Consider the following 57,038-nt stretch of genomic DNA (forward strand, 5'->3'; position numbering starts at 1 on the left):
GCTATACCGTCGTCCCCCTCGCCCTCTACTGGAAACAGTGCTGGGTCAAGGTCGAGATCGGTCTGGTAAAAGGCAAGAAAGAGCACGATAAGCGCGAAGATACCAAGGCCCGCGAGTGGGATCGGGAAAAAGCCCGCATCATGAAGAACAAGTACCGCGGCTAACCCTCTGATGTCCGGACGATTCCCGTCCGGACACCTCACTTCCGGTTCCCCTCCCCCGGCCACTGCGCACAATAAATCGGCAAACAGACCACCAGCTGGCGGGAATAGCCATCAACGCCTTGCCATACCAGCATTTTTGCGTACAATCGCTCTTAACAACTTGGGGCTGATTCTGGATTCGACAAGATTCACGAAACCCAAGGTGCATGCCGAGGTGCGGTAGGCCTCGTTAATAAACCGCAAAAAAATAGTCGCAAACGACGAAAACTACGCACTCGCAGCTTAATAACCTGCGCTGAGCCCTTCTACCCTAGCTTGCCTGTGTCCTAGGGAATTGGAAGGTCATCCTTCACAGGATCGTGTGGAAGTCCTGCTCGGGGCGGAAGCATTAAAACCAATCGAGCTAGTCAATTCGTGGCGTGTCTCTCCGCAGCGGGTTGGCGAATGTAAAGAGTGACTAAGCATGTAGTGCCAAGGATGTAGTAATTTTGGACGGGGGTTCAAATCCCCCCAGCTCCACCAAACGTTTGGAAAGGGCCACCTCGCAAGAGGTGGTCCTTTTTGTTTGCCTATGTTGTTCACAAAGACCCAACCTGTTGGCTTTTCGAGATCGCTCTCACGGATTGATAGATCTGCTGTGGAGGCAAAACCAGTAATATAACGTACTGGTTCATAAGGATTCGTCATGCACTTAGAGGATGCCTGCAGCCAACATTTCACCTTCGAGATGCTGTTTCACTGTGGTGAAACCTGGCAACGCATCCAATGCCCAAACTTGCCTGAACAAACCGAGAGCTGGCTGGCCTACCGTGAACTGGCAACGCATATTCTCGACCCTCTGGTAGAAGAATTTGGTCACCCATTGCTGACCTATGGGTTTTGTGGGGTAACACTGCGCAAAGCTATTCTTTCCAACGCCTCCCCCGGTATAGCCCCCACACTGGATCAACATGCGGCCTGTGAACTCAATCAGCGAGGAAGAGTTGTCTGTCCTCGGCAAGGGGCCGCGGTTGATCTGATATACCCAGGGAAGAACAGCTATCAGGTAGCCCTTTGGTTGGCGCAGCACACCCCGTTTGATCGACTCTATCTCTATGGCCCAGACCGGCCACTGCATATCAGCTATGGGCCCGAACAAAACCGCGCCTTGGTCGAACTCACCACTCACCATGGAAGACGAATGCCCAAGCGGCTGACACTCAACCAACTCAAAGGAATGTGCTGATGCTGACCCCCGAGCGCTTCACGCAACTGGTCGCTACCCTGCCATACAAAAAAGTGCTGCCCGACGCGGTCTATCTGCACAAAGAAACCCTGGCCACGACTAGCCCACAGCTCTGCCGTTTTGTCTGTGCGGTGGCACAAGCGCTCAAACTGCCGGAGTGTGAATGGGATCTGGTCAAGTTGGCAAAGCAGGATTTTCGGCTCTCCCTGCTCAGCTACCCCACCTTCTTCGAAGAGGCCTACCCCAGTCTCAAGCAAAGCGTGACCGTTGACCTGGCCAAACTGAGCCATACCGTTACCTGCTACGACAGCCAAGACAATCCCCCCATTCTGCATCGCAAAGAGTGCATGCTAACCCCCGATCACCCACAGGCAGAGATCTGTCGCCAGATCACCGAAGAGGGGGAGTTGGCGGGAGTTTACGATCATCCCCGCATGATTGGCTTCAAAGCATCGTGGGAGCGGCTTATTGCAAGACATGGCTACCAACTGGTTGATGGGCGCCTGTTTCGCATCTCCGCCCTGCCGCCCGAAGAGGGTGGCCCACAAATTGATCGCCATAAAACCGCGTTGGTTCGCCATGAACTCTCGGCCCCCATGAAGATGCTGGCACGCCATGGTTATCTCAACGGCGACTATGCGCTGTTTGATTACGGTTGCGGCCGAGGGGATGACCTGCGGGAACTGGAAGCACACGGTATTGATGCGCTGGGCTGGGACCCGAACTTTCGTCCGGATGGGGAGAAGGTGGTCTCCCATCTGGTCAATCTCGGTTTTGTGATCAACGTGATTGAGGATCAAGATGAGCGAATGGAGGCACTGCTCGGCGCCTGGGAGCTAACCCAAACCCTGCTGGTCGTCTCGGCCATGCTGGCCAACGACAGCTTTATTGCCCAGTTCACCCCTTATAAAGATGGCGTTATCACCTCGCGCAACACCTTTCAGCGCTACTACAACCAAAGCGAGCTCAAGCACTACATAGACAGAACATTGGATGAAAATGCCATCGCCGTGGGGCCCGGCATCTTCTATATGTTCAAAGACAAGCTCGAAGAGCAGCGCTTTTTGGCACAACGTCAACGCCGAAACCACAGTTGGCAACAGCTGACCTCGCCCACACCCAACCATCAGGCTACTGCAGCACTACTGATCACTCGTCATCAACCGCTGTTTGAAGCCTTCTGGCAGCGAGCGCTGACCCTTGGCCGAATTCCGGCCAATGACGAATTTGAACAAAGCGACGAGCTAAGAGAGATCGCTGGCAGCCATCGCAAAGCCATGACCCTGCTTGGCCAGCATTTTGACCTTGCCCAGTTAAAGCAGGCCAAGCTGGAGCGGCAGCAAGATTTGCTGGTTTACCTGGCACTCAACCTGTTTGGCAAACGCCAAGCCTATACCCAGTACCCCAGCGAGCTGCAGCGGGATATCAAAGCCTTTTTCGGTGGCAACCCGCAGGCACAACAGGCAGCCAAAGCACTGCTCTACCAGATTGCGGATATCGCCCTCATCAACCAGGCCTGCGAGCTGGCCCATCAACAGCTCCCCAACAGCCTGCTCTATCCCAGCCATTCACTGCTGCTGCACAAATGCTTTGTTGCGCAATTACCGCCTCTGCTGCGTGTCTACCTCGGCGCGGCTTGCCAGCTCTACGGTGACTTGACCGATATCGACGTGATCAAGCTGCACATCCGCTCCGGCAAGGTGAGTCTGATGGGGTATGACGACTTCAGCAAACCCATCCCCCATCTGGTGGAGCGGGTCAAGATCAAGATGGCCGAGCAGGAGGTCGACTTCTTTGACTACATCAATGAGCAGACCCGGCCACCACTGCTCAACAAAAGCTATCTGATGGCATCGGATGATCCGAGCTTCAAGGCACAACGAGCGCTGGAGCAAAGATTGAGCAAACTGCTTAGGATGGACCTGAAAACGGAGCATCACTTGAGTCGCCAACAATATGAATCAGCTCTCAAAGAGCAAAAAAGGCAAATTTCAGGCTTTCGTATTTGTAGCGTAAAAGAGTAAAATTAGCGCCCCAAAATAACGTAAAAACCACTTATTCCTCGCTAAAACCTAATCAACAGTCTTATAACAACATACAATTACGTTAATTTTGACGTAAGGCACGACTTCAAGTAGGACTAGCCAGGAGCATCATCATGAACCACTTTGACGCTGACTACTGCTACTCATTCCCCGCAGTGCGTGGGATACAAGCCGGTCGCCCCTTCTATATCGCGACCTGCCCGATGCGCATCATCCCCAAAATCTTCAACTTCGATGAGAGCGAAGTCCCCCCTGAATTGCGGGCTCAACGCACATTGAACAAATCCCGGATCCCGGAAATGGTGCGATACCTCTTGGAGAATCCCAAGGATTACGTCTTCTCTGCCTTGACTGCGTCAATTGCTGTTGACGTCGAGTTTGCTGAACACCCCGGCTCCAACAACCTGGGCACTTTACGAGTGCCCATGGATGCACAGATCTTGATCAACGATGGTCAGCACCGCCGCAAAGCTATCGAAGAGGCGTTGGTAGAGCGCCCCGAACTGGGTCAGGACAACATCCCTGTCTTGTTCTTTGTCGACGAAGGGTTAACCCGAAGCCAGCAAATGTTTGCTGATCTCAACAAGTACGCGGTCAAACCCAGTCCGTCACTGTCTACGCTCTATGACCATAGAGATCAAGGCTCTGAGCTTGCTCGCCACCTGGCTACCAGCATGGAGCCCTTCGTCGGGCTTACTGAGATGGAAAAGTCGAGCATCTCCCAGCTCTCCAGCAAGCTCTTCACCTTAAGTAGCATCAAGCAGGCAACCCGAGCCCTACTGGGCAAGGGACCTAAAGAGGGCTGCACAGATGAAGAGGCCAGGCTGGCAGCTCTCTATTGGAAAGCGGTCTACGACCAGATGCCGGATTGGCAGATGGCCAGTCGCAAAGAAGTATCACCAGCCCAACTCCGGCAGGAGTATGTCCATGCTCACGGCGTCGGCCTGCAAGCTCTCGGTATGCTCGGCCGCTTTTTGATAAGCGAGCATCCTGATACCTGGCAAGCAGACCTTGGTAAGCTCAAGACCATTGATTGGCGCAAAACCAACCCGGAATGGATTCGCAGAACCATGTCGCATGGCAAGCTAAGCAAATCCACCACAGCGCTCCAGCTTACCTGTAACGCCCTTAAAACCTCACTAAACCTCTCCCTCACACCTGAGGAGAAGGTACTTGAAGCTCAGGTTGTCACTCAATGAACCCCTTGATTCAGGCCCATGATCTGGCCGATTACGAAGATTTCATCAATACCGAGCCCTTTGCCGGCCGCCCACTGGCCGAGTATGTAGCTGAAGTACAACGTATCTATTGCGCAGACAAGCGACCCTGGGTCATTGGTTATAGCGGAGGTAAAGACTCTTCTGCTGTGCTGACGCTGGTTTATCTGGCACTGCTGGGGTTACCGCCTGAACTGCGCCACAAAGATGTCTTTGTCGTTTCATCAGACACCCTGGTCGAGACCCCTGTTGTCGTCGATTTGATCATTCGGACCATGGATCAAATCGAAAAGGGCGCCAAACGCGATGCGTTACCCATTACCTCTCACCCTGTCGTACCCAAAACCCATGAGACGTTTTGGGTAAACCTGCTCGGCAAAGGCTACCCTGCCCCGACTCGCAGCTTCCGCTGGTGTACCGAGCGAATGAAGATCAACCCGGTCAGTGACTTTATCAAAGACAAGGTCAGCCAGTTTGAAGAGGTGATCGTTGTGCTTGGCTCTCGCAGCAGCGAGAGTGCTTCCCGTGCCCAGGTCATTGCCAAGCACAAGATTGATGGAACCCGTCTTGCCCGCCATACCACGCTGGCCAATGCCTTCATCTACACCCCTATCGACACCTGGGATGTTGAGGATGTCTGGAAACTGCTGCGCGGCGCCTTCAAATACGCGCCGGATGATGTGGAAGAGTGGGAAAATCCCTGGGGCGGCAATAACCGCCCGCTCTGGACTCTTTATATGGACTCCTCGGGTCAGGGTGAATGTCCATTGGTCATTGATGACAGCACCCCCTCTTGTGGTAATTCACGCTTTGGGTGTTGGACCTGTACCGTGGTCACCAAAGACCGAGCCATGGAGAGCCTGATCCAAAACGGCGAAGACTGGATGCTCCCCCTGCTCAAGTTTCGTAATCAGCTAGCTCTGACCACAGACCCTGCGCAAAAAGATACCTACCGAAACTACAAGCGCCGCACCGGCAAGGTGAGCTACCAATACGCCAAAGAGGGTGAAGAGCTTAGCGCAGAGCGCAAGCACGTCCCCGGCCCTTATTGGCTGAGATACCGCCAAGAGTGGCTTAAAGAGCTGCTCGAGATGGAGCGTGACCTCAACCTGCGTGGCCACACCATTACTCTGATCACCAAGCCGGAGCTGCATGCGATTCGCCAGGAGTGGTTAACTGACCCTAACGAGCCGGATTGGAATGACTCACTGCCAGCTATATATCGGGAAGTATATGGCGAAGACCTCGACTGGCTAATCGACGATCAGTCACGCTTCAATGCCAGCGATGCCGAGCTGCTGGCACAACTAAGCCAGGGCTATGATGTCGAGCCCGAGATGGTGATGAAGCTGATAGAGCTCGAAATATCTCTTGAAGGGCTGAGCCGCCGCCAAGGCGTTTTCGCCAAAATAGGAACCATCCTGAAACAGGATTGGGGCAGCCTCGAAGCCATTGAGCAGAAACAGGCACAATTACAAAAGCGCAATGAGCGCGATCTCTATCAAGAAGAAGTGGAACAAATTGAACAGTCGCTTGCTGGATTGCAAAAGCAATTGGCACAAGCCGACGATATGGCGGCACTGTTTAGTGAGGCAGTAAAAAATGATCATTAAGAAGTTGGTCTTGCATAACTTTCGTGTATTTCGTGGTCACCACGAAATAGAGCTGACCCCACAAAAACGCGAACATGAGCGACATGATAGACCTATCGTGTTGTTTGGTGGCCTCAACGGCTCTGGCAAAACGTCGATTTTGTCAGCCATCCGTTTAGCGCTGTATGGACGCCTGGCCTTTGATAACCTCATCCACAATCAGGACTATATTGACCAACTTACTGCACTTATCCATAACGGTGTCAGTGTCTCTCAACAACCTAAAGATGCCTCTATCGAGCTGGTTTTTACCTATAACCAGGGGGGCACTGAGTCTGAATTTACCGTTATTCGTAGCTGGAATCGCAATAAAAAAGATAGACTCAAACTGCTGCAAAACGGCGTCGAGCTGGACGAGCTTAACTATGAACAGTGCCAGGGTTTTCTCAATGAGTTAATCCCGCACGGTATTGCTGATCTCTTCTTTTTTGATGGCGAAAAGATCGCCTCATTGGCAGAGGATGAATCGGGCAAGATTCTGCAGACTGCGGTACGCCGCCTGCTCGGCCTTGACCTGATCGCCAAACTGCGCACCGACCTTGGCATCTATTTAAAGCAGCAAGGAGCCAAAGAGCTGGGCACCCAACAACAGCACAAATTGGCCGAGCTGGAGCAGAATAAAAAGCAGTTTGCCAAACAGGCCGAGCATTATCGATTTGAAGCTGACTTGGTGATGGCAAGGATTGGCCTGATTACCCAAGACATTCAGAAATATGAAGCCATGCTGGCAGCACAAGGTGGTGCATTTGCGCGGACAAAAAATCAGGAGCAGCAGAAAGTAGCTGAACTGGTAAAAGAAAAAGAACAGCTTGAAAAGAGTCTGCGCCATGAATGTGATGGCGCCCTCCCCTTTGCACTGGCCCCCAACACCATGGCCAAACTGCAGCAACAGCTGGCCAAAGAAATAGAGATAAAAAGGGCTCGCAGCTTTTCCCAAGAGCTCAATCTTTTTCTCGAACAGCTTAAAGCCAATATCGGCTTTAAAGGTAAAGAGACGCTGGCCATCACAACCCAGGCGATCGAAGAGCAGCTTGACAGCTTTATGGCCAACAAGCCGCAAGGTGAAGTTCTCTTTGATATCTCGGAGCGAGAGACTCACATCGTCATCGCGGCAATCAGTGAGGATTGCCAACGTGCTTGGAGAAAATTTGATGCACAGCGTCGTGAATTGGCCAAGGTTGAACATCAACTGGAGCAAGCCGCCAGCAATATTGAGCGAGCACCGGATGATGAGCAGCTGATGGATATCTTCCAAACCCTGCGAGAGATGGACAATCAACGGCAAGAAGAGCGCCACAAATACAAGGCACTCTTGGAGCGAGCCAAGCAAGCGGTAATGAGTCAACTGGACTGCGCCCGCCAGATCCAGAAATTGCACGATAAAGCCAGAGAGCAATATGGTGCCGTGAGTGCAGTGCAATATGCCAATGAAACCATCAGTTTGCTGGATGAATACAGCGATGTATTGACCCAGGCTCGGGTTAAAACGCTGGAGAAGAATTTTGAAGTGGCCTACCGAAAATTGGCCAGAAAAGAAGATCTTCAGATTAAGGCAAGGATCAATCCTCACACCTTTGATGTGGAGCTGGTAGACGAAGCGGGAATTGCTATCAATAGAAAGTCGCTCTCTGCCGGTGAGAAGCAAATTTATGCCATCGCGATCCTGGAAGCCTTGGCCAAAACGTCTGGTCGACAACTGCCGGTCATTATTGATACCCCGCTGGGACGCCTTGACTCACACCATAGAGATAAGCTGATTCATCACTACTTCCCCTATGCCAGTCATCAGGTGATATTACTGTCGACCGATACAGAAGTGGATGAACGCTATTTTGCCAGTGCTCTGGCTGATGATATCTCTCATGCCTACCAGATCCGATTTGATGCGCTGACCAAGTCATCAAAGCTGACCAAGGGCTACTTCTGGAAAGAGAGTCCTGCCCAAGTGCAAGCCAAGGAGGTTTATTAATGCTCCCGAATCGCATGCAGCTTAGCCGCCAAACGGAAGAGCAGCTTAAACGATTAAAAGCCAATACCGGGATCACTCCCAATGTGGCAGCACGTCTGGCTTTTTTTCGTTCAGTGGAAACTGATTTTCGCTACCATCCTGATCATAAAAAACTGGATGGCAGCCTGGTCCTCGACAAAATAACCTGGCTGGGAGAAACCCTAGTTGTGACCGAGCTCACCCTGCAGATGATTTATCCTGACTTGGATCATAAAGAGTGGATAAAAGCATGGGCAGCTCATGTGGAAGATGGAATAGCTTCACTACGTAATCATCGTAGTCTAAGCGATTTTACCCAAGCAATATGACTGAGAAAAAACGTAAAAATATTCCATGGACGGAAGATGAATAAAAATCAGCCGAATGTTTTATAAAAAATTAATTTTTACGGGATAAAATAAACATCCAGCTCCCTATAATCATTAGGACTGAATGACAATGCTAGCTGAAAAGCCAGCATTGTCATTAATTTAGCGTTGCAGTATGAGCTATTTCATTACTTTCAACTCAAATTTTTGAGCCACATAATCTTTAAATCTCGACAATCCCATTTTTCTAACTATAGATGTATTGTCGACTTCAAACTCGCTTATACATGCCTCTAGCCTATTAATCAAATCAATATAATTCATATTGACTTCGTTCTCGATAAGGTAAAGAATGTAAAAATATTTTATTTGACTACCTTGATATATGGAGCTCTTATATTCTCTTATTACGTCAAAATAGGTATTTACAAGCTTAGGGGCTTTTTCAATATTAAACCCTTTAATGAAAAGATCATTATAATCTTTATCAAAAATGTCTTTAATACTATTTGTAGATTTTTCTGGGTATCCATTGATAGCCTTCAAAATCTGACCAAATGTCTCCATCTTTATCATATGGGTATAATTTTTATTGTCATCCTTGCCCGTATCACCAGATTTTCTTATATATGCAATGCTATGTTCTTCAAGGTATTTTTCAATATCAATCTGCTCTGATGATAATGATTTTAGGTCTGACGGTTTGATAGAGTTTTGGCTATTTGTATATTCAGCAATTTTATGAATGTCATTTGAGCTTGAATCAGGCATAAATATACGTAGCAATACCTCCGCATTACAAAGATAATTAGATATATTATCTTTACTTTCCTTATTAAAATTATGAATGGAACGTAATGTTTGCCCGCCATTAACAATTTGAAAGCCGCAAATATCAAGCTTCATGTTTTTATTGCCTGGCAATGGTGACGCAGATATAGAACGAGCCACCATAGTTATTCCATTATTATACATAAAAAATTTAGTTGGATTGTTTTTAATCGTTGCACTTATATTTGGATTATATTTGGATTTTTTAACAAACCCTCTGACATTATCAAATAGAACACTATATTCTATACCTACATTAGATAATATAGAAAGATCCTCTAGGCCTTTATCTAATCTTAGTGATTTATCACTGCAGGTCATTCTTATTATTTCATCGCATCTAACTCTGACAATATACGACTTTGCTGAAGCTTTACTATCCTCACTGTAGCACATTAATGCATCTTTACTAACAATAATGCTAGCATCGATATCTTCTGGTCTAATCGACATGAATTGTGCAATAGTTGGAAGAGCCAAAGGCTCTATCGTGATTCTATAGATATTAGTTAAGTCATCTAATTGTGATGTTGTTTGTTTTACTTCTTTTGCCTCATTACTAACTTGATAAAGCCTAACATCCCATTCATCTTTAGGGTAAAAAAATATATCATGTAATTCTTTAACTTTACTCAATAGCTTATCATGAAGCTGATACTTTTTGGTGCTATCAAATGAAAGACATAAATTTAAAAACTTAGTCGAGACAAAGGTGTCATTCAAATCTTGAGTTTTGTCGACATTAAATCCATCTCTATACTTAAAGTTAAATAACTTTACTATTTTTTTCTCTTCATTTATGTAAACAACGTCCATCCCATGATCATCAATATACTCCTTAAACACAACCCTATTGAACTCAGTATCAATAATAGAGTTAATCAACTGATCATAGTCTATATCTTCATCTACACTACAAACATTCTCTAGGATATACAAATAAAAGCCAAAGCGTTTCCGGCACGCCTCGGTTAATTTCCCACCGTCACTAAAACCGGTATAATCACAGAGTAATTTAAAATACCTTTCTAATTTTTTATTTAAAATTTGAAAGTCTCTTATTGTTGCAGTCACAGCTTCACTCATAGTTGGATAACTCCCAAAATGCTCTGTCCCGCATCATAGATACCTTTTTATCTCCATCGATATAGAGACTAAAGTGCTTATCCAGTTTGCGGATGGTTTCCATTAATTGTTCTTGCTCTGCCTTATCATCTTTATTAAAGATGGCCTTGATATCGGCATTCTTGATTTCGGCGACGCGATGCACCACCCAGGTCAAGATATAAGAGCCGTAGTTGTTTTCCCCGGTTTTAAAGTGACTCAAGTCCTGGGTTGAGAGGATCACCCCCACCCCGTACTCGCGTCCCTCTTTCAGGATCTTGCGCAGGCTGGGGAAGTCCTGCGACATAAAGTTGTCGGCCTCGTCGACCAGGATCATCTTGGTGATCTGGCGATAATCGCCGTTGACTTGCGGTTTGCCGCGCTTTTGCATCTGCGAATAGAAGAGATCCAGCGTCAGGGCTACCACCAGGTTCTGGATCTGGGGTGAGTAGCCCGCCAGCTCGATCACCGTCACCCCATCGAGCAGCTCATACAGAGAGCTCACCTTATCCGGCATGGTTTCAAAGATCTCGTAAGTGACCAGCGAGTCGAGCGCAGCGTAGAGAGAGTCCTCCTCCACCTTTTCCTGCTCAAGATAGAGATCCCATACCTGAGCCAAGGTAGGCGTAGGCCTTGACCAGGTGCTGGCGTCAGCTCTGCTGATCCCCGCCAGCTCATAAGCATCGAGGATTAACTTGCGCAGCCGTAGCTGCTGCTTGGGCCCGAGGCCAAAGGCTTTGGCCAGGGTCTCGGCAAACCCGGTCGCGGTATGCACCGGCAGCATCGGCATATCGCCATAGAGCGAGAGCGGATTGTACGGCAGGCGATACAACCGCAGCCGCTTGCTCTGGTTGGCCTCGCTAAAGGCATCATCCACATAGTCGGATTTGTAATCGAAGATCAGCAGGCCGATCCGTGCGCCCTCGACGTTATTGTCTTGCTGGCGCATCAGCTGGGTGATCAGCGACTTGGTAAACTGGGTTTTACCAGTGCCCATGGTGCCGATGATGCCTGTATTGGTATTCATAAAACGGGCAGTATTGGTGGGCTCCCAATAGAGGGGCGTTTGCCGCAGCGCCTCGTGGCCAAACAGGATACGCATGGGCTCTGTCGGCTCGCCGGTCAGTCCGGTTTCCACCGCTATTGGGGTAACCGGATCGGTGTTTTGGGTATCAGCGGCTGGTGCCACTGGCGCCATATCCACCGCCTGATTGTCCCCTTCTTTTGGCTGCGGTTGAGAGCCAGATTCAGGCTCAGCCGTCTCTTCTCTGGGCCCCAGCCGATATTGTTTGTCTACATGGCACAGGGTCACCAACTCATCAAGCGCAGGGGCGCTACAGGCCTGAATAAGGCTACCCAGCAAGGCGTAGGGCAGTTCAACCTGCAATACGCCCCGCTCGGTCATCTGGTAGTGAGGCACAAAGAAGCTGTCGTTTTCGATATGGGCGACCACAAAGCCTTCGGGATAGTCGGGCACGCTGGCCAGGGTATATTCCCCTTTGAGCCACCACTCCCGCTCGGTCAACAGCGGTGCAAGCTGCGCAGGCTGCATCACCTGATAGAGGCACAGCTTGTCGACCTGCATCAGCACCTGGCGAATAAAGAGACCACGGTAGAGCCGCGCAGCTAGGGTATTGGGGCCAAGCACCTCTTCCATCAGGTAACGCTTTAGCTCCAACGCCTGTTGTCCGGCATAGGCAAAGTCGGGTCTGACACCTGTCTTGACCTCCAGAGGCAACAGATAGAGTTGCTTGCCCTTGAAGCCGACAAAGAGCACGTCATCGGAAATGGCCCCTTTGCGATACCCATGCACCTGACGGGAGAACTCGCTGTCGCTCATCTTGAGGCCAACATTGCCGGAGACGCGGATCATCTCGGCCACGGAGAGGGGGACCCAGCAGATATCGGATTGCCGCAACAAGGCCGAGACAAACTTGTAGGCACCGATGATGCCGTTCTTCTCTTTGCGCTCCTTGTCGTTGACCGTGAGCATCTTGAGCAGCCACTCGCCGTTGAAGGCATTGAATTCGGAGAGCAACGTCTCCCCTTGTCCGTGTCCCTCTTTTTGCAGCAAGCGTTTAAAGAGGTCGACCTGCTTGGTTACCGTGATGGCGTCATAACCGGCCGCACTGGTGTATTGATCCGAGTAGTGGATCAGCACAACATCCTGCTGACTGGTGAAGAAATCGAGGGTCACCTTGGGATCGATGATGGTGGTCCACAGTGCGCTGTCATAAGAGCGAGTCAGCAGAGCCTTGAAATCAGCACTGACCGCTAGCCCCAGGCTGGTTACTAGATACTGGGCATTGCTCTGGCTGGCCGGTTGCCACAGGTTGCCCAGCAGGCGGGCTACCCGCAGCGACTGCACCCCTTGATAGGGCACGCCACGCAAACCAAAGGCGGTGAAATAGGCCGCTCCTTTAGTTTCGGCCGCTTCCCCGGCGATCAAGCCATCACACAGCACACCACTCAGAGCTTCATCGGTATTGATGGGATGGCACTCTACCGGCTCCTGGTTGCGGAAAAACGCCAAGTGGGCATAGGCAAACTGCTCACGCTCGTTGGGCAGGGTGAACTTGCTGTAGGTCAGACGGCTGCGGATCAGGTCGATCAGCATATCGGCCTCAGCACGCAGCGCAGTGGTGTTCAAGCCAAGCCAGGTTTTCAGCTCGTCATAAGCGGCAGTTTCGGCAAAGCGGTCGAAATCGTTGAATTGCAACCGCTCATCGTAGAAGTTCACATGGATGGCGATCGCTTGCTCTTTGTGCAGCTTGAAGTGCTCGATCAAACCGAGGAAAAGCTCTGCCGCACTCGCCTGATTGATGGCATTGACGATCAGGGTGCTCTTGGCCCCGGCACTGAACAGACGAGAATAGGCCTGGGTAAACTCGGCCAGTTTGTCGCGCACCAGACGCTTGATGTAGCTGTAGCTCTCCTGCTTTTGTGGCACCACGTCGAGCCAGAAGCTGTTCTCCCGCACCGGCAGCAGATGAGCGTAGCCAGAGTCATTGTCATAGACGAAAGGCAGCAAGCCAGATGCAACCAGGCGCTCGCGGGTCACCTCTGGCAATTCGGCAAAAGAGCTGACGCCATCTTCATCGCGATCGGCTTTTATCTCGGCCACCAATTGCCAGTGATAGGCAAGTACCAAGGGGTGCAGCGGACTAAGGCGTTGCCACTCATCCTGACGGCACAGACCGATGCGCATCAACTGTTTGTGCTCGAGCGCCAACACCGCATTGGTCGGTATCTCGCACAATGCCGCTTCGTAAGCATCCAGCACCCGCTGTACCAGGGCGCAATAGCTGTCGCCCCAGGCCACCAGGCTCGGCAATGTTTTCTTGTGTTGCAGATAGTCAAACAGGGCAGCATAAGCGCCATGTAAATCAGGGAACCTTGCACTAATCGCCGCAAGTGGCATTGGATCGGCAGTCAGACCGATATACAAGGCCCGCTCATCAACCATCCGTGCTTCGAGGTTCAGCAGCTGCTGGCGGATCCCGACCACACCACTTTCGCTGTTATCGAAAATGATCTTGCCTTTGGCCCGCAGATACTCGGCATTACGGTCATCTCTGAGCAGCTTGGCGAAGCGATCCCGGTCAAACAGCAGCGGAACGCAAATACTCTCATCGGCGGCCGGGCCTTCAATATTGATGGGTAAGCGACGCTCGCCATTGACCAGCTCAAACTGGATCTGTTCGCTCTGCTCGGCCAGCGTATCAAAGTTCACCCAGCCACAGGCGCTGCAGTCCACTTCGCCCTCATCGTCAACCAGATGCATGATGGCGTCTTGCTCTGGGTTGACCTTGAACTTGTTCTCTTCCAGCAGCAGGGTCAGCCACTTCTTGCCCGCATCAACTCGGAAGCAGTGCAGCAACTCATCGAAATAGAAATCTCCCTGCTCTACCACTAGACAGCGGAACTTGTACTCTTCGGAGCGGTTATCGCGTTTTAGCTCAAGGCTAAAAAAGGTGGGTTCTCCTGTAACGGGCAAGGTCACCGTCGCCCAGCAACGTTTACCACCTACACGGCTGACAGAATAAGTGACCGCATTTTTGAGCGGCCCATTGTGCATCAGTTTGAACTGGCTCTCGTCCAGATCATTACCGATGAAGGTAAAAGAGAGGTTGAGGGTTTTCTCCCCCGGCGGGAGCTGGATCAGCAGGCTCAGGTCGCGTTGTCCCGCCTTGCTCTGGCTTTTGGCTCTTTGTTGCAGTGAACCACTGTCAACGGCCACCTCTTCCAATAGCAACTTTTGCGCTTTGTTGGCTTCAATCTCTTTGAGGTAGGCTTCAAATTCCAGATCACGCCAGCTCTCATCCTGGAAATGCTGGCGGATAAACTTGGCGCTGAACTCTTTCAGGACACTCTCGAGCTGATCGAGATCATAATGCTCAACTGCATCTTCAATCTCGCGTCGCAGCTTGCGGTTTGCTTGGAGCCGCTTGCTGATCTGAGCCTTCTTGCCGCTCCAGTTCAAAATGACCGGGTCATTGAATAGCTGAAGCTCATCAAATTCCAGAACACCATCTTGATCCAGTGCACTGAACAGAGGAGCAAAACCAAATACGGTCGCCCCCTCTTCAGTGATGAGGGACAGTTGCTCTTCAAGCAGGCAGGCTGACAGCTCCTTGTTACTGCTGCCAACATCAATCAGTGCGCCAAGCTGCTGCGAGAGACTATCCGGATGCCAGACCGCACCGGGCGCCCCCAAATCAAGCGCACTGTTGATCAGAGTATCCAGCATGCTGTTGTGGATAATGAGCAGGGCTGCTTTTTCAAATTCTGCACTGCGCCCTGCTACCAGATCACGTAAACGGGAAATGTAGTTTTCGGTAAATCCAGGCGCCTCACCATGCAACACTGGTAAAACCAGCACGCCATTGCACTCTATATACGGCAGGTCAATGCCATCGGCCGTAGCCAGCGTATTTGTGGCAGCAAAGGTCACCAGTGACTGATAGAGCACCAGACCGTTTTCTGCGCTGGGGGATTTGAACTGGTAACGTGAACCCGGCTCAATGTCGGCACTGACCCACTCGATAAAACGTTCGGCCAGAAAATGCTCAAAGGGTCTTGCGGACATATACGGCGTCTCCACTATCACTCATTCGTTCTACATTGCCCATGCGCTCATAGAAGCTGACCAGTTGCTGTAATGACTGGTTATCAAGATAAAAACCGCGCTGTTCGAAGCCTTTGCGCAGATCGTGCAGGCGCAGCTTGTCGGCCTTGCCGATGGTGAGATTGGTCAACAGCAACAGCTGATCCTGATTCAGTACCAGGGTGCGGCCAGCGGCCCCCCGGGCCTGAATAAAATCACTGAGCAACTTCTCTTCCAGCTCTTTGACATATTTCTTGTTCACGCCGCCACGGGAGGTATTGGCATCACGGAATTGCTCCAGAGCCAACTCTTTGAGCTGCTCAAAGGCTTCTGCCACGCTGTTTGTGAGAGGACGCTCAGGCCGTAACCCGCGCTTATCTCTAAAGGCCTGTAGATAGTTGTTCAAATCTTCCAGCAACTGAGTCTGGTCAGCATATTGCGTGGCATCGTGATAAACCTGCCAGAGCGGTCTTTTCTTGGCATCCCCTGGCAACTGGAGCACGTCAAGGGCGGAAAGCAGCGGGAAAACCCGCTCGCTGGCAGCAGCCAGCAGCTTGTAGCCAGAGCGCTTTACCGATGTACGTTCAGAGCTGGCCTTTTCCGAATCGAGAATAAAGTAGAGGGGCTTGCTTTGGGGCTCATGTTGCCAGTCGGTCACATTCAGCGCCAGCTGAGCACAGTAAGCAAAGGCATACAGCTTGAGTGTGCCAGGCAAGGCTTGCAGCAGGTACTGAGGATGCGCAGCCAAAAAGCGAATATCTTCACGAAATACGGCATTCAAAAAAGGTAGATAAGGTTGCTCATCCTCATTTTTTACCAGGCTGCCGCTTTGCAGCCTGCCTTGCAAAACGGACAGCAGTTCTTGCTCGACAAAGTTGAGCTTGTCATCGAGCGCATCTTCCAGGAAGAAATCCCCCAACAGACCTGCAAACAATTTGCACAACCGCGTATCTGGTGCGCTGAGATCGGCTTGCCCACTCTTCTTACCTTTGGCCTTAAACAACAGGAACAGCGGTGAAATATGAAAGAGTGCATCATTTGAAAAATAGGCTCGCTCAAGCACCTGCCAAAAATCAGGATCGTCGAGCTTGCCTGCAAACCGGGCTTTGCACTCCTCCTTAAATTGCTCAAATTCATAGGCAGTCACCTGCTTGCGCAAGGAAAGCCCCAGCACGACACCGGTCACGGTATCCCAGTCAAACTCATTGCCTTTGTTGCGAATGGGCCAGTAATTGGTGAGCTTGTTTTTATCAACCGGAGCTAATCCGACAGGAATTGGATACAGAGACATGACTATCTGGTTCCTTCTACAGTGATCATGCCGTCATCCAAACCAAGACGGTAATGCTGATCACCTTCGTAATAGTGAAGAACAGGGCTCTTTTTAGCGACAGCGCGGATTTGCTCAACCATCTCATCAAGCAACACGATGGCATTCTTGTCGTACTTGTTTGGCCGATAGCCATTGTTGAGCTTGCAGATCAGCTCAAACAGATTGAGGTTGATTGCCATTGGTGCCAAGGGCTGATCATCAACCTTCAGATAGGCGCTGAAATGATCGTGTTTCTCGACATGCTGACGCTGAATTGCGCTGTAATCAGCTTTCAGCTCGACAGGTGCCGCGACATGACACTGGCCAAATTGACCAAGAGAAAGCTCTCGCTTTGACAACTCAGGGGCATTGCGGTTGGCATAAACAAAAATGGCCGGGATCAGCGCTTTCACATAGAAATTGCGCAAGGCCAGCTGGCTTCCACCCTCCCCAAGATACTGACTATGCTGCAGCCAGACAGTGGCATAGTGTTCAAGTACCTGCTCTTCAAAATCGACTTTGAATTGGTGATGGTAGTTATTGCCAAGCTCACAGTCCTTAAGCAGATAAAAAAGGCGCAGAAGGGATGCGGCTTGACCCGCTTTATCACGAGGCTCGTTGAATATGAGCCCCAGTTTTGCCAGCTCGACCATAAAGGCATCCAGCACCTCATCCGGTAGATTCAGCTCATAACGCAGCACAAACTGGTCTACCGCTTGGGTATGAATCAAGGCAGGATCAAAGTCAGCAAGACGCAGGCTTAGCTCGCTGTCTTTAGCCATAAACAGGTTGTCAAAGAGGTAATGTTCCCCAACCAGAAGCTGATGCAACAGATCCAGCAAGGCGCGAGTCGTAATGAATTGATCCTTGATCAAACGGGTTTTGAACAGCGTGGTAATGATAATCTCTTGCACGTGCTCATTGGCCAACAGCCTGAAATTGGCGATGAGGCGCATGTCGCGTTGGCGTTGCTCATCTGCAAGGGCAATAGCATGAAACAGATTGTCATCGGTTGGCTGAGTTAACCGCTTGAGCAGTTGACGCATAAAGCTTGAATAGCTGCCAGCGTCATCATTAAAACGAAATTTTGGATAGGACTCGAAATCCAGAAAGTGATATGCCCCTTGCGTTCTCTCGCCACTATCCAAAAAACGCTCGATCACGCCACGCAACTCACTGTGACGCTCAGCCCCTTCTTTGGCAAAGTTGGCCAGCATACCGATATTGATACCAACCACCAGGGGTTGAGCCCCGTCTCCTGCACGATCAAAGAGTTCGTTTAGCGCATCGATTGCTGATTGATGAGGCGAAAAGCTATGGGTTGCATCCAGATGGAAGGTATATCTGTTTTTATATTGGTCATAGCTACGTGACAATATTTCAGATTTGCCATCACCACTACTGCCGCATAAAAACACACATTCACCAGGCAGCAATGCACGGAGGCACTTCTCAAAGTCATGCTCGATTTCGGGTGTAACATAGAGATAATCCTTGAGATCATCAAACAGATCTCTCTGACGTTGTGTTGTCGTCTTGACCGAGAAAGAAGAAGATTTAGCCAAGACCCCGAGGGCCTTGCGAAGGGGGATTGAGCTCACGGTATAACCCTGCCATTTCCATATCAGCAAGATAGTAACCGATTGAATCATTGAGAGACTACTAGAAAGACATGTCTTTGTATGACTCCGTGCACTCTGTCATATCATCCCCTAATTAGTAATCTAGCTTTCTCACACCATTAGCCCTAAACGCCCCCCCCTTTTAAAGTAAAGATGTCGCCAGCGCCTCCGGCTCGATTGCTCCCCATTTAAGTTGCCCCCTACCAACACCAAAACAAAAGTTGCATATTTTAGGGTATTCCTCATCGTGTTATCACGAGTAATCACCATATTAGATACAGCTTACGACTGCTTTAATGACCATAAAATAGCAATCAACACGATGTTTTAACTAGATATTTGCAACCCGCACCGGGTTATCGTTCCGCAGAGTGCGCCACCAGTGAAATCGTTTTCTTTTTAGGCAAAGAACCTGAGTTAAATCAAATAAAGTTGCATACCGTCTTTGGTATGGTGAGAAGATACAAAGCGATCCTCTTTGTCGCTTCCCCTGCTGGCTCCGCCAGATGCAGCATTTTCTGCGCCTTGAAAGCGAGTTATGACGCCATGATCACCATCACCCTCGATGGGGCTCAGTTGACGGTTGACCCGACCAGAACCCTGCTCCAGATAGCAAAACAGCACCAGATCGATATCCCCTCCCTGTGCAGTGACAACACCAGCGCTCCCAAAACGCCGTGCGATCTCTGCGTGGTCGAGATTGCCGGGCTCGGCATCCGGCGCGCCTGCGAGACGCGCCCCGAGGCAGGGATGATGGTCACGACGCAAAGCGATGCCCTGCGCGCACACCGCCAGCAGGCGCTCGGCCGCATCCTCGCAGATCACTACGCCGATTGCGAAGCCCCCTGCCAACGCGCCTGTCCGGCCGGGGTGGACATTCAATCCTATCTGCACCACATCGCCATGGGGGAGCACGAGGCGGCGATGGCCGTCATCAAGCAGACCCTGCCGATGCCCCTCTCCATTGGCCGGGTCTGCCCCGCTTTTTGTGAAGCGGAGTGCCGCCGTGCTCTGGTGGATGAGCCGCTGGCCATTCGTCAGCTCAAGCGCCATGCCGCCGATCTCGATCTGGCCGAAATTGCCCCCTATCAACCGACAAAGAAGCCCGCCAAGGGCAAGCGGGTGGCCATTATCGGCAGCGGCCCGGGCGGCCTCACCTGCGGTTATTATCTGGGTTACGAGGGGTTCGAGGTCGATCTGTTCGAGGCGATGCCCGAAGCGGGTGGTTGGCTGCGCTACGGCATCCCCGAATACCGGCTGCCCAAGGCGATCCTCGATCAGGAGATCGACCTGATGTGCCAAAGCGGCATGCGGATCCACACCAGACAGCGACTAGGCCACCAGATCACCCTCTCGGCGCTGTGCCGCGACTATGATGCGGTCTGTCTGGCGGTTGGCGCTTCCAAGGCGGTGCCGATGGATTACCCGGGCAGCACCCTGGCCGGCTGTTATCTCGGGGTCGATTACCTCAAGGATCGGATGCTGACCAAGCGGCTCACCACTGGCAAGAAAGTTGCGGTGATCGGCGGCGGCAATACCGCTATCGACTGCGCCCGCACAGCGGTCAGGCTGGGGGCTGACACCGCCCTCATCTATCGCCGCACCCGCGCCGAGATGCCCGCTGAAGCCTACGAGATCGACGAGGCGGAGCACGAAGGAGTGCGCTTCATGATGCTGACCAATCCGGTAGAGAATCTGCCAGACAGTCGTGGTCGCGTCTGTCAGGTGCGCCTCGAGAAGATGGCCCTCGGCGAGCCGGACGCCTCCGGTCGCCGCCGCCCGGAGCCCACTGGCGAGTACCTCATTGAAGAGTTCGATACCGTGATTGCGGCGGTGTCACAGCAGCCGGATCTCAGCTTTATGGAAGGGGAGCCCCTCACCCTCCCCTTCACCCGCTGGCAGACGCTGGAGTCCCATCCCGAGACCATGCACAGCGGCCACGGCAACCTGTTCGCCATCGGCGATCTGCGCCGCGGGCCCGCCACCGCCATCGAGGCGGTTGCCGATGGCCGCAAGGCGGCGCTGGCCATCGATCAGTTCCTCCACGGTGACATGATCGACCCGGTTCGTCCTTTCAACGCCTGCAAGGCCCCCAAACTCAAGCAGGTCGATCCCGCCCAGTTTGCTCACCTGAAAAAAGTCGCCCGCACCATCATGCCTCATCTGGCAGACGCCGAGCGGGAAGGAAGCTTTGCCGAGGTGGAGCGTGGTTTGAGTGATGCCGATGCCCGCAGCGAAGCCAGCCGCTGCCTCGAGTGCGGCTGTCAGGCCAACACCGATTGTGCACTGCGCGACTACGCCACCGAATACAAGGTCGAGCAGAGCGCTCTCGATACCAGCCAGTGCCAGAAGTTTGCAGTGGATAACAGCAGCGAATTTATCGTGTTCGATGCCAACCGCTGCATCGGCTGCGGCCAGTGCGTGCAGACCTGTGGTGAGCAAGCGGTACAAGGGGTGCTGAGCTTTGCCAAGCACAGCGATGGCACCCTCTCGAACCGCCCGCAGTTCGACACGGGGCTCTCGATGGGCGACTCCCACTGCGTGCAGTGCGGCGCCTGTGTACAGGTCTGCCCCACCGGCGCCCTGGTGGATGCCCGCGACAAGTCGCAGGGGCGCACCGAGCTGCTCACGCCGGTCAATACCATCTGCACCTACTGCGGGGTCGGCTGCGGCGTCACCCTCTATGTCGATGAGGTGCACAACCGCATCCGCTATGTGGAGGGAAATCGCAACTCGCCGGTCAATCAGGGGCTGCTCTGCGTCAAGGGGCGCTTCGGCTTTGACTTTATCCAGAGCGAGGAGCGCCTCACCACCCCGCTTGTCCGTAAAAATGGCGAGCTGGTGCCCGCCAGCTGGCTGGAGGCCATTGAGTTGGTTGCAGAACGCTTCAACGCCCTGCGCCAGCGCTATGGCAGCGATGCGCTGGCGGGTTTCTCATCGGCCAAAACCACCAACGAAGAGAACTACCTGTTCCAGAAGTTCATGCGCCGGGAGCTTGGCACCAACAACGTGGATCACTGCGCACGGCTCTGCCACGCCTCCACCGTTACCGGGCTGGAGGCGTCACTCGGCAGCGGCGCCATGACCAACGACATCCCGAGCATTGACCACTCGGACCTCATCTTCATCATCGGCTCCGACACCTCGGCGGCCCACCCCATCATCGGCTCCCATATCAAACGGGCCGTCACCACGGGCAAGGCGCGGCTGGTGGTGGCCGATCCGAAGCGGATCGAGATGGCCGACCATGCCAGCCTCTATCTGGCCCACCGCCCCGGCACCGACGTGATGCTGCTCAACGGCCTGATGCAGCAGATCATCCAGAACAACTGGCACGACAAGACCTATATCGCCGAGCGGGTGGAAGGGTTCGAGGCGCTGCAAGCGGAGGTGCTCTCCCCCGCCTATGCACCGGACAAGGTCGCCCTCGTCACCGGCGTACCGGCCGAGCAGGTGATTGAGCTCGCCCGCCTCATCGGCACCGCCGAGCGCACTGCCATCTACTACTCCATGGGGATCACCCAGCACACCACCGGCCACGACAACGTACGGGCCATCGCCAACCTGCAACTGCTGTGCGGCAACATCGGCATCGAAGGGGGCGGCATCAACCCGCTGCGGGGCCAATCCAACGTGCAGGGCGCCTGTGACATGGGGGCGCTGCCCAACTGCCTGCCCGGCTATCAGAAGGTGGCCAACCCCGAAGTACATGCCCGCTTCGCCGCCGCCTGGCAGCAGCCAGACTTACCGCGCACACCGGGCCTTACCCTCACCGAGACCATCGATGCCGCCTGTGCGGGCAGCATCAAGGGGCTCTATGTTATGGGGGAGAACCCGGTGCTGAGCGATCCGGACCAGCATCACGTCATTGAGGGGCTCAAGCAGCTGGAGTTTCTGGTGGTGCAGGATATCTTCCTCTCGGAAACCGCCCAACTCGCCGATGTGGTGCTCCCCTCCTGCTCCTTTGCCGAGAAGAGCGGCCACTTCACCAACACCGAGCGGCGGGTGCAGCGCATCTCCCCCGCCCTCAAGGCGCCAGGTGAAGCGCGGGAGGATTGGTGGATCATCCAGCAGATCGCCAACGCCATGGGCGGCGACTGGCGCTATCAACACCCGCAGGAGATCACCGCCGAGATCTGCCAAGTCACCCCGCAATACGCCGGCATCCAGTGGGATAAGGTGGATGTAGAAGGGCTACAGTGGCCCTGCAACGACGCGGCCCCCGAAGGCACTCGCCTGCTCCATGGCAAGCAGTTCACCCGTGGCAAGGGGGAGATGGTCGCGACCCCGTTCCGCTATGCCGCCGAACTGCCCGACGAGACCTATCCCATCGTGCTCACCACCGGCCGCCTGCTGGAGCAGTTCCACACCGGCACCATGACCCGCAAGACCAAGGGGCTCGACAAGCTGGCTGGCCCGCGGGTGATGATGAGCGTGGTGGATGCGCAGCGGTTGGGGATCTGCAACAGCGAGCGGGTGAAGGTCACCAGCCGCCGCGGCCATATCGAACTGCCCGCCTTCGTCACCAAACGGATGCAGCCAGGAGTGGTCTTTATCCCGTTCCACTTTGCCGAAGCACCGGCCAACCGGCTCACCATCAATGCCACCGACCCGCACGCCAAGATCCCCGAATTCAAGGTGGCAGCGGTGCGCATCGACAAGCTGGAATCCCCGTCGCAAGCTGGAGATCTATCCATGCAGAAGGAGCCAGCCAAGCCAGACATCGAGGTTGCCTGAGGGGAATAGCAAAACCTGAGTAGCCGCCTGCCGGGAGAGTTGGCCCGCAGGCCTTCATCCTTGGTATTGCGATAGCAAAAGAGGGATATGAGAAGGGGCTACCAACCAAAATGCACAAAGGGTTAGCTTCGCACAGAAGCTAACCCTTTGTTTTATATGGTGCCGATAAGGGGAATCGAACTCCTGACCTTCGCATTACGAATGCGCTGCTCTACCAACTGAGCTATACCGGCTTGTCGCCAGCCAGATTCATGAAAAATGGCTGGCGTGTCAATCGAGCCAACTCAATTTTATGAGTTGGCTCATGGTGTTATAGCCCGATTTACAGATCGGCAAACTCGGGGATATGGGCGCGGCCGCGGCTCTCGAGGAAATCGAGCAGGGCCCGGGGGGAGCGCACCAAGATCCGCTCCAGCGGGAAGCCCGCCTCGGTCACCAGCCGGTGGCAATGGTCAAAATCGCCGAGACTGAAAGCGACATGGGAATCGGAGCCGAAGGTGAGGTAGGCCCCCAGATCTCGCGCGGCTTCAACGATGGCACGGCAGTTGCCTTCGCTACCCGGGCGCGAGTGAATGAAGGAGGAGTTGTTGATCTCCAGCGCCACCCGATAGTCCGCAGCCGCCTTGACCACCGCCTGAATGTCGATGGGAAATGAGGGGTTGCCCGGGTGGCTGATCATATCGACCCGGCCGCTCTTGATGGCGTTGATCATCGCCTGGGTATGGGTTGCCTGATCGCAGGGAGGGAATACCTGCTCATGAAAACCCGCCATGATCATGTCGAGGCGCGACTCATAGCGCTCTGGGAAATCGATCTCCCCGTCGAGGTTTTTGATGTTGGCCTCGATACCCCGCAGGATCCCCACCCCGTCCACCACTCTTGGCAATATCGGCAAGTTGGCAAAATGCCAGACATGAGGGGCATCGGCCATCTCGGGGCCGTGATCCGTGGTGGCGAACAGCTTGATCCCTTTGGCTCTGGCAACGGGCAGATAGTCGTGGATGGTGCTGTAGGCGTGGGTGCTGGCAATGGTGTGAGTGTGGGTATCGACCGGGTACTTCATCTTCTCTCCCCTCATATTTTGAAAGGGCAGCATAACAAAGTAGGGGGAATTGGGCCACGCCGGCACTTGCCACACTTTGTCACAAAATACCGAGGAACTGACATAGTCTGAGCGGAGCTGACTGGCATACTGGCTCCCGTCGATACATGCCTGAACTCGCATCGACAGTTTGTCATCAGGATGATGCAAACTCACTTTCCCCACCGTCGCTCCCCGCGGCGGTTTTTTTTGCCTGTTTGTTACCCTCTGCCACCGTCAACCGGGCAAAAAAATGCCCAACTAGCAAGAAGCAGGTTGGGCGAGACTTAATGTTTAATTGCAGTGGCATAGATATAGAGTCTCGCGCTGTGGAGTTAGTTCCGACCTTTTTGCGCTTTTTCACAAAAAACATTCTGCTAACACCCGTTCACAATCTCTTGACACCTCGCGTTATGAAACGTACTTTTTAAACATTCGTTTAAGTGAGGTGTCCAGTGAGTAAAATCGATACCAAAAACCGTATTCTCGACGCCGCTGAAGTGCTGTTTGCCGAGCGGGGATTTGCCGATACCTCTTTGCGTCTGATCACCAGCGAGGCCGATGTCAATCTGGCTTCCGTGAACTATCACTTCGGCTCCAAGAAGGAGCTGATCCAGGCGGTGCTCGACCGCTATCTGAGTCTGTTCATGCCAGATCTGGATGCCCGCCTGCGGGTGCTGATGGAGCAGGATCAGCTCACCCTGTTGCAACTCTTTGAAAGCTTTGTCGAACCGCTGATGAAGCTCTCGGCGGTGCGGGCCAATGGCCCGGCCATCTTCATGCAGCTGCTGGGGCGCGGCTATATCGACAGCCAGGGTCACCTGCGCCGCTTTATCACCGCCCACTATGGCCCCATTTTGCAGCGGATCACCCAGGCTATCTCCAAGGCCAACCCGGCCCTCTCGCCAGCGGATCTCTTCTGGCGCCTGCACTTCACCTTGGGCACCGTCGTCTTCACCATGGCCTCTGCCGATGCGCTGCGCGACATCGCCCTGGCCGATTTTGGCCAGCAGCTCGATGTCGAGGGGCTGGTACGCAACGTTATTCCTTATCTGGCGTCCGGAGTCGGGGCACCAGTGGAGTCGACCAGGCTCTCCCTGGCCGTGTAACAACCAACAATAAATCAACGGAAACAGTGAAATAGAAGGAACTTCGGTATGATCACATTGCTTATCCTGCTGGTGCTGGCGATTGCCGTTGTGCTCGGCGTCCCCTCACTGCGCAAACAGTGGGTAACCCGTCCTGTGTTCGGCATCTTCAAGAAGATATTGCCGCCCTTGTCGGCCACCGAGCGGGAGGCCATGGAAGCCGGCTCCGTCTGGTGGGATGGCGAGTTGTTTCGCGGCAATCCCGACTGGAAAAAACTGCACGGCTACGGCAAGGCCGAGCTGACCGCAGAGGAGCAGGCCTTTATCGACAATCAGGTCGAAACCCTGCTCGCCATGGTTGATGACTTCAAGATCGTCAACGAAACCAAAGACCTACCAGAACCGGTCTGGGACTATCTGAAGAAGGAAGGCTTCTTCTCCCTGATCATCCCGAAATCCTACGGCGGCCGCGAATTCTCGGCGATCGCCAACTCCACCATCGTCACCCGCATTGCCACCAAGAGCCTGAGCGTGGCGGTCACCGTCATGGTGCCGAACTCCCTTGGCCCGGGCGAGCTGCTGATGCACTACGGCACCCAGGCCCAGAAAGATTTCTGGCTGCCGGGGCTGGCCAATGGCAAAGAGGTGCCCTGCTTCGCCCTGACCGGGCCGGAAGCGGGCTCCGATGCAGGTGCCATTCCTGACAAGGGAATCGTCTGCAAAGGGATGCACAAGGGTGAAGAGGTGCTGGGTATTCGCCTCAACTGGAACAAGCGCTACATCACCTTGGCGCCGCGCGCCACCGTGCTGGGACTGGCGTTCAAACTCTATGACCCGGAAAAACTGCTGGGTGACAAGGAAGAGCTCGGCATCACCTGCGCGCTTATCCCCACCAGCCACCCCGGCGTGCGCGTCGGCGATCGCCACTACCCCATGGGTCTGGCGTTCCTGAACGGCCCGACCTTCGGTAAGGATGTGTTCATTCCGCTCGACTGGATCATCGGCGGCCCGGATTACGCCGGTCGTGGCTGGCGCATGCTGGTGGAGTGCCTCTCCGCCGGTCGCGGCATCTCGCTGCCTGCGCTGGGCACCGCTTGCGGTCACATGGCGAGCCGTACCGTGGGCGCCTACTCCTATGTGCGCAAGCAGTTCGGCATGTCCATCGGCAAGTTTGAAGGGGTGCAAGAGGCGCTGGCTCGCATCGGCGGCCTCACCTATCAGCTGGAAGGGGCCCGTCGCATGACCGCAGGTTCGCTGGATTTGGGTCAGGCACCGGCCATCGTCACCGCGATTTCCAAGTACCACATGACCGAAATGGCGCGTCAGATCATGGATGACTCCATGGACATCCACGCCGGTCGTGCCATCCAGCTGGGCCCGAAAAACTACACCGGCTACGCCTACATGGGTATTCCGGTCGCCATCACGGTGGAAGGGGCCAACATCCTGACCCGCAACCTGATGATCTTCGGGCAAGGGGCCACTCGCTGCCACCCGTACGTCTTTGCCGAGCTGGAAGCGGCAGCCGATACCGACGTGGAACGCGGTCTCGAGAAATTTGACGCCCTGCTGATGAAACACATCGCCTTCGGCGCTGGCAACTTCTTCGGTTCCCTGTTCCAGGGGCTGACCCTGGGTCAGTTCAACAGCGCGCCGGTAGCCGGTGAAACCGCCCGCTACTACAAGCAGCTCTCCCGCATGAGTAAAGGGCTGGCCCTGTGCGCCGACGTATCCATGCTGATGCTGGGTGGCGATCTCAAGCGCAAGGAGATGATCTCCGCCCGTCTGGGGGACGTGCTGAGCCACCTCTATCTGGCCTCCGCTACCCTCAAGCACTACGAGGATCAGGGCCGCATGGTCTCCGATCTGCCGTTCGTGCAGTACGCGGTGGAGCGCAACCTCTACCTGATTGGCAAGGCGTTCGAGGGCTTCTTCCAGAACTTCCCGAACAAGGTGGTGGGTGCCGTACTCAAGCGCGTGGTGTTCCCGTTCGGCGTCGGTTACAAGATGCCGGCCGACGATCGCTGCCACGCCATCTGCCTGGCCATGATGAAGCCGGGCGAGTTCCGCGACCGTCTGACCGCCCTCTGCTATGTGGGCAAGGACGAGGCAGATCCGGTCGGCCTGATGGAGCGCGCCTTCCAGGCCATGGTCGCAGTGCAGCCCTACGAGAAGAAACTGGTGCAGGCCCAGAAAGAGGGCAAACTGCCCCGCAAACTGGCGCTGCCGGAACTGGTGGAAGCTGCGCTGGCCAAATCGGTGCTGAGCAAGGACGAAGCGGACAAGCTGCTGGCCGCCGATGCCCTGCGCTACGAAGCCATTCAGGTGGACAACTTCGCCCCGGGCGAGCTGGAGGGAATGGCGCAGGCCAGCCCCATCCATCACGCCGCCTGACAAGCGATAATCAAAAAGGCCCCTTTCGGGGCCTTTTTTTATGGCAATAGCCACGCACTGACCGTTCGCACATCCTGCGTACAGCCAAGCAGGCCGGAGTTTGCTATCTTGCGGCCATCATTTGCGTCTAGAGCAAGCACAACCCATGAGCATTATTTTGGGCATAGACCCGGGATCGCGGATCACCGGTTACGGGGTTATCCGGGTCGTCGGCGGCAAGGTCGAATATCTGGGGTCGGGCTGTATCCGCACCGACTGCGGCGAGTTGCCAGACCGCCTCAAGCAGGTCTATGACGGGGTATGCGAGATCATCACCCAGTTCAAGCCCACCGAATTTGCCATTGAGCGGGTCTTTATGGCCCGCAACGCCGACTCGGCCCTGAAACTGGGGCAGGCCCGGGGCAGCGCCATCGTTGCCGCAGTCAACGCCTATCTACCGGTGAGCGAATACTCTGCCACCCAGATCAAGCAGGCGGTGGTGGGGACCGGCGGCGCCAGCAAGGAGCAGGTGCAGCATATGGTGACCCATCTGCTAAAACTCTCCGCCACCCCGCAGGCGGATGCGGCGGATGCCCTCGGTGTGGCGCTCTGCCACCTGCACACCCGCCAGAGCCTGATCAAGATGGCAGGGCGCGCCAGCAGCTCGGTACGCGGCCGCTATCGCTAAACCTTGTTCGCCCACACGGCTCACCTCGGGATCGCCAAATAAAAAAACCGCCCCGGATATCCGGGGCGGTTTTGTTTGGCCCATCAGCAAGCCGGGACGTCGCTAAAGACGAAATCGCTCGGCTTGGCACTCTGCGTTTGGCTAGACGAACAAGCTACCCGAGCGTACCGGAATACTCTCCTCCTGAGCTTGCAATAAAGGCAGCAGTTCGTTGTAACCGGCATGCAGCTTGTCGCAGGCAGCTTGGCATACTTCTGGATCCGCATGCTCATCCAGAGTGCACCACAACAGCAAATGCCCTCGACCATCCACCGTCAGTCTGGCCGGTTGCAAGGTAGAGAGTGGGCTGTTGACCTGCAACAACAGCAACATGACGCCGGAAAGCATTCTGGTGGGAAGCGGGGCGAGCGGCAGTGCCAGCACATATTGCCCGTCAATCTTCTCGAACCATAGCTCTGGTGCATCCTCAAACCGGATCACCCTGCTCTCGCCCGCGGCGGGTAGAGCCAATCCCAGTGAACCCAACCAATCAATCAGCATATTTACTCCTTCATCATCCAGGAGCGAGCCTGAGTCACAGTGGTAGAGGAGAGAGGCTTGCTCCACGGTTTATTGCGGGCCCCATAGTTATCAGCCAGCTCCCGCAGGGCCTCATTGACCTCGGCCGATGTGGTCGCGCCGACGAGTGCGTGCTCGGTTTTACGCAGAAGTGCCACATTGCTGTCCGGCTGACCGGGACGGAACAGGGAGGGGTAGATCACCTCATGAATGATGTTGTTCGCGACCGTGGCCACCTGACGGCGGCTGGCCTCTTCCTTGCCCAGATCCAGCGCGGCGAAACGCCCTGCCGGGCTCGGTGTATCGAGCAACCTGGCCAGCGCCGGATTGTCTGCCTGATTGAGCTGCGCGGCAAGCCACTGCTGCCGGGCCGGCGAGTCTGCGAGTGTACCAAGCTGATCCAGAGCCTGCGTCAGCGAGCCAGAGAGATCGAGTCGCGCAGAGGGATCCTGATCCAGCACAGATGCAACCAGCACAGAGAGTTGCTCCTGGACTTCCTGACGAAAAAGGGCCGTTGCCTGGACATCCGGGGTGCGCTCTTCGGCCACCGCGGCAAAGTCCCGATCCGGGAGCGCCAGCAGCGCCGACTCCAGATCCTGGAACTGATAATCCTTGCGGCTGCTCTCCCGCCCTTCCAGATGCTGCCCGACCACATCGGCCAACCTCTCCTGCAGATGCTGCTTGTCCGCATCGCTCATGGTGAAATTGAGGGTGCCACTTAACGTGCCGCTGAAATCACCGCGCTCTGATTTGAGCGGCACTGTCACCACTTGATCGGTCAACCCGTCAAGCCCTCTGGTTTGCAACGCCGAGCGTGCACCGACGGGAGCGCCAACTACCCAGTCTGCAATCGCCCCCTTGCGAGTACCGCGATCGGCCGGTTTCCCGCCCTCTTCTTCAAACTTGAGGATCAGGTTCTCGTGCTCGGCGATGGTGGCCCCCCGGGCCTCGGGATGGATAAGTTCAGGCACCGGGACGTTGAGCATGACGCCACCATCTTGCAATGACAGCTTCTCCCCCTGCGCCAGGAAAGGTTGATGCTGCTCCTCCGGGCGACTGAACACCACCGGGAATGAGCCCGATATGTGCGCGGCGCGGGCAATCTCCATGTCTGGCGTCAGGCGGGCGTTAAACAGGATCATCTGGGGACGACCATCAAACATGCCGGTCCCCGTGATGTTCAACTCCTTGATGGCCGGAATATGGCGACCAAGCAGAGCCAGATCGCCGAAGGTCACACCGCCCCCCTGCTCAAGGCGCTGACGAATGGCTGCGACGTCGGGTCTGGCTGCCAGCTCGGGGTGGGCCTTCAATTGCGCCAGAACCGAACTGCGTGACTCCTGCTTGAGTATCCTTTCGAGCGGGACGGCATCCGACTGCAGACGCGGAAAGATGTTGCTCAGCAGTTGTACGAAGCTGCCAAGTTTACCCAGCTTGAGTTTTTCGAGCACGCTGGCGATCGCTTTGCCTGCTTCGCCACTCATGTGCTGGGCCAGGCTGATCTTTTTAACCGGCGAATCAAGCAGGCTGATGAAGTCCATCTCGTCAGAGAGCGCCTTGAACTCGTTCGCATTCATACCGGCAGCAAGCAGTGCGGCGGTAATGGCGCCGGCCGAGGAGCCAGAGAGTGTGCGGATCCCCTCCAGTTTCCCCTGCGCCTCCAGTGCCTGGATGGCGCCCGGATAGGCAGCCCCTTTGGCGCCGCCACCACTGAGCACCAGGCTGGTGATGGGTGGCCGGGCCAGAGTAACGGATGCCGAGCCATCCTGCTGGCGGGTGATGGTCACCTGACGCGGGCCGCAGCCCTCACAGATCACATCGCTCTTGGCAGAAGCCGCCAACGGGGCATGGCTCACACTCTCCAGCCGGGGGCCGGATACGCCACCCAGAGTCGCGACAAGGCTGGGTGCACTCTCCTGCGGTCGGCCAGGTTGCGGCTCGACAGCAGGCGTGTGGGTCGATGGTGAAAGACTGGGGGCTTGCTGAATCTGCATGGCGCTTCTCCTGTTACGATGGAATTGTCCCCATTCTAGGGATGCAACCCATGGTCGTTTGGCAACAGAAGCCGCGATTTTGTCAATGGGGGGATTTATTTTCTCTCGTGAACATCGGCGCGCTCCAGCGTCACCGCCATCGCCCGCGAGAGCGCGTCAAGCTGGCCATCGAGACTGGCGTCGATGATCCCCACCTCGGTTTCGAGGATGCAGCCACCCTGATCGAGGCGGGCATCGGCAGAGATCTCGAGATACCCGATCTCGGGGAAATCCTTGTGCACCCGGGCAATCTGATCGCGTACCGCCTGCACCTGCTCGGGATTGACCCGCACCGTCACCTGCTTCTGGTTGCTCACCAGCGAGAGCGCCTCGCGCACCACCTTGAGGGTAAGCGCCACCTGATCGTAATCGTGCAGGATCTTGCGCACCGCCTGCAGCACCACCTCGCTCATCTGTTGTTCCACCGTGCGGTAGTATTGCTGGCACTGCAGCTGGGTCTGGTGCACCAGTACGGCCTGCTCGCGGCGAGCCTCCTCGATGCCAGCCTGCCAACCGAGCTGCTTCTGCTCCTCATAGACGGCGCGCGCCTCCTCGACGATATCGGCAGCCTGTGCCCGGGCGGCATCGACCAGCGCCTGAGCACTCAGATAGGCCTGATAGTCGTGACTGCGCAGGATCCGCTGACCGGGAGCCAGTTGCAGGTGTTCACTCTTTATTTCAACAAATGGCAGCATTGTGGCGTTACCTGTTTGGCAATTTTGAGACAGAGTGCGCGAGCGAGTGGCAGCTCGGCATCAGCCAGTGACCAGCCTGGGCGCAGGGGTGATACCGGCAAACGTAGCGCAAGGCGACGGGCCCAGGCGGGATGAGCTGTCCCCGCCGCAGCCAGCCAGAATCCCAAGCCTGCCGCCTCCAGCGAGGCACTATCGAGCGTGGCGGGCAGCGGTTGCTGCCAGCCGGCAGGCCAGGGGCCGATCAGGAGGTCGAGGCGGGCGAGCAGCGATCTGTGCCCCTCCTCTCCCAACACCGCGATGATTTGGCGCAGCACAGGCGCTTGCAGGCAGTGGCGGATCGCCTCGCCATGGAGCACGGCGCCAAGCTGGCGCAGCACGAGCGCCAGCGCCTCGGCTGGAAAGAGCGCCAGCCCGCCAAGCTGCGCGGGCAGTTCGTAGTCGATAGCCAGTGCCAGCTCGTCGAGCAGGGCCTGATTGCAGGCAGGCAGAGTGCGCCACTCGGGCACACTCGCCTGCAGCCAGCGCCACGAGGCGGGGAAGTGCTCCTCGTGCAGATAGCTGGCCGGACAAAAACGCAGTTGATAGGGGGTAAGGCCGACCGCCATCAACGACTCCGACGCCGGTGCCACATGAATTGGGCCAGATTGGTGGTCACCACCAACGCCAGCAGGAGTGCAATCAGTCCACCCAACCGCCATCTGGAGCCTTCACTCACCTCGATGGAGAAGAGGGTGGTATTGCGCGGCATCAGGGGGCTCTGGCGTACATCGGCCGAGGGTACCAGCACCACGCTGATCCGGTCGTAGGCAAGCCCTTCAATGCTGTTGTTGACCAGCTGCTTGATCTGCGGGATGTAGGTGTCGAGCTGGATATCTGCCGCATGCTTGATAAAGACCGAAGCCGAGGCGGGCGATGGCTTCTTGCTGATCCCCTCGTTCCCTTCGGGCAATACCACATGGACGCGGGCCACCAGCACGCCGTCGATCTCCGAGAGGGTGTGGGAGATCTCCTGCGCCTTGGCGTAGTTGAGACGAGCCCGCTCCTCGGTGGGCGAGGAGATGAGGCCATCCTTGGGAAAGACATCCTGCAGGGTGGAGAAGCTCTCGCGCGGATAGCCCTTGCGCTTGAGCAGTTCAACCGCCTGCGCCACATCGGACTCCTCGACCAGCAGCTTGATGTTGCCATCCTTGTCAGGCTGCTTGTCCGAGGAGATCCCCTCGGTGCGCAGCAGCGCCAGCATCTCGTTGCCCTCTTTCTGGTTCACCCCGGTATAGAGCTCCACCTTGCAGCCACTGAGCAGCAGGGAGGTGCACAGCACCCCCATCAGCATCGATCTCTTCACACTACCTCACTGGGTCTTCAACAGGGTTTCTACGTTCTGGCTCATCTTGCCCACGGTCTTGGCAATGAGCTCCTCCTGCATGGTGATCCGCATCAGCGACCACTGCATCTGCATCAAACTGTTGGGGTCATCGCCCGGCGTTGCCAGTTCGGCCTGCAGGCTCTGTTTGGCCTCGACAAACTGCTGCTTGATCTCGCCGATTTCGCCAAGCAATGTACCGCCGATCCCCTGAACGCTGCCGCCCATCGCCTGCTCGAAGGTGGCGATCTGGGCACCGGGAACATCCGCCGCTTTCAGCTCATCCAGGCTGGTCACCACGGCCTGCGCGCTTTGTGCTATCTCCATCACTCCTCCAGATCCAGTTTGTGTGCGTGACGCACCAGATTGTTGACCATGCCGTTGTGCGGGATCAGGGTCATCAGTTCACGTCGGGCCAGCTCGGCCAGATAGTCGTTACCGGACCATGCCCCCTGCCCCCGTAGCTCTGCCATCACCTTGAGCAGCACCGTCTCCCGCCGTGACGAGAGCGGGTCAAACTCCCGCATCAGGGCGCGCAGCTCTGGCAGGTCGATGGCCGCCACCACTGGCAGCTGGCGCTCGCCAAAGCGCTCAATCAGCTTGCTCGCAACCGGCTTGAAGAGCAGGTCGGCTACCCCGGCCGTTTTCTCATCCTGCAGATAGACCTGCCAGAGCAGCTCGCGCCGGGTGGCGGGAGAGTGTCCCTCCAGCAGCACTTCCAGTGGCGTCCCCTCTTTCCAGCGCGTCAGCAGGGCACTGCTCTCCTCTTTGGCCAGCAGCCGCTCAAACTGTTGCCGCTCTGCCGCTGCAGGCGGGGGTAAGCCCGGCGGCGTCACCGCCAGCGGACGAGTGCCTAGCTCGTTACCATCGACCTTCATGAGGCAATCTGTTCGCGCATGCCGGCGGCAAAGTGCTGCAAGGAGGAGAGCTCGCTCTGCTCAAGCCGGGCCAACCGGCTCTGCAGTGCATCCAGCCTCGTCAGCCGCCATTCGCACAGGGCGAGCCAGGGTTCCAGCTCGGGGGTATCGCACCCTTTGCCCAGCGCCAGAGCCCCCTCGTAATCTCCCCGGTTCATCAGGGAGGAGAGGCGGATCAGGGTGACACACTCGCTCATCTGCGGATCGCTTGCGAGCCAGTCGGCGATGGCGGCGGCCTGCGAGTGACAATGATGACCGGTGCCGGCCACCGCCAGTTCGGCCAGCTGCCGTTTCAGTTGGCGATCCATGGTCACACCTTCTGCAAGATGCCCTGCATCAGATCTTTCATGCTGCGGGTCACGGTGGAGTTGATGTTGTAGATCACCGACCACTTGTTAATCTTGTGCTGCAGCTCGGCCAGCCTGGCGGGGTCATCGGGATTATCTTTCAGTGCGTCAATCGCAGCTTTTACGTCATTGTTGGCATCGTTCGCCTGCTTCTTCAGCGCCTCGGCGACGTTATCCAGGGTATTCCCCGGGTTAAAAATGGGTTCTGCCATCTCTTATGCTCCTTTGATCTGCTCAAGTATCTGCATGCCCGCCTCGATGGCGTCCGCTTCCTGTTGCCACTGCCGGTACTGCTGCGGAGATCCCCCTCGCATCAGCTGGCGCTTGACCTCCCCCAGCGCCTGCACCAGCTGCTCCTGCAGCACGCGGGCGAAGGCGGGATCAGCGCCGGACAGTCGCGTTTCCAAACTGGTCATCATGGCTTTCGCCCCCTTTCAATCTGACGATGTATTGCTGCTTGCCCTTGCTCACCACCACTGCATCGCGCTGGATAGAGAGGATGCGAACTCCGTTGGCTGTCGCCCCTCCGACCGGGTAGCGGCGGTTGTCGGCCAGGGTGACGTAGGGCACCCGACCGAGGGAGACACTGCGCACCTCGAACTCCAGCTCATCCTGACGGGGCGAACGGCTCTGGTTGATCAGCTCCAGCATGGGGTGAGAGCCGAACTCGCGGCGAAACTGCAACTGCAGTTGCTGAAATTGCGCCAGCCTCGCCTCATCCAGCTGACCTGACAGCTCGATCCGGTCGCGCGATTCACTCACCCGCAGCAAACCGGCCAGCCCCTGCTCCTGCAACATGGCATCGAGTCGCTTGCGATGGGCTCCGGCTACCTGCACCCGGTTTTCGATGCCGAGTAGCCCCGGCACCTCCTGCTTCAGCAGGGATTCAATGCTGTTCCAGCGTTCATCCTGCGCACTGATGGCTCCGCTCAAGCGCAGCCAGCCGGGCTCCTTGCCATTGCGGATCTGCAACTGCTCGTAACCGAGTTTTTGCAGGATGAACCCAGCGCCCTGACGCAGATCCTCCATGGTGCGCAGGTCGAGGCGATAGCTGAGCCCCTTGCCATCGAGATACTGCTGCAGTGCGAGGCGGTTGCCGTTTTCATCCACATATCCCGAGAGCAACCAGAGTTCGGGGTCACTACTGTTGAGCACCACCTGGCGATAGACTGGCGCGGCCAGAAAGCGCTTGAGCTCCTGCTCATTGCGAGCGGTATCGCTCTCGCTGCTCCCCTGCCACCAGCCGTGGCCAAGCATCACAACCACCGCCATAACCAGCGACAGGCAGAGGCCAACCAGCCACCACTCGGCACTGCCGGCACGCCGCCGTGGGCGCGCCGGTGCCGCCATAGCAGGCAACGCCTCCAGTTGTTCGGGCAACGACCGGCTGCTGTCGCAAAAACTCCAGAGCAGGGGGCCAGCCTCCAGCCGGGTACCGGCCATCAGCTGTGCACCTGCCTCCAGTGCCGCGCCATCCTGAGTTGGCGTGATGCCCTCAGCCCACCCCTGCAGGTTGATCCCTTCGGCCGACACCAGCAGCACCAGATGCTCGGGGGCCATCCCCTCATCCACCAGCACCAGATCGGCCAGCAGCGGATCGGAGCCGATGACCAGACGCCCTTCCGGCAGGGCTACCTCTACCCCGCGGTTAAGCCCGCGATAAACGCGGCACTTCCAGCTCATCGACCAGCTCCGGCCGGAGTCGCCTGCATGCACCAGCTGGCCGCCGGGGTGCATTTTTGATCCTTCGCCATCTCGACCAGACGCCAGCCCAGCTCATTGCCCATCCGGCACTGGATAAGGGCGGAGCTCTTGCCCCCCTGACGCAGCAGTTTCTGCACATCCCGCGCCGCTGCCAGCGGCTGGCACTGGGCGCCGCCCAGCACTTTGCCAAGAGAGAGACTCTGGTTGGAAATTTCGTCGACACCCAGCACTCCGGCGCGCAGATCCTGGCCATTGCCCAGCGCCAGATAGTGGGCGATGCCGTCATCGATCAGACGAGGCTCAATGATAAAGAGCCGCACAGAACGACGGGTCTGGGTCTCCTTGCTGCGAAACAGCGCTCCCAGATAGGGGATGTCGCCGAGGAAAGGCACCTTGCTCAGGTTTTCACTCATCTCGTCGCGGTAGATACCACCGATCAGCAGGCTCTGGCCGTGGCCAACCCGGGCTATGGTGTCCACCACGGTACGGCTGATGGTCGGGATGCCGTCGATGCCGGAGCTGTTTGGCTTCTGATTGCCATCCTCGATATGGAGGCTCAGGCTGATCTCGGGCTTGTCGCCCATCTGGATCACTCGTGGCGTCATCCGCAACATGGTGCCGTAGGTAATGTCCTTCAGTTCTGCCACTCGCTCCCCACTGATCTTGACGTAGTAGGTTTCGCTGTGGTCGATCACCGCCTGGGTATTCTCCTGGGTCAGCAGGGTCGGGCGGGAGACCACCTGGGCATTGCCCTCGTTCTCCAGCAGATTGACCCGGGCCAGCAGATAGTCGAGCCCTTTGGAATCCACCAGACTGCCGAGGGCGGCGCCCCCTTCAATGCCCTTGCGATCGCCGGTGGTCTTGATGATCACCTGCTGGTTGGAGCCGGCGCGGATCCCCACACGCCAGTCCACCCCGAGCTGGGAGAGATCCTCGGCATTGATGTCGATGATGGAGAGGGCCACTTCGATGCGGGCCGCCGGTTTGTCTAGCGCCGCAATCAGCTTGCCGTACATCGCCATCCGCTCCGGCGCATCGCGCACAATCACGGCGTTAAGAGAGGGGTCGGCCTGTACGATGGCCTGACCGGAGGCAACTTGCCCCCCCTTGCTCCCCTCGCCGTTCACCATCTGCACACCCGCATCGGAGAGCAGTCGGGAGAGGATGGTTGCCACGCCGGGGGCATCGACGCTGGTGTCGCGATACTGGATGGAGCGATCGGTGGCTGAGGCATATTTGAGCGGGAAGATCTCGATGGCGAGCGGCCCGGTCTTCTCGCTGCGCAGTTGGGACTGCTGCTCCAGTGCCACCGCCGTCTGCTCGATGAGTTCGAGATAGCGCGGCGGGCCCGAGACATAGACCAGCCGGTTATCGGCATCGGGGCGCCAGCCAAAGCGGGGTTCCCAGATACCGGCCCGCTGCAGCGCCTGTTTCAGCTCGGCGGCACCGGTCTGTTCCAGATTGATGAGGCGAGACTGCACTTCGCTGTTCTTGAAAACGTAGAGCACGTTGCCGTCGTAGTACCAGACCAGGTTGTAAAGAGAGGCAAGCTGCTGCAGGAAGGCGAGCGGCTCGTCGTGCTCGAACTGGCCGTTGACCTGATCGTTGACCTTGTCGCTGACGACCACGGAAACTTCGTAGTTGGCCCCGAAGTTGACCAGCACATCCCGCAGGCTCTCCCCCTCCGCCACATAGCTGTAGGGCATTGGCACCCAGTCGAGATCCTGCGCCATCAGCGGACGCTGCCAGGCCATGCAGACCAGCACCAGCCAGCAGAGCGGGCGGATCACTCTTTGCACGCTCAAGGGTGCCATATCATCTGTCTCCATTGCGGGGCCAGCGCGGCCTCGGTCAGCTGGGGCTCCAGCCGCTCCAGCAGGGTGATGTGCTGGCTAATCCTGAGCTCCAGCTGTGCTTCGTCGAGCCACTCCAGCGCCAACCGGGCTTCCAGCTGCAGGTTGCCCAGCTCATCCAGCACCAGGGCATGCGGGGTGTGACGCCCCCAGGCCACCACCTGTTGCAACAGGCGCTTGAGCAGGGCCGGATCATGGCTCTCCCCCTCACGGTGACGGGTTGAGGTGAGAGGGGTGCTGAGCAGCAACTCGCTCGCTCCGGGGGTCAAAAAGAGGGGATAACCATCGAGTCGCAGATGGTATCTACCCTGTACGTCGGCAACAAAAGGCCCTTGGCCAAGTTTTGTGGCCAATCGATTCAGTAGCGTTTGCATAGTTCCTCGGGCTATCTAGGGCGCGGGAGGCTGCCAGTAGAAGTGATCCTGAGCGAGGGCGATGCCCCGGCCCGCCAGCCACTCATGCAGTGTGTCGCCAGCAGCGGCATCGTCGGGCAGCGCCTGCAGGGCTTGCCAGCAGGTGCCAAGCTCAAGCGGCACCGGCAGCAGCCGCTCAAAGGTGACCTGCTGACCCTGCTCTGCGTACCAGGCCGGCCAGGCCTGTTGCAGCCGCGCTTCGCACTGCGCCTGCAACTGCGCCAGCTCCTGCACGCGTTCGTTCAAGCTGGCGAGCTGTTCGGCAATCCGGCGCTCGAGGCCGGACGGTACATCGACCACGGTTTGCCAGAAGATGGACTGGGCATGGAGCTGGCGGCGCATCAACTGCAGTTGATCAAGCTCGTTGAGCCAGGCGCCATAAAGCGGCTCCAGACGCTGTACCCACCAGCGGTGGAGGGGATAAAGCACCCAGTGCCACAGCCGCTGCGGATCAGCCAGATTGATGTTATCCCCCAGTTGCTGCAACCAGTCATCACGCTCACTGCCCGCAAGGCGCAGCAGCTGTTGCAGCTCATCACGGGAGACGGCCAGCGCAATATCGAGACGGCGCTGAAACCAGATGGACCCGAGCAGGCGCTCCAGACGGGTTCTTGGCAGCAAACGCTGCAGCAACGCCATCTGCTGGGAGCTGATCACGCCGGCGTCCTGATAACGGAGCACGGACTGTCGCCCCACCAGCTGGGCCAGGTTGAGGCTCTCTGGTTGGACAACGGCAACCCGGCGACCTGCAAAGAGGCCCTGATTGGGTGATGTGTGATCTTGCTGACTCATGCTATGCCTTGCTCATCTTGCTGCGGGCAATTTATGGAATAATGTTTCGGTATGCTGGCTATTCTACCCATGGCTCTGCCCTGCGACTTATAAAAAACGTCAGATTATTTTAGTCCGGCGTTAATCTTTGCCATGACGGGCACGGCTAGGGGTACAGCCAAAACGGCGCCGATAACTCTGGGTGAAATAGGACTGGCTGGAGAATCCCGCCTCCATCGCAATATCGACGATGCTCATCTCGCTATTGAGTAATAACTGATGAGCGTAGAGGATCCGCTGTTCGCTGATCCAGGCTCGGGGTGATACGCCATATATTGCGCCAAACAACTCCTTGAATGTGGTCAGCCCCATGCCGAACTCTTTGGCAAATTCGCTGAGCTTCCACTCCATCAGATAATGTTTTTCCATGAACTGCTGCAACCGCTCGACCTGGCGATTGCTCAACTGGCGCAAAATGGACATCAATTGCGGTCCCTGTTCGCCAAAGGCGAGCAGAAAAAGCAGCTCTTCGGTTCGCAACCGGGCCAATTCGGGAGGATGTTCATGCTCGATCAACCCCTGCAAGCCCTGGATGGACTGGTTGATCAGAGGGGATGCATGAAACGGCAGCAGGCTGGGAGCAATCCCCTCAACCCGGCTGACCTCGCTCAGCAGTGAACCGAAACGCTGCAGAAAACCCTGCAAAAAGGAGTTGGAAAGGGGGATCCAGAGCAGGTGGCAAGGCTCGTCGCCAGTCGCAACCGCATAGCTGCCACGGCGCACGAATATCAATTCGTTGGGGAATAACTCATAGGTATCGGTGCAGTCCTGCCAGCTCATCGCGCCATCCAGGAGAACATATATTCCCTCCTGGCGGTGTTCAATGACGCTGAAAGCAGACATGCACCACTGGAGCAGGGCCATATCGCCCTTCTCTGTGGTTGTAATGCCCTTCATTTTTGTTTTCCTGAATCTGCGTGTATTGCAAGTAGCACCTCGGCAGAAAAAGGCTCCGTCCGGGTGGTTTATTATTGGTGTTTATTTTTCTTAGTTATGAATGTCATCATTAAGTGACGACCATGAATTTAATCAACACTTAAATCAGAAGAAAATCCTACAACAATCACCAGCATAAAAACCAGCCAAAAATTAGAGTCATGACACTACTGATACAATTGATAACGCATTTATCAGGCCTTTTTCTTACGTCATTAAATAGTTCGTTACAGAAAGAAACGCTGCAACCAAGCTGATAAATTAATAACCAGTTGATTTCCAGCTTGTTTATTAGATACGGCCTATTATTGACACAATGGATAACAAGGGCGTGGCTGCAATGAAATTACCAATGGGCGACTATTTAAAACCTTAAAAACTTTTTGCTGAGCCGTTGCCTGAATCGCGTCATTGCCAATAAACCGCAACCGGGTACGCACATAGAGTTCACCCTCTCCCCACTGCAGAGGCGTCAGCCGCATATCAAAAACCAGAGGCAGCATGGTCAGCTCATAACGGGTTGAGGCTACCTGCAGTGGCCGTCCTTCCATCACACTCAGAACTGTCACCTCCACGGTGGCAGGGCGAGGTAAATTGGCATTGAGGTGCACCTCCCCTGTCAGGCTCTGCGACACAGGAGGGACAACCGTGGTGCTGACGCAGCCACCGAGAGTCAGCAGCGCGAGCAAGAGCAGCGTTCTCATAACAACCGGATCCTTCTCTCGGTCAGCGGCTTGTGCTCGCCCTGCTGCAGGCGATCCAGCATCTGCTCCTGCGCTCTGCTCAGCGCAAGTGTGCGGCGCAATGCCGCCGCCAGCGGCACAGGTTCAACCAACGCATCACGACCGCTCACAGCCCTACCGGCAAAGCAACCCGTCGCAGAGCGTTCTGCCGCAGATGCCAGCTGGCTGGCGCTCGATTCCTGGATCTTCATGGTCACACCCGTACTCCCATCACCTCGTCACTCTTGCTGACCGGGCCAGGTCGTGGCTGCAGCAGCTCCTGCCAGAATTCGGCGTGCTCCAGCATGCTGGCCAGACTCTCTTCCAGCTGGGTCAGGGTCAGCCGCGAGGCCGACATCTGGCGGTAGAGTTGCACCGTCAGGCTCTCTTCATCGAAACCAAAGTGGAGATTGAACTGATACCAGTTGCGGTTGAAGCTGGCCAACTGGCGAAAGATCCCCTCACCCACCTGATGCAATTCGGCCACATCGACCTGCATCACCAGGTGATCCCGTTCGGGCACCAGAATGAGAGAGAGCTGCAAGTGCTCGTCAAAACAGAGTGCTGCCACCCCCTCCCGGTTCAGGGTCAGGGAGGGCAAACCATATTTGGTGGCAAACTCGGCGAGCAGCCGATTGATGATGACAGTGGCGTCCATGATTTCCTCCAGCAGAGAGGAGAGGATGGTAGCTCGTCATCCCGATGGCGGCTGTCACTCAGAGGCGGCTCTTTTAAGAAAAGTGGTCGGCACACGAAAAAGGCGCCCGCCGGGCGCCTTGCTGCCTGCTCGCGTCAAGCAACCCCGAAGGCTGCCTTGAGCGTCTGGTTGAGGGTCTGGGAGTACTGCTGCATCAGCTGCAGCACATCCTTCATGAAGTTGGCGTTGAAGGCCATGTTGTCTTCAATCTTCTGCTTCTCGGTCTGGCTGATGGTCGCCTTGACTTCATCTTCCTTGGCCGTCGCCTGACTCTCGCCCTGGGCAACCTGCACCGCCGAGTTGCTCATCTGGCCGATGGACTGGATCACGGTACTGGCAATCTGTTGCCGGCTGTTATTGGTCTCAAACGACTTGTTCAGCGTCTTGAGAGTTGCCTTGTCGTTTTTGATCCTTGCCGTCAGTTCTTGTCCCGCGTCCCCCATCTCGAGGCCAGCAGACTTCTTCATATCCCCTATCTGCTTCAGCTCCTGCTGGCGCCCGGCGATATTGGCATTGAGTGCCTTGTCCTGCTTGATCGCCTTGGCAGACTTGTTCAGAGAGAGTCCTCCCGTAATGGCCGAAAAACCGGCCATTACACCGGATACCACTGCCATGACGATCATCAGCTTGGCGCCGCTGCGCATCTCGGCGACCTGTGCTTTCTGGCTGTCGATCACCTGCTGGTTCTCCATGTCGCGCTGGGTCAGTCCCATCTGGCGCGCCAGACGAGCGAGCTGGAAGAGCTGCGACATCAGGTCGAGAGTATCGTTGAGCACCGCACGGGCCTGTTCCAGCTTGGCACCGTCCAGCCGCTGGGTCGGGGCCGGCAACTCGGGGCCGCCCTGACGCTTGACCTCACTGCCGGAGGTGATGCCGCCGGCCGCATGGGTCGTTTCACGATTGCCTGCCGCAAGGGGCTGCTCGACCCCTTCGCTGAACAGGGCATTGGCACGGATCGGATTGAAGGTGCTGTCGTTAATGTTCATAGGTCCATCTCCTTATATGGCGGCCGGTCTGCGGGCAAGATTGCTCATCATCTCGCCCCTTGCACTGATCATCTCGAAGATCATCTCCATGGTCTGCTGGAATGCCTCCAGGATCTGTGAGATAGCCTCCTTGAGCTTGTCGATCACCGCCTGCAACTGGGTCATCTCGCTCTTGCTCTGTTGCAAATCGGCCTGCGCATAAAGCGCAGCAGACTCTTTGGATGACTGAACCGATTTGGTCACCCCTCCGCTCACATCGAGCAACACGTCGGTACCCTGGGTGCCCATCTTCATCACCTTGGCCGTATTGCCTGTCAGTTTCATCGCCTCGACCGACCCCTTGGCCGCAAATCGACCAGCCAGATCACCCACTTTGGTCACCAGCTTGGCGCTCATCTCCGCAGCCGTCCCGCCAATCTTCGCCCCCACCTTGGTAATGAGGCTACCGATGGAGGAGCCGAAGCTGGCCACCATGGAGATGACGGCAAGGGCTATTTCGATCCCCATCAGAGCGGGCCCCAGCTTCTCCATCACCTCCTTGGAGATCAGGCCCGCCTCGGCGGCATGCTGCACTGCCATATTGACCATGCCGACCACGCCGGCGGCGATCATCAGGGCGCCAGCGGCAGCACCCACCCCGGTCGCCACCATGATGGCTCCGATAACGACGGAGGCGATGGCGCTGAGCCAGCCGAAAATCTTGCCAAAGATGCCCGCTTTCTTGGCCTCCTTGGCACTCTCCTCAGCCTCTTTGATCTTCTCCTGGTTCTCGCCAATCTTCTTCTCGTTCAATTCACGAGCGCGCTTGATATCGTCGAGCTTCAGCTTGGTCTGGGTCCGCTCCAGATCGCTGGTGAGCTTGCCCAGCTCAATCTCGAAGGCTGCCGGCGAGGTAAAGGCCGCCGTCACCAGGGCGCCGACGCGGGGCAGCAGCTTGCCGCTGTTCTCCACGGTCTCGCGAACCAGCCGGCTGATCTCTGCCAGCACTTTCTGGCCGGGACGATCATTGCTGGCCGCCAGCGGCGGAGTCAGAGCGACACCAGCGGTGCGGGCTGCACCGCTCGCCTGCGTAACCGCGGCATCGAGCCGGGTTTCACTGCGCGGCTCGGCAGCTGGCTGCAAGCCAGCTACATTACCGATGTTTCCCAGCGGGGAAACGCTTCTTTCATTGCTGATCGGGTTCATCTTGCTGATCCCTTCTGATTGCGATGGCTTCCAACATGACCTTGGCGCTTGCCGCCAGATCAGCCAGCTGGGGGTCACTGCCCGCCAGCAGGTGGGCCGAGTGGAAGCCACTCTCGGCCCCTGTCAAATCCCCCTGTTGCAACCGGCACTCGGCTGCATGAAACGGGAAACGGGGATCTTTCAAATCGAGCATGGCGCCGAAGCTGTAGCTCTGAACTGCCGTTTCGAATTCGCCCATCGCCTGACGGCAGGCACCGAGCCCGAGGAAGTAACGCGGCTCGTAGTGATCCAGCATGCAGAGGGCCTGAAAAATCTTGTGGGCATCTTGCCACTTGCCTGACTGGTACTGCCCGAATGCCAGCGCATAGAGCTGCTCCAGGGTATCGCCGGAGATATCCTTCAACATGGCGATGGTGCCGCCATCGGCAAGGAAGGACTCCAGTTCGGCTTCATACTCCGGGGTCAGGGTGGTGTCGGTCTGCATGTAATCTCCTTAAATGGCGGCAAGAATGTCGCGCATGATGCTGTCGTATTTCTGGATAAAACGGTTGAGGGCTTCGATGGCCGAGTTGTAGCGGGAGCTGACATCGTTGAGCCGGGTGGTCTTCTCGCTCACCTGATCGTTGAGCGGACGTGAGCGGTCACTCACGCTGGTGGCAAAGTTGCCCAGCTTGTTGTTGTCCTTGTCGTACTTGTACTCGTTCTCGACCCCTGCCATCGACCCACTCTGCTTCTTGTCGCTCTCGAGGAATGTCTTGACCGACACATGACCCGAGGCGTCCTTGGGCATCTGATCCAGCAGCTTGAACTCGGGGCCCTCGCGGAACTTGGCGTCATTCTCATAGCCATAAAGCTTGTAATCCATCAGATTGAAATCTGTCTTGAAGGTCTGGCTGGATGAGGAAGAGAGCGCCTTGTTGATCTCTGACTGGATAACCCCGTAGATCTTCAGCTCGGCGGTGAGCGCCTTGAGCTCTTCGTTGATACCGGTACGCTTGTTGTTCTGGGTAAACATCACCCAGGTGAAGGCGTCGATGACCTCCTGATCGATACGATCATCGGTATAGCGACTGATCTGCGCCACGACATCGGGGAGCGCCACCGGTAGCGCCCGCGTGTCGACTTGCTTACTGACCTCATCGAGCACGTCATCGTTGCTCAGGTAGCGGGCAACCAGCCTCTCCAGTTGTGCCCGGGTCAGCCTGGTCGCGTCCTCCTTGCTGATGGAGACGTTGTCTTTCAGCTTGTCGACCAGTGCCCGCTGCTTTGCATTGAGGGTGCCTGACTCGCTGGTTAGCCACTGATCAATCTGGATATGATTTTTGTTGCGGGTGTAATCAGAGATAATGCTCATCACGTCTCCTTAAATCATCAGTCCACGCATCATGGTGGGGCGCCGGCTCTTGCGGCTCTCCCCCTGCTGTTCCGGCAACATCGCCTGCCTGCGGCGAAACTCTGCCAGCAACTCCTGTTCGGCCACGGCGACCTGTTCGCCGGGTGCATTGAACAGCAGCTGGCAGGTCTGCTCCGAGAGCGCAAGGCCGGCCAGCATCTCCTGCAACAGGGCATTGCGCTGCTCGCTGTCGGCGATGGCCTGTTCGGCTCGCTCGATCACATCGCTATGGTGGGCAAAACGGGGTTGTTTCATCATGGCTCCTATTCTATGAGGCCCTTTTGGGCATGCCTGTCACGCAAGGCCGTCCTTTTGTCGTTTTCGCATCTCGCGCAGGGAGCAGACCTGCTCGGCCGCAAGCGCAAACCAGCCGGGTTCGGGTTCGCTGGCGCCGGTCCAGTGGCGATAGAAGCGGCCCAGCCGCTCAGCGCTGAGGGTGCTGCCACGAAACACATCGACGTTGCCATAGAGCTCGTAACCCGCTCCCAGCACTGCCAGCGTCGCCTCCGCCAGCAGGTAGAGGGCGGCAAAGGGGTTGGCAAGACCATCCCGCTCGCCCTCACGGCGCACCAGCAGGATCCAGACCCGGTGCGTGTCGCTATCGACCCGCCAGGCGAGAGAGATGTGGCGATAGTGCAGGGCATGGCCGAGCTGGATCGGGGTCCCCCCCAGATGGTGAGGAGTCACTGTCACGCCGCGGTCCTGCAGCCAGGGGATGAGCGGATCGCCGTTCACAGGCAGACCCTGCCAAGCGGCTGGATATTGATCTGCTGGGTCAGCTCCTGATAGGAGAGCACCGGCAGGGCGTGGTAATCCCCCTCGATGAGCTTGCGCACATAGCGGCGGATATCCATGGAGACGATGAGCACCGGCTTGTTCTGCATCCGGGCCAGATCCCCCACTGTGTGGCGCACCTGATCAAGGAAGCCCTGGGTCACGGCGGGATCGAGGGCAAGATAGCTGCCGGCGCTGGTCTGGCGAATGCCACCGCGGATCTGCTCCTCCACCTGCTGATCGAGCAGATAAGCGGGCAGGATGTTGTTGCCGTTGGCGTACTTGTAGCAGATGTAGCGCTTGAGGCTGCTGCGGATGTACTCGGTGAGCTGCACCACATCCTTCTCCTTCTGGCCCCACTCCACCATGGCCTCGAGAATGGCGCGCATGTTGCGGATCGAGATATCCTCCCCCACCAGCCGCTGCAGGATCTCGGTCATCCGTTGCAGCGGGATGATGCGCTGCGCCTCCTTCACCAGCTCGCCATAGCTCCCCTCCATCTGCTCCAGCAGATAGCGGGTCTCCTGAATACCGATGAAGTCCTCTGCGTATTCGCGCAGCACATGGGAGAGGTGCCAGGTCATCACCTGATCCGGGGTGAGCGCCGCAAGGCGCGAGGTGTCGAGCCGAGCCTGATGTTCGCTGGCCACCCACAGAGTGGGCTGCCCCGGCAACAGCGGCGTCCCCTCCTCGTAGGCGACTCCCAGCAGATCGAGCTGGGAGGCGCTCTCCTGCACCAGCAGATGACCCGGCCGCAGCTGACCGCGGGCCACCGGCACCTCCTGCAGCTGGATCAGGTATTCGCCCGCCCCCATCCCCTCGTTGAAACGCAGGTGAATGCCCGGGAAAGGTACCCCGAGATCGAGATAGAGGGCACGCCGCACCCGCACCAGCTCGTCGTTGAGGGCGATGGCCTCCAGCTCGGCCTGCAGGGCGGCATCCACATCGATCAGGAGAGGTACCGTCATGGCAAACTCCTCCTTTTCACCCAGCTTGCCACGCGGTTTGCTGCCCGCCTTCGGCTTGCTGCGGGCGGCAGGTGCGCCGGCCCCCTGTGCCAGCATGGTGGGCAGATCCTGGCTCTGCTGACTCTGCGCCTTGCGCTGGCGCAGGCCGATAAAGTAGCCCCCCGCCGTCACCACGGCGGCCAGCGAGAAGAAGGTGATCATGGGGAAGCCCGGGATCAGGCCAAACAGCACCAGCAACAGGCCGCCGATCAGCATCGCCTTGGGCTGGGCCACCACCTGGGCACCGATATCGGAACCGAGATCAGAGGACTCTTCGGACGACACCCGGGTCACGATAATGCCCGCGGTGATGGCGATCAGCAGGGCCGGCACCTGGGAGACCATGCCATCGCCCACCGTCAGGATGGAGTAGAGCTGCAGCGCATCGGCAGCGGACAACCCCTTCTGGGTCACCCCTATGGTGACCCCGCCGAGGATGTTGACGAAGATGATGATGAGGCCCGCGATGGCGTCCCCCTTCACGAACTTCATGGCGCCATCCATGGAGCCGAACATCTGGCTCTCTTTCTCGATGACACTGCGCCGCTCGCGCGCCTCGTTGACATCGATCACCCCGGCGCGCATGTCGCCATCGATGCTCATCTGCTTGCCGGGCATGGCATCGAGAGAGAAGCGGGCACTTACCTCTGCCACCCGCTCCGAACCCTTGGTGATCACCAGAAACTGGACGATGGTGATGATGAGGAAGATGACGATCCCCACCACCAGATTGCCCCCCACCACGAAGTTGCCGAAGGTGTAGACGATCTGCCCCGCATCAGCCTGCAGCAGGATCATCCGGGTGGTGCTCACCGAGAGGGCGAGCCGAAACAGGGTGGTGATGAGCAGCACCGCCGGGAAGGCGGAGAACTGCAGCGGCGAGTTGATATAGACCGCCATCATCAGCAACACCACCGAGATGGCCATGTTGATGGCGATAAGAATATCGAGGGCTACCGGCGGCAGCGGCAACACCATCATGAAGACGATGGCCAGCAGCAGTACCGCCAGCATGATGTCCTTGCGCTCGCCAATCCGGCGCAGCAGCTCAAGGGAGCGTTGGTTCATTCTGCTCTTCCAGTTCGAGATATTGTTGATAGGCGAAACGGGCTTCATCCAGCCTGCCTGCCAGCTGGCAGGCGCGGCTGCGGCAGAGCCAGAGCGGGCCATCAGCCTCCCCCTCAGCCATCAGCAGATCGGCATGACCGAGCGCCTCTTCGCCAAATCCCTGCCTGAGCAGGGCCACCAGCAGAGTGCGGCGGGCCGCCTGATTGGCGGGGTGCAGCTGCAACAACGCCACCAGCAGGGTGCTGGCACGATCGGGGTGACCATACTGCAGGTGCAGCCAGCCGGTGAGCAGCAGCGCATCCTGCTGCTGTGACGAGAGGATCATGGTCATACCTTGTGCAGCAGATGGAGGGTCATCTGCATCAGTTGTTCATCCCCGTGCAACTGCTCGAGCAGCGCGCTGGCCGCCTGCAGCTCGGGGGTGGCGCCCTCGGCCAGCACGGCCCGCAGCCCCGCCATCGCCTGCGCAAAATCGCGCGGGCGCAGCAGATCGTGAAAGCCGCGATCCGGGGTGGCGAAGTCGAGCAGGGTGCGCTCCGCCAGATTGGCGGGATAAAGTCTGCTGATGTGAGGTTCGATGGAGTGGCCATCCGGCAGCAAGGCGTAGCGCCCCGGCAGGCTCTGCTCCTGCTCGTCGAGGCGGATGGCGCTGAGCTGCTCAATCCCGATATGGGCCGCGGTGATCCGGCTCATGGCGCTACCACGTCCTGTTGCAATCGGGTCAGGGTGCGTAGCGCCTGATGGAGCAGCGGCAGGGTCACGGCCCGCTCATCAAGGGTGACGAAGAGGATCAGCCGATCCTCCCCGAGCCAACCGCAGCGCACCGGCAGGGCGGGCGCCTGGGCGGCTGCGGTAAAACTCATGGCGCGGCGAATGGCCTCGCCGCTCTGGTGCCACGGCAGCGTGCGGGCCAGCCAGAGCGTCAGCTGCCCCTGATGGCGCTCCAGTTGCAGGGTACCGCTCTGCTCCAGCTCAAGCTGGATCAGGTAGTGGGGGTTATCCCCGATGGTGATGCCCAGATCCTGGCAAAACTGCACCAGCTGGGGTTCAATCCAGTTCATGACGACTCTCCGGACAACTCATCCTCTTCCCGCTCGATGGCGTTATCGAGCGCCCCCTGACAGCACTGCAGCAGGTTCTGGCGCTGATCCTCCTCGCTGAACAGCTCCACCGGCAGCAGGCGGATCAGCCGCTTGAGCTCCTGATAGAGCTGCACCTGCTGATGTGTTTGCGTCAGCTCCAGAGCGACACCGATCTGCTCCACGTCGTGCACCGAAGACCAGCGTTTCTCCACCAGCGCAATGAGATCGCCCATCAGATCAGAAGGCCCGTATGCCATGGGCCGCCCCCTCCTTCACCCGCAGCCACAACTCGTCCACTTGGGCCGAGAGGGTGTTGAGCAGCCGCAGCTTGTGCATGTCGCTCATCACCCGCTCCAGCTTGACCGGGTCGAGCCAGCGCTGCTGACTGTCGAGATCGGCGCTCAGGGCCTTCATCATGAAGCCGGTCACCTTCTCCAGCGCACCGTTGCCAAAACGGCTATGAATATCGCGCCAGGCGGTGGAGAGGGCGCGATAGTCCTGCACCGCATCGCGATAGAGATCCCGCAGATCCTGCACCTGACCGAGCCCCTCACGGGCAGCCTCCTGAGCCGGGCCGGTAATGCGGGCGCCCAGCACAATGGCGCTGCCCTGCTCGTCGGCCAGTTTGGCCAGCGCCTGTTCAACAAGTGCCAACGTACCCCGCATTTCGGGGCGACCGGCGAGGGCCTTGCGTGCCTGGGTAAGCGCCTCGAACTGCTCGCTCACCTCCCCCGAGTAGCTCTCGAGGTAGGCCAGCAGCTGGGAGAGGTTGGCCAGCCGGCCGCTACCGAGGTGGCTGATCATCTCCTTGATCTTCTGCTGGCGTTCGAGCTCCGGTACCTTGTCGAGGTAGTCTCCCACCAGCGCCTCTATCTCGCTGATGCGGGCCTGACTGTCACTCAGCTTGCGCTTGGCCAGGGAGAGCTCGGAGCGCTCGGAAAAGACGAAGGTGAGCTCTTCTGCCATGTCGCCCAGCGACTGGGTCGCGCTGGCCAGCACGACCTGCTCCCCCTGAAACTGTCCTCCCTGCAGGGGCACCTGACGGGGGGCATTCTCGGCGCCACGGGCTTCAGGTTGAGCGGTGGGAAGATAGGGATTGCTCTGGATAGTGGCCATGGCGGCTCCCGTAATGAGTGGATTGACGAGGATGGCATTATAAAAATCGCCCTCGGGCGCCTATGCCAAAATCGGCCGTGAATTTTTAGCCAGCTCGCAACGCTTTTCTAAAAAGTCCCGACTCGCGCTGAAATCCCCGCGTGCGCCCATCGCCTATAGTGGCCACCGTTTTTAATGGTGCAGATCTCCCGATGTCCCTCTCCCTCGATCACATTCCTGGCCAGCTGCGTCACGCCATCGACGAGTGCCGCCTGATCCAGATCCGCGGCCGGGTCACCCAGGTGACCGGCACCCTGCTCAAGGCGGTGGTGCCCGGCGTGCGGATCGGCGAGCTCTGCCATCTGCGCAACCCCGACAATACCCTCTCCCTGCAGGCGGAGGTGATCGGCTTTGCCCAGCATCAGGCGCTGCTCACCCCGCTGGGGGAGATGTTCGGCATCTCCTCCAACACCGAGGTGAGCCCGACCGGTGCCATGCATCAGGTCGGGGTCGGTGAGCACCTGCTCGGTCAGGTGCTCGATGGCCTTGGCAACCCCTTTGGCGGCGGCCAGCAGCAGGAGCCTGCGGCCTGGTATCCGGTCTATCGCGATGCCCCCGCCCCCATGAGTCGCAAGCGGATTGAGCAGCCCATTTCGCTGGGCATTCGCGCCATCGACGGTCTGCTCACCTGTGGCGAGGGGCAACGGATGGGGATTTTCGCGGCCGCCGGCGGCGGCAAGAGCACCCTGCTGGCGTCGCTTATTCGCAGCGCCGAGGTGGACGTCACCGTGCTGGCGCTGATCGGTGAACGGGGCCGCGAAGTGCGCGAATTTATCGAGGCAGATCTGGGAGAAGAGGGGCTCAAGAAGGCGGTGCTGGTGGTGGCCACCTCGGATCGCCCCGCCATGGAGCGCGCCAAGGCGGGCTTTGTCGCCACCTCCATCGCCGAATATTTCCGGGATCAGGGCAAGCGGGTGTTGCTGTTGATGGACTCCGTCACCCGCTTTGCCCGTGCCCAGCGCGAGATTGGTCTCGCCGCCGGCGAACCGCCGACCCGACGGGGCTATCCGCCCTCGGTGTTTGCCGCCCTGCCCCGCCTGATGGAGCGGGCCGGTCAATCGGACAAGGGCTCCATTACCGCCCTCTATACCGTGCTGGTGGAGGGGGATGACATGACAGAACCGGTGGCTGACGAGACCCGCTCCATCCTCGATGGCCACATCATCCTCTCGCGCAAGCTGGCGGCGGCCAACCACTACCCGGCCATCGACGTACTGCGCTCTGCCAGTCGGGTGATGAACCAGATCATCGCGCCCAGGCATCAGGCGCAAGCCGGTCGCCTGCGCAGCTGGCTGGCCAAGTACGAAGAGGTCGAACTGCTGCTGCAGATCGGCGAATACCAGAAGGGGCAGGACAAGGTGGCCGACGAGGCGATCACCCGTATCGAGGCCATTCGCCAATGGCTGAAACAGGGCACCCATGAGCCGAGTTCACTGCCCGAGGCGCTCGCCACCCTGGAGGCGCTGACCCGATGATTGGCCGCCTGCAACGAATAAAAGACCTGCGGCTGGAACGAGCCGAGCAACAGCTCACCGCACAGCAGGCACGGCTGCAACTCGCCCGCATCCGCCAGCGCGAAGCGGAGCAGGAGAGCCTCGACTACCGCCAGTGGCGCCAGGCCGAAGAAGAGCGGCTATTTGCCATCTGTCAGGCGGAGCAACTCGATCGCAAGGGGCTCAAGGCGTGGCAACAACAGGTTGCCCTGCTGCGGGAGAAAGAGGCTCACCTTGAGCAACTGGCCGCCGAACAGGGCGAGCGGGTTGCCGAAGAGCGCATCCGCTTGCAGGAGCGCCAGCAGGCGGTACACCGCGCCCGCCAGCAGCAGCAGAAATTTGCCGAATTACACCGTCAGGAGCTGGCCTCACAGCAAGCCCTGCGCGACTACAACGAAGAGCAGGAACAGGAAGAGTTCCGCCAGCAGATCAGGATGTAACCAGAGATGAACCGACTCACCGCCCCCCGCGCAGAACCCCGGGTTGCTGACGAACAGCAAGGCTTGCCGCGCGAACCGCTCAAGGCGGATCTGGCGCAGCAGCAGCGCTTCGAGCAGGCCCTGCGCCTCGAGTCCGCACAACAGAAGAGAGCTCGGGACCACAAAGCGCTGACCGGCAACCCCATCGGCAAACGGGATGAGCACCGCCGGACAAAGCCGGATGTCCGCCTTGCCAGCAACAAAGCGGCGGACAAGGAGAAGGAGCTGGCGGAAAGAAGGCTGACACGCCCAGCCCCGCGCAGCAAAACTCAGCATGACAAGCAGGAGGGAAACGATCGGCAGGAACTCCAGCCGCTCCCCGCAACCTTGCCGCCGATACGTGAAGACATGCAGGCCTCCACTTTGCAGCAAGATCACGAACAGCAAGCGGCCACCGAGAGCGCCTCACATGACAAAAATGGTGAAGCCGTATTTGTCTTGCCCGCTTCTTCCCTGTCGACATCCATGGCGTCGGACGGTGAACTTACCGGGCTGAGCCAAGATGCCATGCAAGAAAACGGCGAGCGGGCCGCCCTGCTTAAGGTGGGGGAACGGCTGCAGATAGCAGACGAGCCTACCGAACAACTATCTGCGACCAGCGAAGAGGAGTCGCTTGCGCAAGAGAGCTTTGCCAGCTCGGCCATCCGGGTTCCACCTCTCAGTGCAACTCCGGGGGATCTGCTGCTGGCACGGGTTGCCCCCCGCGTCGATCATCACGAGCTGGGTCAACTACTCAGCCGACTGGCGGTGGATATTCACCTTGAGCTGGGTCGCCCGGAGCGCCCCCCCATGCTCCAGCTCACCCTGCCCGCGCTCGGGGCGCTTGCCATCCGCATCGAGCACCATCAGGGCTCGCTGCAGGTGGAGATGCTGGCCAGCGAGCAGGGTTCCCAGCTGCTCAATCAGGGACGTGGCGAGCTGATCGAGCGCCTGCAACGGCTCTACCCCGGCGAGCGGGTCGCCTTTGACCTCTTTACCCGGGGCGACAGCGAACAGGGGTCGCGCCAGAAACGATCCATCTATGACGAGTGGGATGCCGACGCATGACATCGATAGTTTTTCCCTCTGCCTCGGCGGCGGAGCTGACCCTGCAGCAGCAGCTCAGCCAGTGCCGCCACCACTATGGCTGGAGTGGTGGCGAACTGACGCTCGCCATCGCGCCGCGGCCAGCGTCCCTCGACTGCCGGTTGCAACTGCAGTGGCAGGGGCTCTCCCTGCCGCTGTTTTGCCATGGCGCCGAACTGGCCCGCTGGCTTGCGCCAGACCTGCAACAGGCCGCCCTGTTCAGTCTGCCAGCATCGTTGCAACTGGCGCTGATCGAGCGCCTCGGACAACCCCTTGGCGGCCTTAGCTGCTCGGCACTGACACCGAACGCCACCTGCGAAGCGGCCGGTCACGCCGCGCTGCAACTGCTGCTCAAGCGGGAGGGGGCAACCCTCGCCCTCTGGCTGGCCGAGCCGGGGCCGCTGCTTGGCAAGTTGCCTGCTCGCCTCAGCCAGCAACGCCTGGCGCTGCCTCTCACCCTCTCCTTGCAGTGGGGGGCGATGGGCGTTGCCATCAGCGAGCTCGAGACACTGACCTGTGGCGATGTGCTGCTGCCGCCGCCCCACCCTCGGCTCGGCCAGCAGCTGCTGCTCTGCATCGAGGGACGCCCCTATGCCTACTGCCAACCCCATCCACAACATCTGGAACTGACCGCCATGCACAACGCCGCCCCCGATGATGCCCTCGATGTCACTATGCTTGAGCACCTGCCGGTGCAGGTCACCTTTGAAGTGGGCCGCCAGACCCTGGACTGGCACACCCTCACTACCCTACAACCGGGCTCACTTATCGATCTCGGCGCCCCCATCGATGGCGAGGTGCGGATCATCAGCAACGGCCATCTGCTCGGCAACGGTCGGCTGGTGGAGATCCAGGGGCGACTCGGGGTGCGGGTCGAGAGCCTCAAGAGCGAGTCGCCGTCATGATCCAGCTGCCGGACGAGCTAAACCTGATCGTCGGGCTGGCGCTGCTGGCCCTGCTCCCCTTTATCGCCGTGATGGCCACCTCCTTCGTCAAGCTGGCGGTGGTCTTCTCGCTGCTGCGCAACGCCCTCGGGGTGCAGCAGATTCCCCCCAACATGGCGATGTACGGGTTGGCCATCATCCTCAGCATCTATGTGATGGCACCGGTCGGTTTTGCCACCCAGGATTACCTGCGCCAGAACGAGGTGTCGCTGGCCAAATCCGAATCGGTGGAGAAGTTTCTCGACGAAGGAATGGCCCCCTACCGCGCCTTTCTGAAAAAGCAGATCAAGCCGCGGGAGCACGCCTTCTTCATCGACAGCACCAAGCAGCTCTGGCCCAGTGAATATGCCGACCGGCTGGAGCCCGACAGCCTGCTGATCCTGCTGCCCGCCTTTACCGTGAGCGAGCTGAGCCGCGCCTTCGAGATCGGGTTTCTCATCTATCTTCCCTTTATCGCCATCGACCTCATCATCTCCAACATTCTGCTGGCGATGGGGATGATGATGGTCTCCCCCATGACCATCTCGCTCCCCTTCAAGCTGCTGCTGTTCGTGCTGCTCGATGGCTGGGCCCGCCTCACCCACGGGCTGGTCACCAGTTACGGAGGCTAGGATGAGTCACGCCGATATTCTCCACTTCACCAGCCAGACCCTCTGGCTGGTGCTGATCCTCTCGATGCCGCCGGTGCTGGTGGCGGCACTGGTGGGTACCCTTGTCTCTCTGCTGCAGGCACTGACCCAGATCCAGGAGCAGACGCTGGGCTTTGTCGCCAAGCTTATCGCCGTGGTGATCACCTTGTTTGCCACCACCGCCTGGCTTGGCAACGAACTCTACAGCTTTGCCGACATGGTGCTGCTCAAGGTGCCGCAGATCCAATGACCCTCGAGAGCCTGCAGGGCCAGATGCTGGCCTACACCCTGCTGCTGCCGCGCTTTATCAGCTGCTTCGTCATGCTGCCGGTATTGAGCAAGCAGATGCTGGGGGGGGCGATGATCCGCAACGGCGTGGTCTGCTCGCTGGCGCTGTTCGCCTACCCCATGGTGGCCGACACCCTGCCTCCCGCCATCGATGCCCTCGATCTGGCGCTCTTGGTGGCCAAGGAGGTGCTGCTCGGCCTGCTGATCGGCTTTGTCGCCGCCATCCCCTTCTGGGCCGTCGAGGCAAGCGGCTTTCTGGTGGATAACCAGCGCGGCGCAGCCATGGCGTCCCTGTTCAACCCCAGCCTCGCCAGCCAGACCAGCCCCACCGGTCTGCTGCTGACCCAGACCCTAATCACCCTCTTCTTTTCCGGCGGCGCCTTTCTCGCCCTGCTCTCGGCCCTGTTCCAGAGCTATGCCAGCTGGCCGGTGACCCGTTTCTTTCCCGCTATCGGAGATCTCTGGGTGAGCTTCTTCTACAGCCAGTTCAGCCAGATGCTGCTGCTCTGCGCCCTGCTGGCGGCACCACTGCTGATCGCCATGTTTCTGGCGGAGTTCGGGCTGGCCCTTATCAGCCGCTTCGCCCCCTCTCTCAACGTCTTTGTGCTGGCGATGCCGATAAAAAGCGCCGTCGCCAGCCTGCTGCTGGTCATCTACATCAAGCTGATGATGGATCACGCCTACCGCCAGGTGCTGGCGGTGATGGATCCGCTGCAACTGCTTGCCCCCATTCTGGAGGCGCGATGAGCGGCGAGAAGACCGAACAGCCCACCGCCAAAAAATTGCGCGATGCCCGCAAGAAGGGGCAGGTGGTAAAGAGCAAGGAGGTGGTCTCCACCGCCATCATCCTCAGTCTGGTGGGTATGCTGATGGCGATGTCCGACTACTACCTCGAACATCTGGGCAAACTGATGCTGATCCCGGAATCCCACCTCAATCTCCCCTTTGCCCAGGCCCTCAACCATGTGGTGGAGAATCTGATGCAGGAGATGGCCTACCTCTGCATCCCGATCCTGGCGGTGTCGGCACTGGTAGTGCTCGCCTCCCATATCGCCCAGTACGGTTTTCTGCTGAGTGGCGAGTCGATCAAGCCCGACATCAAGCATGTCAATCCGGTAGAGGGGGCCAAGAAGATCTTCTCCATCAAGAGCCTGATGGAGTTCGTAAAATCCCTGCTCAAGGTGAGCCTCCTGAGCCTGCTGGTATGGGTCACCATCGAGGGCAACCTGCAGGCGATGCTGCAACTGCCCGGCTGCGGCATGAGCTGCATCACTCCGGTACTGGGGGGCATGCTGGGCCAGCTGATGGCGGTCTGCGCCATGGGGTTTGTGGTGATCGCCATCGCCGACTACGCCTTCGAGCACTACCAGCACATCAAGCAGCTCAAGATGAGCAAGGACGAGGTGAAGCGGGAGTACAAGGAGATGGAGGGGAGTCCGGAGATCAAGAGCAAGCGCCGCCAATTCCATCAGGAGCTGCAATCAAGCAACATGCGCGCCGACGTGAAGCGCTCCTCGGTCATCGTCGCCAACCCGACCCATATCGCCATCGGCATTCGCTACGAGCGGGGAGAAACGCCACTGCCGGTGGTCACCCTAAAGTTCACCGATGCCCAGGCGCTACTGGTGCGCAAAATTGCCGAAGAGGAGGGTATTCCGGTGCTGCAGCGCATCCCGCTGGCCCGCGCCCTCTATCGTGATGCGCTGATCAACAACTACATCCCCGCCGACCAGATCGAGGCGACCGCCGAAGTACTGCGCTGGCTGGAGCAGTGGCGCCAGAGCGAAGGGCCGCAGTGGTAACCGCTTGCGGGTGATCACCAGAGCGCGTCACCTAAAAAACCGCGACCCGGGTTAATATCC

General features: G+C 57.7%; 54 protein-coding genes, 1 tRNA gene and 1 other RNA gene (1 of these 56 running past the window's edge). 20 read left to right on the forward strand and 36 right to left on the reverse strand.

Going from position 1 to position 57,038, the window contains the following annotated elements:
- The 8 genes from smpB to dndE form a co-directional block, all read left to right on the forward strand.
- Positions 1-164, forward strand: the 3' portion of a protein-coding gene (smpB, locus tag AAHA41_RS04165) for an SsrA-binding protein SmpB (protein ID WP_005344095.1). The gene continues 325 nt to the left of window position 1, outside the view; 164 of the gene's 489 nt are visible here — the last part of the coding sequence; its start codon lies off the left edge, out of view; the stop codon is at positions 162-164.
- 162 nt (positions 165-326) lie between these two features.
- Positions 327-686, forward strand: a transfer-messenger RNA (tmRNA) gene (gene ssrA, locus AAHA41_RS04170).
- A 163-nt stretch (positions 687-849) separates the two neighbouring features.
- Positions 850-1,389 (forward strand): hypothetical protein, encoded by a 540-nt coding sequence (locus tag AAHA41_RS04175; protein WP_323070573.1) that lies wholly within the window; start codon positions 850-852, stop codon positions 1,387-1,389.
- A complete protein-coding gene (locus AAHA41_RS04180; protein ID WP_323070572.1) occupies positions 1,389-3,413 on the forward strand; it encodes a DNA phosphorothioation-associated putative methyltransferase in 2,025 nt (674 codons plus the stop codon). The genes AAHA41_RS04175 and AAHA41_RS04180 overlap by 1 nt, the downstream gene beginning before the upstream one ends.
- Before the next feature lie 134 nt (positions 3,414-3,547).
- Positions 3,548-4,633, forward strand: a complete 1,086-nt coding sequence (dndB, locus tag AAHA41_RS04185) for a DNA sulfur modification protein DndB (RefSeq protein ID WP_323070571.1) — start codon at positions 3,548-3,550, stop codon at positions 4,631-4,633.
- Positions 4,630-6,264: a DNA phosphorothioation system sulfurtransferase DndC gene (gene dndC / locus AAHA41_RS04190; protein ID WP_041209431.1), complete on the forward strand. Its 1,635-nt coding sequence runs from the start codon at positions 4,630-4,632 to the stop codon at positions 6,262-6,264. The genes dndB and dndC overlap by 4 nt, the downstream gene beginning before the upstream one ends.
- Positions 6,254-8,272 (forward strand): DNA sulfur modification protein DndD, encoded by a 2,019-nt coding sequence (dndD, locus tag AAHA41_RS04195; RefSeq protein ID WP_323070570.1) that lies wholly within the window; start codon positions 6,254-6,256, stop codon positions 8,270-8,272. The genes dndC and dndD overlap by 11 nt, the downstream gene beginning before the upstream one ends.
- The gene (gene dndE, locus AAHA41_RS04200) at positions 8,272-8,619 is read left to right on the forward strand and encodes a DNA sulfur modification protein DndE (RefSeq protein ID WP_323070569.1); all 348 of its coding nucleotides are present in this window, start codon (positions 8,272-8,274) and stop codon (positions 8,617-8,619) included. The genes dndD and dndE overlap by 1 nt, the downstream gene beginning before the upstream one ends.
- Positions 8,620-8,799: 180 nt before the next feature.
- Here the strand turns inward: dndE and AAHA41_RS04205 are convergent, their stop codons facing one another.
- The 4 genes from AAHA41_RS04205 to dptF are packed head-to-tail and all read right to left on the reverse strand — an operon-like array spanning position 8,800 to position 18,574.
- Complete coding sequence (locus tag AAHA41_RS04205; RefSeq protein WP_342697307.1) at positions 8,800-10,536, reverse strand: AIPR family protein; 1,737 nt, start codon at positions 10,534-10,536, stop codon at positions 8,800-8,802.
- Positions 10,529-15,643 carry a DNA phosphorothioation-dependent restriction protein DptH gene (gene dptH / locus AAHA41_RS04210; protein ID WP_323070520.1) on the reverse strand — a complete coding sequence of 1,705 codons (5,115 nt, stop codon included), beginning with the start codon at positions 15,641-15,643 and terminating at the stop codon, positions 10,529-10,531. Before dptH ends, AAHA41_RS04205 begins: the two co-directional genes overlap by 8 nt.
- Positions 15,624-16,952 (reverse strand): DNA phosphorothioation-dependent restriction protein DptG, encoded by a 1,329-nt coding sequence (gene dptG, locus AAHA41_RS04215; RefSeq protein ID WP_323070521.1) that lies wholly within the window; start codon positions 16,950-16,952, stop codon positions 15,624-15,626. The genes dptH and dptG overlap by 20 nt, the downstream gene beginning before the upstream one ends.
- A 2-nt stretch (positions 16,953-16,954) precedes the next feature.
- Entirely contained in the window at positions 16,955-18,574 is a 1,620-nt protein-coding gene (gene dptF / locus AAHA41_RS04220) for a DNA phosphorothioation-dependent restriction protein DptF (RefSeq protein WP_323070522.1), read from the reverse strand.
- Between the two features lie 567 nt (positions 18,575-19,141).
- Here dptF and fdhF point away from each other — a divergent pair.
- Complete coding sequence (gene fdhF / locus AAHA41_RS04225) at positions 19,142-23,332, forward strand: formate dehydrogenase subunit alpha (protein WP_323070523.1); 4,191 nt, start codon at positions 19,142-19,144, stop codon at positions 23,330-23,332.
- A 157-nt stretch (positions 23,333-23,489) separates the two neighbouring features.
- Here the strand turns inward: fdhF and AAHA41_RS04230 are convergent.
- Together AAHA41_RS04230 and AAHA41_RS04235 are read right to left on the reverse strand one after the other, a co-directional pair.
- A tRNA-Thr gene (locus AAHA41_RS04230) sits at positions 23,490-23,565 on the reverse strand.
- An 89-nt stretch (positions 23,566-23,654) separates the two neighbouring features.
- On the reverse strand, positions 23,655-24,395 hold the full coding sequence (locus tag AAHA41_RS04235) for a phosphatase (RefSeq protein ID WP_104014256.1): 741 nt from the start codon (positions 24,393-24,395) through the stop codon (positions 23,655-23,657).
- Positions 24,396-24,868: 473 nt separating this feature from the next.
- Here AAHA41_RS04235 and AAHA41_RS04240 point away from each other — a divergent pair, with 473 nt between their 5' ends.
- The 3 genes from AAHA41_RS04240 (at position 24,869) to ruvC (ending at position 28,562) form a co-directional block, all read left to right on the forward strand.
- A complete protein-coding gene (locus tag AAHA41_RS04240; RefSeq protein ID WP_041208826.1) occupies positions 24,869-25,522 on the forward strand; it encodes a TetR/AcrR family transcriptional regulator in 654 nt (217 codons plus the stop codon).
- 48 nt (positions 25,523-25,570) lie between these two features.
- Positions 25,571-27,895, forward strand: a complete 2,325-nt coding sequence (locus AAHA41_RS04245) for an acyl-CoA dehydrogenase (protein WP_198505930.1) — start codon at positions 25,571-25,573, stop codon at positions 27,893-27,895.
- A gap of 145 nt (positions 27,896-28,040) precedes the next feature.
- Positions 28,041-28,562 carry a crossover junction endodeoxyribonuclease RuvC gene (gene ruvC / locus AAHA41_RS04250; protein WP_323070524.1) on the forward strand — a complete coding sequence of 174 codons (522 nt, stop codon included), beginning with the start codon at positions 28,041-28,043 and terminating at the stop codon, positions 28,560-28,562.
- 141 nt (positions 28,563-28,703) lie between these two features.
- On the opposite strand, the gene AAHA41_RS04255 is transcribed toward ruvC, so the two are convergent.
- The 30 genes from AAHA41_RS04255 to sctW all read right to left on the reverse strand — a co-directional run bounded on the left by AAHA41_RS04255 (position 28,704) and on the right by sctW (position 50,239).
- Positions 28,704-29,102, reverse strand: coding sequence for a hypothetical protein (locus tag AAHA41_RS04255; RefSeq protein ID WP_201965730.1), 399 nt, complete (start codon positions 29,100-29,102; stop codon positions 28,704-28,706).
- A 2-nt stretch (positions 29,103-29,104) separates the two neighbouring features.
- On the reverse strand, positions 29,105-31,114 hold the full coding sequence (locus AAHA41_RS04260) for a patatin-like phospholipase family protein (RefSeq protein WP_323070525.1): 2,010 nt from the start codon (positions 31,112-31,114) through the stop codon (positions 29,105-29,107).
- 95 nt (positions 31,115-31,209) lie between these two features.
- Complete coding sequence (locus AAHA41_RS04265; protein WP_042031481.1) at positions 31,210-31,848, reverse strand: HrpE/YscL family type III secretion apparatus protein; 639 nt, start codon at positions 31,846-31,848, stop codon at positions 31,210-31,212.
- Positions 31,827-32,453, reverse strand: a complete 627-nt coding sequence (locus tag AAHA41_RS04270; RefSeq protein ID WP_043850422.1) for a SctK family type III secretion system sorting platform protein — start codon at positions 32,451-32,453, stop codon at positions 31,827-31,829. Before AAHA41_RS04270 ends, AAHA41_RS04265 begins: the two co-directional genes overlap by 22 nt.
- Entirely contained in the window at positions 32,453-33,190 is a 738-nt protein-coding gene (gene sctJ, locus AAHA41_RS04275) for a type III secretion inner membrane ring lipoprotein SctJ (protein ID WP_185430698.1), read from the reverse strand. The genes AAHA41_RS04270 and sctJ overlap by 1 nt, the downstream gene beginning before the upstream one ends.
- Before the next feature lie 6 nt (positions 33,191-33,196).
- Positions 33,197-33,535 (reverse strand): type III secretion system inner rod subunit SctI, encoded by a 339-nt coding sequence (gene sctI / locus AAHA41_RS04280; protein ID WP_139396057.1) that lies wholly within the window; start codon positions 33,533-33,535, stop codon positions 33,197-33,199.
- Entirely contained in the window at positions 33,535-34,086 is a 552-nt protein-coding gene (locus AAHA41_RS04285) for a YopR family T3SS polymerization control protein (protein ID WP_323070526.1), read from the reverse strand. Before AAHA41_RS04285 ends, sctI begins: the two co-directional genes overlap by 1 nt.
- Positions 34,083-34,433, reverse strand: coding sequence for a YscG family type III secretion system chaperone (locus AAHA41_RS04290; RefSeq protein ID WP_201929316.1), 351 nt, complete (start codon positions 34,431-34,433; stop codon positions 34,083-34,085). The genes AAHA41_RS04285 and AAHA41_RS04290 overlap by 4 nt, the downstream gene beginning before the upstream one ends.
- A gap of 2 nt (positions 34,434-34,435) precedes the next feature.
- On the reverse strand, positions 34,436-34,684 hold the full coding sequence (gene sctF / locus AAHA41_RS04295; protein ID WP_042031485.1) for a type III secretion system needle filament subunit SctF: 249 nt from the start codon (positions 34,682-34,684) through the stop codon (positions 34,436-34,438).
- 3 nt (positions 34,685-34,687) lie between these two features.
- The gene (locus AAHA41_RS04300; protein WP_323070527.1) at positions 34,688-34,891 is read right to left on the reverse strand and encodes an EscE/YscE/SsaE family type III secretion system needle protein co-chaperone; all 204 of its coding nucleotides are present in this window, start codon (positions 34,889-34,891) and stop codon (positions 34,688-34,690) included.
- A complete protein-coding gene (gene sctD, locus AAHA41_RS04305; protein WP_323070528.1) occupies positions 34,854-36,155 on the reverse strand; it encodes a type III secretion system inner membrane ring subunit SctD in 1,302 nt (433 codons plus the stop codon). The genes AAHA41_RS04300 and sctD overlap by 38 nt, the downstream gene beginning before the upstream one ends.
- Positions 36,152-38,005, reverse strand: coding sequence for a type III secretion system outer membrane ring subunit SctC (gene sctC, locus AAHA41_RS04310; protein ID WP_323070529.1), 1,854 nt, complete (start codon positions 38,003-38,005; stop codon positions 36,152-36,154). The genes sctD and sctC overlap by 4 nt, the downstream gene beginning before the upstream one ends.
- Entirely contained in the window at positions 37,978-38,403 is a 426-nt protein-coding gene (locus tag AAHA41_RS04315; RefSeq protein WP_279007622.1) for a YscB family type III secretion system chaperone, read from the reverse strand. Before AAHA41_RS04315 ends, sctC begins: the two co-directional genes overlap by 28 nt.
- A 15-nt stretch (positions 38,404-38,418) precedes the next feature.
- On the reverse strand, positions 38,419-39,234 hold the full coding sequence (locus AAHA41_RS04320) for a T3SS regulon anti-activator ExsD domain-containing protein (protein WP_323070530.1): 816 nt from the start codon (positions 39,232-39,234) through the stop codon (positions 38,419-38,421).
- Positions 39,235-39,354: 120 nt separating this feature from the next.
- A complete protein-coding gene (locus AAHA41_RS04325) occupies positions 39,355-40,170 on the reverse strand; it encodes an AraC family transcriptional regulator (protein ID WP_323070531.1) in 816 nt (271 codons plus the stop codon).
- A gap of 344 nt (positions 40,171-40,514) precedes the next feature.
- Positions 40,515-40,913: a YscW family type III secretion system pilotin gene (locus AAHA41_RS04330; protein WP_124242294.1), complete on the reverse strand. Its 399-nt coding sequence runs from the start codon at positions 40,911-40,913 to the stop codon at positions 40,515-40,517.
- Entirely contained in the window at positions 40,910-41,143 is a 234-nt protein-coding gene (locus AAHA41_RS04335) for a T3SS regulon translocated regulator ExsE family protein (protein WP_033113166.1), read from the reverse strand. The genes AAHA41_RS04330 and AAHA41_RS04335 overlap by 4 nt, the downstream gene beginning before the upstream one ends.
- A 2-nt stretch (positions 41,144-41,145) precedes the next feature.
- On the reverse strand, positions 41,146-41,589 hold the full coding sequence (locus AAHA41_RS04340; RefSeq protein WP_033113167.1) for a type III secretion system chaperone: 444 nt from the start codon (positions 41,587-41,589) through the stop codon (positions 41,146-41,148).
- A 134-nt stretch (positions 41,590-41,723) separates the two neighbouring features.
- Positions 41,724-42,614 (reverse strand): YopD family type III secretion system translocon subunit, encoded by an 891-nt coding sequence (locus AAHA41_RS04345; RefSeq protein ID WP_323070532.1) that lies wholly within the window; start codon positions 42,612-42,614, stop codon positions 41,724-41,726.
- A gap of 12 nt (positions 42,615-42,626) precedes the next feature.
- On the reverse strand, positions 42,627-43,799 hold the full coding sequence (gene aopB, locus AAHA41_RS04350) for a type III secretion system translocon subunit AopB (RefSeq protein WP_323070533.1): 1,173 nt from the start codon (positions 43,797-43,799) through the stop codon (positions 42,627-42,629).
- The gene (locus tag AAHA41_RS04355) at positions 43,780-44,283 is read right to left on the reverse strand and encodes a SycD/LcrH family type III secretion system chaperone (protein ID WP_042031494.1); all 504 of its coding nucleotides are present in this window, start codon (positions 44,281-44,283) and stop codon (positions 43,780-43,782) included. The genes aopB and AAHA41_RS04355 overlap by 20 nt, the downstream gene beginning before the upstream one ends.
- Positions 44,284-44,292: 9 nt before the next feature.
- Complete coding sequence (locus AAHA41_RS04360) at positions 44,293-45,153, reverse strand: virulence-associated V antigen (protein WP_323070534.1); 861 nt, start codon at positions 45,151-45,153, stop codon at positions 44,293-44,295.
- A 9-nt stretch (positions 45,154-45,162) separates the two neighbouring features.
- Positions 45,163-45,450 carry a type III secretion protein gene (locus tag AAHA41_RS04365; protein ID WP_269319547.1) on the reverse strand — a complete coding sequence of 96 codons (288 nt, stop codon included), beginning with the start codon at positions 45,448-45,450 and terminating at the stop codon, positions 45,163-45,165.
- 36 nt (positions 45,451-45,486) lie between these two features.
- Positions 45,487-45,927 carry an LcrR family type III secretion system chaperone gene (locus AAHA41_RS04370; RefSeq protein WP_323070535.1) on the reverse strand — a complete coding sequence of 147 codons (441 nt, stop codon included), beginning with the start codon at positions 45,925-45,927 and terminating at the stop codon, positions 45,487-45,489.
- Positions 45,924-48,089 (reverse strand): SctV family type III secretion system export apparatus subunit AscV, encoded by a 2,166-nt coding sequence (gene ascV / locus AAHA41_RS04375; protein ID WP_323070536.1) that lies wholly within the window; start codon positions 48,087-48,089, stop codon positions 45,924-45,926. Before ascV ends, AAHA41_RS04370 begins: the two co-directional genes overlap by 4 nt.
- A complete protein-coding gene (gene ascY / locus AAHA41_RS04380; protein WP_041208855.1) occupies positions 48,022-48,366 on the reverse strand; it encodes a type III secretion system chaperone AscY in 345 nt (114 codons plus the stop codon). The genes ascV and ascY overlap by 68 nt, the downstream gene beginning before the upstream one ends.
- Positions 48,367-48,368: 2 nt before the next feature.
- Positions 48,369-48,734: a type III secretion system protein AscX gene (ascX, locus tag AAHA41_RS04385; protein ID WP_042031502.1), complete on the reverse strand. Its 366-nt coding sequence runs from the start codon at positions 48,732-48,734 to the stop codon at positions 48,369-48,371.
- The gene (acr2, locus tag AAHA41_RS04390; protein ID WP_042031504.1) at positions 48,731-49,102 is read right to left on the reverse strand and encodes a SycN family type III secretion system chaperone Acr2; all 372 of its coding nucleotides are present in this window, start codon (positions 49,100-49,102) and stop codon (positions 48,731-48,733) included. The genes ascX and acr2 overlap by 4 nt, the downstream gene beginning before the upstream one ends.
- Positions 49,099-49,380, reverse strand: coding sequence for a TyeA family type III secretion system gatekeeper subunit (locus AAHA41_RS04395; protein ID WP_033113178.1), 282 nt, complete (start codon positions 49,378-49,380; stop codon positions 49,099-49,101). The genes acr2 and AAHA41_RS04395 overlap by 4 nt, the downstream gene beginning before the upstream one ends.
- A complete protein-coding gene (gene sctW / locus AAHA41_RS04400; RefSeq protein WP_042031505.1) occupies positions 49,361-50,239 on the reverse strand; it encodes a type III secretion system gatekeeper subunit SctW in 879 nt (292 codons plus the stop codon). The genes AAHA41_RS04395 and sctW overlap by 20 nt, the downstream gene beginning before the upstream one ends.
- Before the next feature lie 191 nt (positions 50,240-50,430).
- Between sctW and ascN the strand changes: the two genes are divergently transcribed.
- Genes ascN through ascU form a run of 8 tightly spaced genes read left to right on the forward strand, consistent with a single transcriptional unit; the run spans position 50,431 to position 56,978 of the window.
- Positions 50,431-51,753 carry a SctN family type III secretion system ATPase AscN gene (ascN, locus tag AAHA41_RS04405; RefSeq protein ID WP_124242306.1) on the forward strand — a complete coding sequence of 441 codons (1,323 nt, stop codon included), beginning with the start codon at positions 50,431-50,433 and terminating at the stop codon, positions 51,751-51,753.
- On the forward strand, positions 51,750-52,211 hold the full coding sequence (locus AAHA41_RS04410; RefSeq protein ID WP_323070537.1) for a type III secretion protein: 462 nt from the start codon (positions 51,750-51,752) through the stop codon (positions 52,209-52,211). Before ascN ends, AAHA41_RS04410 begins: the two co-directional genes overlap by 4 nt.
- Positions 52,212-52,217: 6 nt before the next feature.
- Positions 52,218-53,297 carry a type III secretion system needle length determinant gene (locus AAHA41_RS04415; RefSeq protein WP_323070538.1) on the forward strand — a complete coding sequence of 360 codons (1,080 nt, stop codon included), beginning with the start codon at positions 52,218-52,220 and terminating at the stop codon, positions 53,295-53,297.
- On the forward strand, positions 53,294-54,220 hold the full coding sequence (sctQ, locus tag AAHA41_RS04420) for a type III secretion system cytoplasmic ring protein SctQ (protein ID WP_323070539.1): 927 nt from the start codon (positions 53,294-53,296) through the stop codon (positions 54,218-54,220). The genes AAHA41_RS04415 and sctQ overlap by 4 nt, the downstream gene beginning before the upstream one ends.
- A complete protein-coding gene (ascR, locus tag AAHA41_RS04425) occupies positions 54,217-54,870 on the forward strand; it encodes a SctR family type III secretion system export apparatus subunit AscR (protein WP_029302711.1) in 654 nt (217 codons plus the stop codon). The genes sctQ and ascR overlap by 4 nt, the downstream gene beginning before the upstream one ends.
- Before the next feature lies 1 nt (position 54,871).
- Entirely contained in the window at positions 54,872-55,138 is a 267-nt protein-coding gene (gene ascS / locus AAHA41_RS04430; protein ID WP_033113185.1) for a SctS family type III secretion system export apparatus subunit AscS, read from the forward strand.
- Complete coding sequence (sctT, locus tag AAHA41_RS04435) at positions 55,135-55,923, forward strand: type III secretion system export apparatus subunit SctT (RefSeq protein ID WP_033113186.1); 789 nt, start codon at positions 55,135-55,137, stop codon at positions 55,921-55,923. Before ascS ends, sctT begins: the two co-directional genes overlap by 4 nt.
- Positions 55,920-56,978 (forward strand): SctU family type III secretion system export apparatus subunit AscU, encoded by a 1,059-nt coding sequence (ascU, locus tag AAHA41_RS04440; RefSeq protein ID WP_042031509.1) that lies wholly within the window; start codon positions 55,920-55,922, stop codon positions 56,976-56,978. Before sctT ends, ascU begins: the two co-directional genes overlap by 4 nt.
- Positions 56,979-57,038: the final 60 nt, after the last annotated feature.

Source organism: Aeromonas sp. SER (genome assembly GCF_038739615.1).
GTDB lineage: Bacteria > Pseudomonadota > Gammaproteobacteria > Enterobacterales > Aeromonadaceae > Aeromonas > Aeromonas jandaei.

Bases quoted from the DNA above. Each gene is read 5' to 3' on its own strand.
- AAHA41_RS04285 (WP_323070526.1), bottom strand. From the start codon at position 34,086: ATGAAGGTCGATGGTAACGAGCTAGGCACTCGTCCGCTGGCGGTGACG.
- AAHA41_RS04255 (WP_201965730.1), bottom strand. From the start codon at position 29,102: ATGCTGATTGATTGGTTGGGTTCACTGGGATTGGCTCTACCCGCCGCG.
- AAHA41_RS04245 (WP_198505930.1), top strand. From the start codon at position 25,571: ATGATCACATTGCTTATCCTGCTGGTGCTGGCGATTGCCGTTGTGCTC.
- AAHA41_RS04395 (WP_033113178.1), bottom strand. From the start codon at position 49,380: ATGGCATACGGGCCTTCTGATCTGATGGGCGATCTCATTGCGCTGGTG.
- ascV (WP_323070536.1), bottom strand. From the start codon at position 48,089: ATGAAGCCCGTTTCGCCTATCAACAATATCTCGAACTGGAAGAGCAGA.
- AAHA41_RS04415 (WP_323070538.1), top strand. From the start codon at position 52,218: ATGAACCGACTCACCGCCCCCCGCGCAGAACCCCGGGTTGCTGACGAA.
- AAHA41_RS04410 (WP_323070537.1), top strand. From the start codon at position 51,750: ATGATTGGCCGCCTGCAACGAATAAAAGACCTGCGGCTGGAACGAGCC.
- ascY (WP_041208855.1), bottom strand. From the start codon at position 48,366: ATGATCCTCTCGTCACAGCAGCAGGATGCGCTGCTGCTCACCGGCTGG.
- ruvC (WP_323070524.1), top strand. From the start codon at position 28,041: ATGAGCATTATTTTGGGCATAGACCCGGGATCGCGGATCACCGGTTAC.
- fdhF (WP_323070523.1), top strand. From the start codon at position 19,142: ATGATCACCATCACCCTCGATGGGGCTCAGTTGACGGTTGACCCGACC.
- dndE (WP_323070569.1), top strand. From the start codon at position 8,272: ATGCTCCCGAATCGCATGCAGCTTAGCCGCCAAACGGAAGAGCAGCTT.
- dndC (WP_041209431.1), top strand. From the start codon at position 4,630: ATGAACCCCTTGATTCAGGCCCATGATCTGGCCGATTACGAAGATTTC.
- AAHA41_RS04335 (WP_033113166.1), bottom strand. From the start codon at position 41,143: ATGAAGATCCAGGAATCGAGCGCCAGCCAGCTGGCATCTGCGGCAGAA.
- AAHA41_RS04260 (WP_323070525.1), bottom strand. From the start codon at position 31,114: ATGCAGATTCAGCAAGCCCCCAGTCTTTCACCATCGACCCACACGCCT.
- acr2 (WP_042031504.1), bottom strand. From the start codon at position 49,102: ATGAACTGGATTGAACCCCAGCTGGTGCAGTTTTGCCAGGATCTGGGC.
- AAHA41_RS04265 (WP_042031481.1), bottom strand. From the start codon at position 31,848: ATGCTGCCATTTGTTGAAATAAAGAGTGAACACCTGCAACTGGCTCCC.
- sctT (WP_033113186.1), top strand. From the start codon at position 55,135: ATGACCCTCGAGAGCCTGCAGGGCCAGATGCTGGCCTACACCCTGCTG.
- AAHA41_RS04325 (WP_323070531.1), bottom strand. From the start codon at position 40,170: ATGAAGGGCATTACAACCACAGAGAAGGGCGATATGGCCCTGCTCCAG.
- ascR (WP_029302711.1), top strand. From the start codon at position 54,217: ATGATCCAGCTGCCGGACGAGCTAAACCTGATCGTCGGGCTGGCGCTG.
- AAHA41_RS04355 (WP_042031494.1), bottom strand. From the start codon at position 44,283: ATGCAGACCGACACCACCCTGACCCCGGAGTATGAAGCCGAACTGGAG.
- dndD (WP_323070570.1), top strand. From the start codon at position 6,254: ATGATCATTAAGAAGTTGGTCTTGCATAACTTTCGTGTATTTCGTGGT.
- AAHA41_RS04365 (WP_269319547.1), bottom strand. From the start codon at position 45,450: ATGATGAAACAACCCCGTTTTGCCCACCATAGCGATGTGATCGAGCGA.
- AAHA41_RS04235 (WP_104014256.1), bottom strand. From the start codon at position 24,395: ATGAAGTACCCGGTCGATACCCACACTCACACCATTGCCAGCACCCAC.
- AAHA41_RS04270 (WP_043850422.1), bottom strand. From the start codon at position 32,453: ATGGCGGTCGGCCTTACCCCCTATCAACTGCGTTTTTGTCCGGCCAGC.
- AAHA41_RS04205 (WP_342697307.1), bottom strand. From the start codon at position 10,536: ATGAGTGAAGCTGTGACTGCAACAATAAGAGACTTTCAAATTTTAAAT.
- AAHA41_RS04315 (WP_279007622.1), bottom strand. From the start codon at position 38,403: ATGCAAACGCTACTGAATCGATTGGCCACAAAACTTGGCCAAGGGCCT.
- AAHA41_RS04175 (WP_323070573.1), top strand. From the start codon at position 850: ATGCACTTAGAGGATGCCTGCAGCCAACATTTCACCTTCGAGATGCTG.
- ascU (WP_042031509.1), top strand. From the start codon at position 55,920: ATGAGCGGCGAGAAGACCGAACAGCCCACCGCCAAAAAATTGCGCGAT.
- ascN (WP_124242306.1), top strand. From the start codon at position 50,431: ATGTCCCTCTCCCTCGATCACATTCCTGGCCAGCTGCGTCACGCCATC.
- sctF (WP_042031485.1), bottom strand. From the start codon at position 34,684: ATGGCAGAACCCATTTTTAACCCGGGGAATACCCTGGATAACGTCGCC.
- sctD (WP_323070528.1), bottom strand. From the start codon at position 36,155: ATGAGCTGGAAGTGCCGCGTTTATCGCGGGCTTAACCGCGGGGTAGAG.
- dptG (WP_323070521.1), bottom strand. From the start codon at position 16,952: ATGTCTCTGTATCCAATTCCTGTCGGATTAGCTCCGGTTGATAAAAAC.
- AAHA41_RS04180 (WP_323070572.1), top strand. From the start codon at position 1,389: ATGCTGACCCCCGAGCGCTTCACGCAACTGGTCGCTACCCTGCCATAC.
- AAHA41_RS04340 (WP_033113167.1), bottom strand. From the start codon at position 41,589: ATGGACGCCACTGTCATCATCAATCGGCTGCTCGCCGAGTTTGCCACC.
- sctC (WP_323070529.1), bottom strand. From the start codon at position 38,005: ATGGAGACAGATGATATGGCACCCTTGAGCGTGCAAAGAGTGATCCGC.
- aopB (WP_323070533.1), bottom strand. From the start codon at position 43,799: ATGAACCCGATCAGCAATGAAAGAAGCGTTTCCCCGCTGGGAAACATC.
- AAHA41_RS04330 (WP_124242294.1), bottom strand. From the start codon at position 40,913: ATGAGAACGCTGCTCTTGCTCGCGCTGCTGACTCTCGGTGGCTGCGTC.
- AAHA41_RS04320 (WP_323070530.1), bottom strand. From the start codon at position 39,234: ATGAGTCAGCAAGATCACACATCACCCAATCAGGGCCTCTTTGCAGGT.
- ascS (WP_033113185.1), top strand. From the start codon at position 54,872: ATGAGTCACGCCGATATTCTCCACTTCACCAGCCAGACCCTCTGGCTG.
- sctQ (WP_323070539.1), top strand. From the start codon at position 53,294: ATGACATCGATAGTTTTTCCCTCTGCCTCGGCGGCGGAGCTGACCCTG.
- dndB (WP_323070571.1), top strand. From the start codon at position 3,548: ATGAACCACTTTGACGCTGACTACTGCTACTCATTCCCCGCAGTGCGT.
- ascX (WP_042031502.1), bottom strand. From the start codon at position 48,734: ATGAGCCGGATCACCGCGGCCCATATCGGGATTGAGCAGCTCAGCGCC.
- AAHA41_RS04290 (WP_201929316.1), bottom strand. From the start codon at position 34,433: ATGGATCGCCAACTGAAACGGCAGCTGGCCGAACTGGCGGTGGCCGGC.
- AAHA41_RS04300 (WP_323070527.1), bottom strand. From the start codon at position 34,891: ATGATGACCAGTTTGGAAACGCGACTGTCCGGCGCTGATCCCGCCTTC.
- dptH (WP_323070520.1), bottom strand. From the start codon at position 15,643: ATGTCCGCAAGACCCTTTGAGCATTTTCTGGCCGAACGTTTTATCGAG.
- AAHA41_RS04345 (WP_323070532.1), bottom strand. From the start codon at position 42,614: ATGAACATTAACGACAGCACCTTCAATCCGATCCGTGCCAATGCCCTG.
- sctW (WP_042031505.1), bottom strand. From the start codon at position 50,239: ATGGCCACTATCCAGAGCAATCCCTATCTTCCCACCGCTCAACCTGAA.
- sctI (WP_139396057.1), bottom strand. From the start codon at position 33,535: ATGGAGATAGCACAAAGCGCGCAGGCCGTGGTGACCAGCCTGGATGAG.
- AAHA41_RS04360 (WP_323070534.1), bottom strand. From the start codon at position 45,153: ATGAGCATTATCTCTGATTACACCCGCAACAAAAATCATATCCAGATT.